Raw genomic sequence first — 57,671 nt, 5'->3', positions numbered from 1 at the left:
CGCGATCATTTTACTTTTTAACAGTTATCGGACAAATATATTCTTAACCCTAAAGAGGGAAAATAAAAAATACAATCCCAGCTTATTTAAGATACTAAGGAAATAACTTTGAGTAAAGTCATTCTTGTGACCGGACCAGCTCGTTCAGGAAAAAGTGAGTGGGCAGAAATGTTAGCCATACAGTCGAAGAAACCCGTTGTTTATATTGCGACAGCAACTAATAATCTGGACGACAAAGAGTGGCATGAACGGATTGAAAAACACCAAAAACGTCGTCCACCAGAATGGTCTACTTTGGAAGTACCGGAGGAACTACCAGCATCTCTTGCAGATGCGACACCCAACACCTGTCTTTTGATAGATTCCTTGGGAACCTGGGTAGCCAATCTTCTTGAGGAAGATGAATCTACCTGGGAAAGAATCGTTGAAGATTTCTTGGATACTGTTGATTTAGTTGCAGCCCAGATGATTTTTGTTGCCGAGGAAACAGGTTGGGGTGTCATACCAGCTTACCCTGTTGGTCGCATTTTTCGCGATCGCCTCGGTTCTTTGGTGCGAAAATTAGGCACCAAATCTGAAGATGTATATTTAGTTACTGGAGGTCATGTTCTTAACTTGAGCTTACTCGGTTATCCTCTACCAAACTCCAAATCTTAACTTAAAATTCCGATTTGACAGTTCAAAATCATTGCCTGACAAAATTAAAATTAGTATATGGCAAATACAAATGAAGTTAAGCAATATCTTGCTTGTTGGTTTCAACTAAGTAAGCGAGTTATAAATAATAATTCTCAAGTTTTATTACCTAGCCAGATTTTTAGCGATCGTGGCTACAGTCAGGAATTTGAGAACTGTTGGAATTTAATCATGTCTCCTGAGAGTGGTGAATGGTATTTAGAAACAACGGAGCAAACTATTTCTCAACTGCTCCAACCCTCCTGGAAGATAGTTTCTTGTGCGCGCTGTTCTATGCCAGTTGCAATAGTTGATGCGGGTGTATCATCACATATATGTCCTTGTCACGATTTAGGGAATTGGCCTAACAATGACTTACCAGAACCACGTATTCCGGTAAACTCTCAGGAGAAACTCCAAGAAATTTGTAGCAAAGTTACAAAATCACAAGGATTAAAAGAAAGGTGTATTGATTGAGACTAGTTGTTGAAGTCGCTACAGATTATTGGTAATGGGTAATTGGTAATTGGTAATGATCGAGGCGAAACAAAAATAAGAACATATTCTTAATTTTTATTTGGGATTAAATTAAATGTAAAAAAAATACCTTTAATTCATTGCTGATAATTCGTTGCTGAATTTTGTCGATACATTCCTAAATCTGCAATTTATGCAAGTATTGAGAAACCTTCAATTACCAATTACCAATTATCTTTTGACTAAACCTTTTAACTAAACTTTAAAGGATAATCTAATTTCCATTGCTTACCCTTATAAAAAAGTAGCTGATAAACATGTAAGCTACCATACCTAAAAGAAGCTTCAAAGGATTGCAGGTAGAGATACCACATACGTAGGAATTTCTCATCATAAATTGCTCCCAAGGATGCAATTTTTTCTTTATTTTGAGTAAAATTTTCTGCCCAAAGCTTCATAGTCTCTGCGTAGTGAGGCTTAAGGTTTTCGCAATGAGCAATGGGTAATTTAGCTTTCCACAATTCTTCCGTTAATTCATGAAATTGTGGTGCATATCCACCGGGAAAAATATATTTAGCACTCCAAGCACCATTTCTTTCATTACTTTGGGTGACAATTGAGTGCAACAGACCTACCCCATTGGGAGTTAATAGTTCTGATGTTTTTTCCATGAAGGTTGCAAAACTACCTTTACCAACATGTTCAAACATCCCGATGCTGACAAATTTATCGTACTGTCCTTTTATTTCTCGGTAATCAGCAATCTCGATTTTTATTTTATCACTCAGACCTTTTGCTTTAATTCTTTCTTTTGCTAGTGCTGCTTGTTCATCACTCAGAGTAATACCCGTTCCAGTAACGCCGTAATTTTCAGCAGCGTAGATCAGCATTCCACCCCATCCACAACCGATATCAATTAGGGATTCTCCTGGTTTGAGCGCCAGTTTTTTGCAAATTAATTCATATTTCTGCAGCTGCATTTGCTCTATGGAATCGGTTTCTTCAATCCGATAACCACAGGAATAGGTTAATGTTGGGTCGAGAAAAAGTTGATAAAAATCGTTTCCTAAATCGTAGTGATATTGTACGTTTTTACGACTATTTTGAATTTGGGTAGGTAATGTGCGCAGACGTTGTGTTACTACCTTGAAAAGCAAAGGAATTGTTACCCTTTGGTTTGCTTTTGCGTATACGTTACTACGATAAAACAAACCAAGAAGTTCAATGAGATTATCATTTTCCTCATCCCACCAACCTTCCATATACGCTTCACCAAATCCAAGCGCACCGAAAGCCAAGACGCGGTCGTAAGTACCGGGGTTACGAACCCGCAAACGTAGGGCTGGTAAAATATCTGTCCGACCAAAATGGAAAACTTTACCTGCTGGGTTAATTACTGTTAAATTACCTTCCTTAATCAAGCTAAAAAGTTGGTAAAGATAGCGTTCTCCGGTTGGTAGATGAGAAATGCGATCGCTCCAATTGGGGCTAGAAGGAGTAATAATTTCTTGTTCTTTTTTCTCTGGTGCTTGGGTTGGGGTCATATGTTTTAAATCCGTAATTCAAGATTCAGTTTGGTTTTTTTAGAAGGGAATGGGGAACAAGAAATAGAACAGGTGCGTTATAGCAATCTTATTTGATTTATGAATGGGTTAACCCTGTAGAGACGTACCATGGTACGTCTCTACAATATTTATTTTCACGAATGATTTAGGATTGCTATATAAGTACAGTTAACACACTTACCTTTGTATACTCATATAGCAGTGCGTTACGGCGCGGAAATAGAGGTGATCTAAATAAAGATATTCTCTTGTGCGCCTAACACAGAATAAGTGTTGATAAGGGTTCTGTTCTCTGTCCCCCATTTATTCTTAGTTTGCTAATTTTTGATTAGCTAATTTTTGATTACTTTTGTGCAACTTTGACATTGGTTGCTAATCCAAGAATTTGCAACAATCGAATGGTCATCCAAGTAATGTCAATTTCCCACCATTGCAAACCATGACGAGCAGAATACTGAAAAGCATGGTGGTTATTATGCCAGCCTTCACCGAAGGTTAGGAAAGCAACCCACCAACAGTTAGTAGAAGTGTCTTTTGAATCATGACTGCGATACCCTACCATATGGCAAGCGCTGTTGACGAACATAGTAGAGTGAAGTCCGACAAATAAGCGTACAAATATTCCCCAAATAACAAAAGACCAGCCACCAAGAAAATATAAGATAATTGCTAATGCCACCTGAAGTTCAATATAATACCGATGACAGAAACGATAGAACGGGTCATCAGCTATATCTTTGATAAAACGTGGATATTCATTTTTGCTAGGAACAGTATGCATTAACCAGTTGATGTGACTCCACCAAAAACCTTCTTGGGAGTTATGGGGGTCTCCTTGTTGGTCAGAATGCAGATGATGTAGTCGATGGTATCCAACCCAGCCAAATACACCCCCTTGCAGGGCTAAAGTACCACAAAGAATCAGAAAGTACTCTAACCATTTGGGAGTCTGTAAGCTGCGGTGGGTTGCTAAACGATGAAAGCCAAAGGATATCCCCAGACCTATTGTCATCCAGTGTAATAAGACTGCGACCCCTACAGCAGCCCAGCTAAAAGTGTGGGGTAGGAATACCAATAGTACTGCTAGATGAAGTACACTAGTAAAAATAATCACCGCCGGTCGAGGAGAAGGTGAATTATCTTGAGATAAAGAATCTTGAGATAAAGAAGCTTGAGATAAATTACTATTCATGAAGTTATTTTTTCACCCTACACCAAATTGGAGTTCTTCCCACTTCTGACACGGACTAAAAACCTAAGCATAATTGTTCCCTACGGTTTGTAGGGGTTTATGTTTATGTTTAGGAGCGGGAGTCGGTATTAAGTATAGCTTTGTTTAGGAATTACCTCTGACAACTGCTGTACGTTTGGGGGGTTACCGCTATGCGGAAGTCATTAGCGTAGCGTGTCCGTAGGACATAATTAAAAAGTCAAAAGTCAAAATAGCTTTGCTAACAAAATGATTGATTTTACCCAATAAACAATAATCCGGAATCAAATTTTGTATTTTTGTAGAATTTTGTAATTTTGGGGACTTCTAATTGAAAAAATATACCATTCTTCTGGGCGCACTTCGGTGCGCCCCTACTAGAAATGAATGATGGTATAAATTATTTTTTGTCAGTATTTTATTGTTTATTTTGAGTAAAATGAATCTTGAAACAGCTATTAGCTGTAATCCTTGGTAAAGATGGTATTATATATAACCTAATGTAATATTTAATGCCCTTTTTACTTTGCCATAATGCAAGGTAAATCGAGAAAAATCTAACTTATTCACTAAATACTTATTCACTAAATACTAATCTAACTAAACTCTCTCTTTAGGGAGTTGAATATATTTAACGATATGAATATTTCCGGTCAACAAAGTAAGAAATTAACCTATGCTTTGATGGATGCTTTTCCCGACAAAGCATCACTCGAACAAATGTTATCTTTTGAATTAGATAAAAATCTAGATAGCATTGCTGGTGGAAGTAATTTACAAGTAATTGTATTTAATTTAATAAAAGTATCAAAGGCTGAGAATTGGACTAAAGATTTAATTTCTGCTGCTTGTAACTCGAATCCTGGAAACTCCAACTTAAGAGCGATCGCTGAAGAACTGTTACAAAATTCCCAGCCAGAAGTAATATCTGCTCCTTCCTATAATAAGGTTACAACCCCAACTCCAACACAACAAAACACTCAGCAACAGAAAATTTTAATTTTGGCTGCAATTCCCAAAGGTTTAAGTTTGGGTAAAGAAATACAAGAAATCGAAGATGCGATTCGCGGAGCAAGCAGACGGGATTTATTTGATGTTAGGACAAGAACTGATGTTCGTCCCAAAGATATTCGTAGAGCGATCGCTGAAGAAAAACCCCAAATTGTGCATTTCTGCGGACATGGTTTGGAAGATGGTAGTTTGCTGTTAGAAGATGATGGAGGTAATGAAAAACCTGTTACACCCCAAGGATTAGCACTACTGTTTCGGTTACATACTGATTATGTAAATTGTGTGTTGCTCAATGCTTGTAATTCTCTTGAGTCTGCGAATGCAATTAGTCAGCATATTAATTATGCGATCGGGATGAATCAACCTATTACAGACAAAAGCGCGATCGCATTTTCTCAAGGATTTTATGATGCTTTGGGGTATGAAGTGCAAGATAGCAATCAAGATGTTTTCCAAAGAGCTTTTGAGGAAGGTTTAGTTGCGATCGCAATGGAAGATTTTTCCCAAGAATCTATACCAGAGATTAAAAAAAAACTGTGAATGACGATTCTCTAGAATTAGAGAAAAATATAAATATACACCCAGAAAAGAATATATATATCGAACGACCTCCCATTGAGGAAAAATGCTTAAAAGGAATTTTGCGACCCGGTGCGTTAATTCGGATCAAAGCTGCGCAGAAAATGGGGAAAACATTGTTGTTGGAGAAATTATTGGAACATGCTCGACAGCAGGGTTACCAAACAGCAAAGTTAGATTTGAAGCTTGCGGATAGGTCTACCCTCACCGATCTGAAAAGTTTCTTACAGTGGTTGTGTGTTGATGTTTCAGATATTTTAGATAAACCGCCAAATTTAGATGAATACTGGCAAGATAGTTTGGGTTTAAATACTAGTTGTACTCGTTATTTTCAAAGATATTTATTAGCGAAGACTGATAATCCTATAGTTTTAGCGATCGATAATTTTGAGCGTTTATTTCAATGTGAAAATATTTTTCCTGAATTCTGTTTATTGTTACGGAGTTGGTATGAAACCGCGAAACAAGGGGACAGAATGGGTAAAATTTGGCGGAAACTGCGGTTAGTGGTGGTTAATTCCACTGAACTTTATCCCACTTTAGATATCAATCGTTCGCCGTTTAATGTGGGATTAGCCGTTGAATTACCTGATTTTAACCAAAACCAAGTACAAGAAATGGTGAATAAGTATGAATTAGATCGTCAGTTGGGAGAACAAGACATAATTGAATTAATGGGTTTAGTGGGAGGACATCCTTATTTATTACAGGAAGTAATTTCTAGCCTTGGTAGTCAGGAAACATCCTTAAAGGAACTGATTAATCTTGCACCTACAGTACAAGGAATTTTTAGTCATCACCTAAGACAACAGTTAGAGAGTTTACAAGCGGATTCTCAGTTAGAGGTAGCATATAAACAAGTTGTGAACGCAAATCAACCCGTACGACTCGATCAGAAAATTACCTTTAAACTACACAGTTTGGGTTTGGTTAAAATCCTTCGTAACGATTGCATTCCTAGTTGTGATTTATATCGTCAGTATTTCTCAGAATTTTTAGGGTAAGTTATGTCCAGCAAATCGCCATTAAATAGACAACTGGTAGAGACGCGCCAAAGCCTGCGGCGTCGGCTTTAGCCTCTGGCGCGTCTCTACAAAGATTTTAGTTTGTGGATGTGTGGTTCAAATATATGAAAACTGCTGTAAGTGAGTATGTCGCAATGACGGTTATTTAAATAGGTGTGATATGAATTATGTTTGACGAAGACGAATATATTCATGAATATATATTTTCTGGCAGCTTACCCGAAAATGCCAGCACTTACGTCAAACGGGAAGCTGACGATGAATTATATCAGGCGCTACAAGATGGTAAATTTTGTTATGTTCTGAACTCCCGACAATCGGGAAAATCCAGCTTGCGGGTGAAAACTATGAGTCGTCTAACCGATGCTGGGGTAGAATGTGCATCGATTGATTTATCTTCTGTAAGTATCCAAAGTGCGACCCAAGAAAATTGGTATGCAGATTTAATTGTCAAGCTTATTGATAGCTTTGTTCTGGATGTGAACTTCAAAGACTGGTGGGAGAAAAACCAAATAAACTCACCTTTGATGCGATTTAGTAATTTTCTCGAAAAGCATCTACTAGTTGAAATTGAAGAAAATATTGTTATTTTTATTGATGAAATTGATAGCGTTCTCAGTCTGAACTTTCCCACGGATGATTTTTTTGCTTTTATTCGTGCTTGTTACAATCAGCGTGTTGATAATCCTGCATATAAACGCCTCACATTTTGTTTATTGGGAGTCGCATCACCCGGAAATTTAATTCAAGATAAAAGTCGCACCCCATTTAATATTGGTCAAGCTATTTCTCTCAAAGGCTTTCAAATGCATGAAACTGAACCATTAATAAGAGGTTTACAGGGGAAATTTAGCGAACCTCGAGCGGTGATGGAAGAAATTTTAGATTGGACAGGGGGACAACCATTTCTGACGCAAAAGTTATGTCAGTTCATGCTAGAAGAATCGGAGCAAGAAAAGCCGCACAATGTTGGGGAAGTTGTTAAATCGCGGATTATTGAAAATTGGGAGTCTCAAGATGAACCGGAACATTTACGCACGATTCGATCAAGAATTTTCAGAAATGAGGAACGCGCTGGATATCTGTTGGAGTTATATCAGCAAATTCGGTGTTTGGAATTAGAATCTGAGATTATAGATCCCCCCAACCCCCCTTATGAAGGGGGGCTTGAATCTTCTTCATTATCAATTAGTATTACGGCAGATAATACTATTGAGCAAAGTGAATTACTGCTTTCGGGGTTAGTTGCGAGACGAGAAGGTGAATTAAGGGTTTATAACAAAATATATCAAGAAGTATTTAACCAAAATTGGGTTAAAAATGAATTAAAGAATTTGCGTCCCTACTCGGAAAGTTTTAAATTTTGGGTATCTTCTGGAGGTAAAGATGAATCTCGGCTTTTGCGCGGAAAGGCTTTAGCTGGTGCGGAAAAATGGGCGAAGGATAAGAATTTAAGTTATCAGGATAAACAGTTTTTAGCTGCTAGTAGAGAGAAGGAAATTCAAGAGAAAATTGCTGTTCAAGAAAAGGAAGCAATAGAACAGAGAAATAAGGTGTTGAGTGAAGCGAATAAGAAAGCTAAACAGCGGATTAGGATTGGTTCTATTGTTTTAATTTTGACTGTGTTGGGAGCAGCTATTGCGGGTTTACTAGCTAGTAAAGATGTTATGGAAGCAAATCATCAAGTAGCAAAAGCACAGAAAGATGTACAGATAGCTTGGGAAAATGCGAAGACAGCAACAAAACGTGAGAAAGAAGCGATTCAAAATAAAAAGGCTGCTGAGAAAGAATTAGATAAAAAGAAAATAATACTGAGGGAAGCAGATGTTCAAAGAAATAAATTAAAGCAGGAAGCACAAGAATTAAATATTAAGGCGAAAGAATCTAGCAAACAGCTAGAAATAAGCAAAAAACTATTGATATCAGTAAAAAACAGCAGACAAGAATTAAAAACTCAAATCCAAAAAATAAAACAAGACAAAGAACTCTTTCAAAAACAGTTAAGTAACACTCAATCGGAACTAAATAATACTCAACAACAATATGAGAAGTTTAAAAAACAAGTTGCAGACAGTGAAGAATATCTAAAAACAGTTGAAAAACTTGCAACATTAGCTGGAAAACTTGAAGATGAAGGTTCTGATTCCGAAGCTAAAGAACTTCTGTCACAAGCTGGTCAATCTGTAAATATCAAAGACCATAAACTCAGACAAGCAGTTCTCTATTCTGGCATATCTTATGCTCATCAAAAGCTTAAAGAAAAAGATTTGAAGCTCGCTCTTGATTTTCTCAACAAGAGTAAAAATCAATGGAAATATTTGCAAGGAGATAATTCTAATGCAGCATCACAAATTCGTATCCTTACTTTAAAAACTTCAGGAAATTTATTTAAAGAACAAGGTAATATTCAGCAAGCGATTAACGCATATAAATTAGCTTACAATATCCTTAAAAGTCTAAAATCCAAAGGAAAAAGAGGAAAAGGTATAGCCGATATCAGTCCTCCATTCCAAAATTTGCCAATCAAAATTTTATCCAAACAAAATGTAGAAGCATTCCATCGAGAATTTATTGATTTACTATCAAAAGCTGGGGATGAAAATCTCAATACGGCTGTAAAGGAATCTTTAAAAGAATATTATCTAGATGACCTTAATAATTTACTTATAAACAAAAAATGGGGACAAGCTGATAGAAGAACGAATCAGCTGATGCTCTATGTTGGGAATGGAGAAGAACAAAACTATTTGAACTCAGACTCCCTCAAAAACTTCTCCTGCGAAAACCTTCGAGACATTGACTCAATATGGGTAGAACACTCAAATCAACGCTTTGGTTTTAGCGTACAAAAGAAAATTTGGCTAAAGACAGGAAATCGAATCGGTATAAATGATGAGTTTAAACAAGAAGATCAACAGGCTTATATTCGTTGGATTTCTCGCCTGGGATGGTATCATCCTAGCGGGAAGAATTGGGCACGGTACACAGAAGTGATAAGTACGGTCGATAAAAATTATCAAGAAGCACCAAAAGGTATACTCCCACGAGGAGAATCACTCCCACGAGATTGGTTTGGGGGTGGGAAGTCACTCCTAGGGATTTTATTTTCTCGCGCTGCGACTTGTAAGCTCTAACATATAGGCGCTTCAGTTTTTTATAAATATTTATTTACGAAGGAATTTTTACGAAGTAATCAGTATTTGGTGATTTGGATACCTGACACCACACTCACTTATCTTTATCAATTTTGGTTTGACATTATACACAGACTATAAAGTTTGAATTTGAACTTTTCCAATGCTTTTTTAAGCCCATAAATAAATACCTGACGACATCCATGGTAAGTTAGGCAAAACTTACGATTATTGCAACGGGTCGTAACGTGATAGCAGTATCCTGGTTTAATCTCACGAGGTCTTCGAGACATCTGAAAGGAAGCTTTTGGTAAAACAAACACCTTCGTAGAGACGTTTCATGAAACGTCTCTACATTACGATATTAGTTTACGATCGCACAAGCAACCTTTCCCTCGCCAACTTAACCCGACTACAAACAGCAATCTCCTCATCCTTTGTAGCCATTTCCTCCAATTTCACAAGAATCTTCGAATAAAAACCATTCTCTGTTTCTGTTACAGCTTTCGCTAAATTCTCCAAACCCGTCACCGCAGCATAACGCACCACCCACTCCGGATCTTGACAAACAATTAACAACGCTTCCAACGCCGACTCTTGAGCCGAAACTAACTTTTCTGACGCCATTTCCTCCCACTTCACCGTACCTAAACCCCTAGCAGCAGCCCGTCTTACACTCAAAGCAAAGTCATTTTTTGCCGCATCTAACAAAGTATCAAGTCCCCGAGGGTCGCCAATTCCAGCCAATGCACGAATTGCCCACGCCCTTGCTGTATAGTTATGGTCATCAATTAATTGCAGCAATGGTTTAACTGCGGGTTCTCCTAATTGTACTAACCCATCAACCGCTGCAACTGCTGCACCTGGGTTGTTGTAACCTAAAGCCGCAATCAAGATGGGAATAGCTTCAGGTAAACAAGCTGCTGATAACTCCTCAACCGCATCTAATAATTTACTGGAAGAATCTGCTTCTTCGACAGCGCGGATTAGCTTTTGGGGATTGGGGACTGGGGAATTAGACATGAGGAAATGAAAAATGGGAACGTTATCTTCTCGGAACTTTGTAAGTATTTGTGATTAAGAGGGATATCTATTGTCCTAAGTGCGAGATACGATCCCCCTAAATCCCCCTTGAGAAGGGGGACTTTGAGCTTTAGCCCCTAGTTTTAAGCCCCCTTTCCAAGGGGGTTGGGGGATCCAATACTACCTAGGTAAAGTTGAGTTTATAGCAATCTTTCCAAGGGAGTAGGAGGATCCAAAACATAAAGAAATTTGAGTTCATAGCCCCCTTTCCAAGGGGGTTGGGGGATCATATCCAAGCATTAAGTTATTAACTGAGATCTGTGTATGCGGTATTTTTTTAAGGAGGGTTTGGTAGAAGCATAACTATTCCATTCATTTTCCGTAATTTCTCATCGCAAAACTAAAGTAAGGAATCCATCAAATTCATAACTCCGATCGCATCCTCCGATAGTTTTTCTGTACTATTTTCTTTGATTTCACGTTCTAGCAATCCTTTGAGGGAAATTAATTTTAAGCTATTCTCAGCCAAAGTCTCGGAAATTGCTTTCGCTGCTCCCATATATCCAATTGCTCCTAGATCTGACAAAGCAGTTCGGCGTAATTGCAAATCATCTACTTCCAAAGCTCGTACTAAAATTTCTCCATAGCTTGTTTCACCAGTTAATTGATACATCGCTCGGGCGGTAGCATATTGGATTCTAGGGATGGGATGTTCTAAAAACGGTTTGATTAGTGGTATTGTTTGAGTCGCACCTAAAGTTCCCAAAGCTTCGATGATAGCGTCGTAGGGTTCTTTAAAATCTGGTTCGGAAATTAATTTTTTTTCTAGCGAACTGTTCTCTGAAGAATTATTGTCTAAACCTTTTTCTAATAACTCCACTAAAGGAGGAACGGAATTTGGATCGCCTAACATTTCCAAAGATTGAGCAGCTGCTTCCCTAACATAAAAATCTGAACACTTCAAAGACTCAATCAAAGGATTAACAGCTTGCTTGTCACCAATTTTACCCAACGCTCGCGCTGCGTTACGACGTAAAGGATACCCACCTTCTGGGGTGCGATCGTCCTCATCTTCTAAAGCCGTAATTAACCTTGTTACAGCTTCCCCTTCATTTACCCTAAATCTTCCCAACCACCAAGCAGCATAAAAACGCAATCCTAAATCTGAACCTTTTAAATTTGCGATCGCTTGCTCGATCGTTAAAGATTCTCCTTGGATTGCTTCACTTGTTGCTGATGTGGAGTTTGAATTTTCCTCGGTTGAATAGGACATTGTTTAGGGAGTAATGAGTAATGAGTTGTAGAGACGTGACAGAGGCTAACGCCGACGCCGTAGGCTCTGTCACGTCTGTAAGGAGTAAGGAGTTAGAAGTTAGGAATGAGATTTATTTCACATTTCTTCGTAATTTAGGTAAAAATATATTTTGAAATCTTTAAACTTATTAAACTTTTGATTTAAATCTTCATACTTTAAAGAGCAAACACTTATTTATTGTCAAGTTATTAAGATGTTGTATTTTTTTTGGGTTGCAAAAGAAAATTTAGATTTATTAAATATAGCCATCAAATATTAGCCATCAAATATTAGCCATCAAATATTCCACAGTGGTGTGGTGCTACGCGCAAGTAAAAAGTCATTAGCGGAGCGTGTCCGTAGGACATAAGTCAAAAGTCATTAGCGCCTAGCGTAAGCGTACCGTAGGTTATGACGCTGTCGCGTCACACTGCGTTAATGCGTGTCCGTAAGACATAAGCTTACTAGTTGTAGATTTGACCGCGTCTACGACGTTAGCATAGCGTGTCCGTAGGACAAACAGCGTGAGAACGCGCTGCGCGAACACCAACGTCCTAAGCTTATTACATAGTGCATAAAGTGCATAAGTTCAAAAAACAAAAGCAAGCAATAACCTCAGAGAGTATAACCACAGCCCTCGTTTTAAACACCAATTACCAATTACCAATTACCCATTACCAATTACCAATAAAAACAAAAGTGCCCGGAAAAGTAAACAACTCTCAGATCAAAAACCACAAGAACTGCTTACTTTTCCGGGCTAGAGTTAGATCTAAATCTAGCTCAGAACATTGATCGCGTAGTCAATGTAAGAGTTAGCTTCTACAGCAGGATCTCCACTCAAACCGTGGTTAGATTTGATATACTTGAGAGCTTCAATATACCAACTGGGAGACAGTTCAAAAGTCTTGTTGATTTCTGCCAAACCGCTGATTAGGTAATCATCCATTGGACCTGTACCACCTACAACCAAGCAGTAGGTGATCATCCGCAAGTAATAACCGATGTCACGTACACACTTTGCTTTACCAGTTTGACTGGAAGCGTAGTTAGGACCCTGCATTTGGGTGGTGTAGGGGAATTTATTATAAACTGCTTGTGCAGCGCCCTCTGCCAAACGTGAAGCATTAGAGGTTAAACTCTTTGCAGCTTGTAAGCTTGCAGAAGCTTGGCGAAAACGACCAAAAGCTGTTTGAACTTCTGTGCTGCTTAGGAAACGACCTTGAGAATCTGCGGCTGCTACCGCTTCAGTTAGGGGGGTTTTCATTGGTTTGGTATCTCCCTTTTTACAAAATTTTGATTTGAAACTTGAAACTTATTTTTTTGTCCAAGTGACAGCTATCAAGTAGCTCCTCAAAGCTTCCTTGAAAGCCTTGGAGACTTATGCTACAGCGGAAGCCGCACGATCGAAGTAGCTTGCAACTTCTGACATGATCGCGCTGCAATCACCTTGGGTTATACCGCTGGGATCGCCTGCAATTGCAACTGCTGCGTCTTTCATTTTTTGAACGCCGACTGCTACGGAAGCACCAGGGGTTCCTAAAGCTTGATAGGTTTCACGCAAACCATTGAGGCAGCGATCGTCTAATACGCTAGCATCACCAGAGAAGATTGCGTAGGTTACATAACGCAAGATGATTTCCATGTCGCGCAAGCAAGCAGCCATACGACGACTGGTGTAAGCGTTACCACCAGGAGCGATTAACTGGGGCTGTTCAGCAAATAATGCACGAGCTGCGTTAGCAACGATAGTGGACGCATTGCTGGTAATGCGGTTTACTACATCCATCCGTTTGTTGCCATCAGCAACCATTGCGCTTAAAGCATCCAATTGAGCATTACTGAGATACTCACCTCTTGCATCAGCTTGGGAAACTACTTTTGCGAATGCATCTAACATTGCCTTTATCTCCTAACTGCTTCCTTAAGATTTGTTTTGTTTCCAAAAGTCGAACTTTTGTCTGTTTGCTGCCTGATTAGTTACAAACTAACAACAGACATCAATGTATAAGTCTAAGCTTTCCAGGGTGACAGATGAGTTTTTTTTTCACAAAACTTCATCTTGTTTAGTATTGCTGAAAAACTTGAATAATCCAGGCTTTTCCCAACCTTTACCCCTACAATTCACCTTTATACAATGGTGTTGGCTCATTATTTATTACGATTTATTTTCATCACCATTGCAAAAATTTACAAAACTTCATGCGTATCTTCAGTATGATACTGGTTCAGGTTTTCAGGGGCATAAGTAAAAGTGATTAAAGCCTGTTTTTCTTCATTTCGTCTTCTTCCCCCTTTCCCTTATTAACTCCCAGATAAAGTTTTAATTTTGTTAGTGTCTAACTTCATTGGCTGTGGATATAAATTTTCTAGGATAAGGTTTATGTGGTCTTTTTGCAGCACCCTACTATCTACAGCTAGAGTGTTAACACAAACCATAATCAATCAAGAATTTTTAATATTTTTAAGCCCCCCTAAAAATAGGAGGAGGGCTTAAATTAATATGATGCTTTACTAGTTCGACTTAATAAAGTTTTAACAAATAAATATTTAATGAATGCTGAGCAATTCCCTTTCGAGATTAAACAGAAAACCGTGGATATATTCCTCAGTCCATTCTTCCCCGTAGAACCGCTTAAACATTCCTCTTGCTGGGTCTTTTTCTGCTCGATAGCGTAAATATCGTAGTTGGGCTTGCTCAATGGCTTCTAAACTTTGAGAATCTTCCACAGGTTCTGCTGATTCCACGAAATCAAAATAAGCCTTGAGATAATCTTTAAATGCTGCAAATACCTTATTTTCTACGATCGCCGTATCGGAAGGACGAGTCCAGAGAAAAGCGGGGGAGAAGAATTGACTTGCTTCTGCGGGGAAATCTCCACCCCAAGGTAAATCCTTCTGGTAATTTTGGAAAATTGGCAAAATCGGCTCGGTGTATTTTGCTTGATATTCTGCCTCATCTCTAAATAAGGGCTGCATATCCAGGGCGATTAAATGTCCCCCAGGTAAAGTAACTAGGTCAGCCCCAAAAAAAGGTAAATCGTAATTCAAACGGGGAAAAATTACGAAGTTAAGTACCTGTAGCGCTTTTCCACCTCGGACATGGGCTGCTCGAATTTGCCTTAGTTTAGCAGTTTGGAACCCATAACTCGTAGTCGTAACGGTTACCTGATTCTTGCCCTTACCCGTTACAGCTTCTTTAGATTCAAATCCTGAAGGAATTGGATAGCTGTCCAACTGCGATCGCGATTTCATATAGTCGATCGCATAATCGAGAAACGGTTGATATAATGTCATCTCTTCACTGCACCAACCGCTAAAGGAACAGCATCTTCAAACAAGAACTCATAAAGAAAGCGTTCTGACCACTCATGTCCGAAGTAGCTACTAAATAAACCGGAAGCTGGGTCGCGCTCAGCGCTGTATTGGTCGTAATCTTTTTGAGCCTTTATTATTCGCTCAATATCTTTCTGGTCTGTGAGGGGCTCAGCTTGGGCAAGCATTTTCCAATATAAACTTAGATAATCTTGAAAAGCAGCAAAAACCCTTGTTGCGACAGTTTCTGCATCTGTTTTGGCAAACAACAGGAACTTGGAGAAATATTGATTGGCGTCATAAAACTTCATTTCCAAATCCTGTGACAGATCGGGATATTTATCATGTAGCTGTTTTAATGGCTCTATATATTTCTGCTGATAAACTTCATCCTGAAATAAAGGTTGGAAGTCCAACACAATTAGATTTTTTACGTTGCCAAAAGATAAAAAATCTATTCCCAGTAGCGGTAAGTCGTAGCAATGACTCGGATAAATTACGCTATTAAAAATCTGGGCACTTTTTCCCGCATCAATGTACGTGTAGCGGATTTTTCTTAAATCCCTACATTGATAACACCAACTGCGAATAGTCGCCGGATGCCTGCCGCGTTCGCTAACGTTAAGCTCCAGACCAGGGGGAATAGAGCGGCTTTGCAAATCAAATTGCCTGAAAAGCTCCGCTTCTAAAAATTCCAGGAAAGGCTTGTACATAGAGCATGAAATTTTAAGTCCTCAACTGAAAATAAAGCATTTTATGTACATAAGTCCCAGTTTTCTGAAACAAAGCAACATTCTGTAACGAGATTTAAACGACTTTTGGGCAAATCTTGTCAGGCTTTATTATTCGTTTAACGATGCTAATAGCTAAATAATTAAATACCCAATAAATCATCTAGCTACTACTCAGTTGTCAGCGATTTCCCGTTAATAATTGCCAACTGCCTAATTACCGTTTACGCAATTGCTTACACAATACAGTAACCCACGCCTAACATTGTGCTGAGTGTTAAAAGCAATTACCAGTTATCTATTACCAATTCATCATCAATTAACTAATTAAAATCTCAGAAATAACTACGTAGATTGATTTTCTATAAATAACATAAAACTTAGTGCTAACAATCTTACATAAAATTTACATAAATTATTTAGATGTGCTTTAAAAAATATCCCCAATCAGAGGATTGGCAAAGGTAAAAGTCGCTTTGTTCTGTTTGTGCTTCTGTTTATAAATTATTGTTTTCTTTGATCTTTTATACTTTAGTAGCACTTGTTAATGATTCTTATAAAAAGTTAAAAATAATACAACAAATAGAATTTACATTGACTTTTCAATCTCTTCACGGTTTTTTATTACTAATTTGTATTAAAAATAGGATGATTTTCCAAAAGGAATGTATGAAAATTTAGTTGTGACAATTGTGGAAGTTGAATAATTAAGTTATAAATAATTTTAAACAAGTATTTTTACTGATACTGCTGTATTTAAAGTTTATGGGTGTTATTCTTATTAATGCAAGATACACGATAGTTATTCGTCTTGCTTAACCCCCTAGGTCTTTTGTCGGACAACTTTGCTCAAATTGCTATTTTGGACTGATGTGTGTCAGTCCAAATTCTGATTTGTTATGCAGTTTTTTGACTTTATTTTCAGTAGTTTTCTGATAAATTACTGCACGGTAAATTAGTTTGTAAGTTTTAGCAATTATGGGAATGTAAGGGTTTTACGGGGAGTTATAGCTTTAAAGTTATAAATCTATGTCTACTATGTATGAGCCTAGTTTTTCGGGTTTCAACCTTTGGGTTTTAAATTTTGAACTTGAAATTTTGAACTTGAAATTTTGAACTTGAAATCCACTTGATATTTAAATTAGGTTGGTAGAGATTTGCTTGCTGTGAATACTTTTCAAACCACTTCTCCAACAAAATTAAGTAGGTATCATTTTTGCTTGTTAAGACTGTCTAGAAAAAAATGTTGACGCTATAGAGGTTAGAGATTTATATATGTCCCGACGAGAACCCGTTAATCTTCCCAAGCATGTATACCCTGTCGATCCTTGGCGGATAGTAGAGAAGCAATACTATCCTCGTTTTCTTGCTCAGATGGAAACTATGTTTTCCGTTAGTAATGGCTATTTGGGGATGCGAGGAGTTAGCGAAGAAGGGAAGCCTGTATCTGAAAATGGTACTTTTATCAATGGGTTCTATGAAAAATGGCCCATAGTTTACGGTGAAGAAGCTTATGGTTTTGCCAAAACCGGACAGACTATCGTTAATGTTACAGATAGCAAAATCATTAAGCTGTATGTGGATGATGAATGCTTTTATTTACCTGTAGCTAACTTGCTTGCTTTCCAACGTAGCTTGGACATGAAAACCGGTACTCTGGAGCGGGAATTACTTTGGGAAACAGCATCCGGGAAGCAGGTTTCGATTAAATCAACCAGACTGGTTTCATATAAGTACAAGCATTTAGCAACAATTGCTTACGAAGTAAAAGTTCTGAATGCAAACGCCTCTGTGGTGATTTGTTCGGAAATGCGTAATGACCCTTGCAACCAATCAAATGATGGTGACCCCCGAAGAGCAAAGGGTTTTAAAGGTCAAGTTTTAATCCCACAAATTTATTATTCTAAAGACCGTAGAATTGTACTCAGCCATACGACCCGCAATAGCAAAATTAACCTTGCTTGTGGGATAGAACATGAAATCGAAACAGATTGTCCCTACGAATACAACAGCGAATGCGCTCAAGATTTTGGTAAGGTTTCTATTTCTGTTGATGCCCGGGCAGGGGTACCAATTAAGGTTATAAAATATATTAGTTACCATACTGACCATAGCGATATTCCCAACGAGTTATGCTCTCGAGTTGAAAGAACTTTGAATAGAGCAGTATTCCTTGGTTGGGACAGCATTTTATCTACTCAAAAGCAATATTTAGATGAGTTTTGGCATCAGAGTGATATTTTAATAGAGGGTAGCTCGGATTCTGTAGAAGCTTATCAACGAACAACAGAACTACAGCAAGCTATTCGCTTTAACTTATTCCATGTTCTTCAAGCCTCAGCAAGAGCAGAAGGAAATGGTATTCCTGCGAAGGGTCTAAGCGGACAGGCATACGAAGGACAATATTTTTGGGATACTGAAATATATTTACTACCATTTTTAATCTATACCGCACCTCGTTCTGCGAAAAACTTGCTCAAGTTCCGCTATTCAATGTTAGATGAAGCAAGAAAACGCGCTCGAGACTTAAATCTTAAAGGTGCATTATTTCCTTGGAGAACTATTAACGGCGAGGAAGCATCAGCTTATTACCCAGCTGGAACAGCCCAGTATCACATCAATGCTGATATTATCTATGCTCTGAAGAAATATGTTGAAGTAACAGGAGATGAAAATTTTCTGTATCGCGAAGGTGCGGAAATGTTGGTAGAAACCGCCAGAATGTGGGTTGACCTAGGATTTTTTGAAGGTGACTCTTTCCACATTCATGGTGTAACTGGACCAGATGAGTATACTGCTGTCGTCAATAATAATATCTACACTAATATGATGGCGCGGCAAAATTTACAGTATGCAGCTCAAACCATCGAATCAATATTTCAAGATTATCCCGATCGCTTCGCATCTTTATTAGATAGCACCAACTTGGATATGTCTGAGGTTGAGGAATGGAAACAAGCAGCAGCTAAAATGTACATTCCTTTTGCAGAGGAGATGGGTATTAATCCCCAAGATGATGATTTCCTCAATAAGAAAGTCTGGGATTTTGAAAATACTCCCGCTCATAAATATCCTTTATTGCTGCATTATCATCCTTTAGTTATTTATCGCCATCAAGTAATTAAGCAAGCCGATCTAATGTTGGCGATGTTTTTATTGGGTTCGGAATTTTCTCCAGAACTGAAAAAAAGTAATTTCGATTACTACGACCCGTTAACCACCGGTGATTCTTCCCTTTCTGCTTCGATTCAAGGTGTCATGGCTTTTGAAATGGGATATTTAGAAAAAGCTTGGCAATATTTTTACCGTGGAATGTTCATGGATCTCAACGATCTTGGTGGTAACGTGAAAGATGGCTGCCATATGGCTGCGATGGGTGGTTCTTGGATGTTGATGATTTATGGTATCGCTGGAATGCGAGATGATAATGGCACTTTATCTTTTAATCCCAGGTTACCCCAAGATATGAAAAACCTACGTTTCTCTCTGAAGGTGGGCGATCGAGTTTTACGGGTTCACATGGAGGAAAATTCGGCAAGTTATTTGCTGGAGCAAGGTTCAGAACTAGTTATTTATCACCAAGGTGAAGAAGTTCGTATAACCGCAGAGATTCCAGTTATAGTCAATTCAAAACCGTTTTGGAATGGTTCTTCCCATGAAGAATCAAGAAAACTGATTGCATAATATACCCATTTGTATATTCTTCATCAGACAATATACCTGAATTGGTTGGTAGAGACGTAGCATTGCTACGTCTCTATAATGTTTTTTCAAATAAAAAGTCCAACTACAAATTTCGCAAATCATTTTGTTGATCGTTAGATTTTTGTCTAATAAGTTTTTTTAAAGAGCGCTAAAGCGCAACTACAAACTTAAATAATCAATTTATTAATTATATTTTTGCTTGTTAACGCAGCATTAGTGTCAATTCTGACTGACAGCAGGAAAATATTTTCTTAAAATTTAAGTGTAGTTTTAGGTAATTCGTGTCATTCAATGTTAAATTTGTGAGCTTTGGGATAACAGCCCTGATATGATAAGTGATTGATGTAAAGGTGAATTTTTGTAATGAAATTTTACTGCGATTTAGTTTTAAAGTTCTTAGTTTCTAAAGTTTTTAGTTTCTAAAGTTTTTAGTTTCTAAAGTTCTTGGTTCCTAAAATTCTTGGTCTCTAAAGTCCTTGGTTTCTAAAGTTTTTAGTTTCTAGATTTCAACTAAATCTCATATTTCGAGTATTTTTCAGATGTTTTTATCACTTTGGCCTGGAAAGCCTTATCCTTTAGGTGCAACTTGGGATGGTCAAGGCACAAACTTTGCCCTCTTTTCCGAATATGCAACAGCTGTAGAATTATGCTTGTTCGACAAACAAGGAAGAGAAAGCAGGTTAGCATTAAGGGAAGTCAGTAACTTTGTTTGGCACGGTTATGTACCTTCAATTGGTCCGGGACAGCGTTATGGATTTCGAGTTCACGGTCCATTTGCACCCCACGAAGGACATCGCTTCAATCCCAACAAACTACTAATTGACCCCTATGCAAGGGCTATTGATGGGGATATCCAATTCGGTGAAGAAATTTTTGGTTATCGCTGGGATGACCCTAATGAAGATCTAGGATTTTCCGATCTTAATGACGCTCATTTAATCCCAAAAGGAGTAGTCGTAGATGAGTCTTTTGACTGGGAAGGAGATAAACTTCTACAAACCCCAGAATATGAAACGATTATCTACGAAATGCATGTTAAAGGTTTTACTAAATTGCATCCGGAAATTCCCCCAAGGTTACGGGGTACCTACGCAGGATTAGCACACCCGGCGGCAATTTCCCATCTCCAGTCCTTAGGGGTAACGGCGGTGGAATTAATGCCCATTCACCATTTTCTATCCTATCCAGGGCATTTAATTGATAAGGGTTTAAAAAATTACTGGGGCTATGACTCGATGTGTTATTTTGCCCCCTATTCCGGTTACAGTGCAACTGGTTCTTTGGGACAACAGGTCAAAGAATTTAAGCAGATGGTTAAGGCGCTGCATAAAGCTGGAATTGAAGTAATTTTGGATGTGGTCTATAACCATACTGGTGAAGGTAACCACATGGGACCAACTGTATCCCTGCGTGGTGTTGACAACGCTTCTTATTACCGTTTGGTAGATGGCGATCGCCGTTACTACATGGATTTTACTGGTTGTGGTAATTCCCTTAACGTTCGTCACCCCCAAGTACTCAAGTTAATTATGGATAGCTTGCGTTACTGGGTATTGGAAATGCACGTAGATGGTTTCCGGTTTGATTTAGCTTCGGCTCTGGCGCGGGAATTATATGCTGTAGATAAGTTGGCTGCATTCTTTGATATCATTCACCAGGATCCAGTCTTAGCAGATGTAAAGTTAATTGCTGAGCCTTGGGATGTAGGTGAAGGCGGCTATCAAGTTGGTGAATTTCCCTTGCTGTGGTCGGAGTGGAATGGTAAGTACCGGGACACCGTACGTGATTTTTGGCGTGGTGAAGATAGTAGTTTAGCTGAATTTGCTTATAGGTTTACGGGTAGCTCCGATTTATATCAATTAAATGGACGTAGTCCGAGTGCGAGTATTAACTTTATTACTGCTCACGATGGTTTTACCCTCAATGACCTAGTCAGTTATAACGAAAAACATAACGATGCTAACGGTGAAGACAACCGAGATGGTGAAAGTCATAACCGTTCCTGGAATTGTGGCGCTGAAGGTGAGACAGATAAGCCAGAAGTATTAACTTTACGGAAGAAGCAACGGCGTAATTTTCTCGCAAGTTTAATGCTTTCCCAGGGAGTACCCATGTTATTAATGGGAGATGAAATGGGTCGTACTCAAGGGGGAAATAACAATCCTTACTGTCAAGATAACGAAATTTCTTGGCTGGATTGGGATTTACAAGAAGAAAATGAGGCGCTTTTAGACTTCACCAGACAATTAATTGATTTTCGTCGGCGACATCCAGTATTCCGACGCCGGAAATGGTTTTTGGGTAGAGCAATTCGCGGTTCATCAGTGCGCGATATTGGTTGGTACAACCCCGATGGGGGTGAAATGACCCAAGAACAATGGAATAGTGGTTTTGCTAAAGCGATCGCAATTTATCTTAACGGAGAGGAAATAGCTTCCCCTGGTCCTCGCGGCGAACGTATCATTGACGAACATTTTCTCATATGTTTTAACGCCCATTATGAAATGCTGGAATTTAATATTCCCAAGTGGTTACAAGAGTGGGAATGGTTGACTATTGTCGATACCACCAAACAGCGATTTGTTAGGCGTGGAAAACGTTACATTGATGATAAACCGGTTAGCGTAGAAGCGCGCTCGTTAATTATCTTGAAGAGATTAGGCAGATTTATTGATGAGTTTTAAGGAAATGAATAAAAAGTATTAATTGTACCTATATTACTGTTTTATTCCTCTTTGAACTCGGAACATTTTAGTAGTAAGTAAACAGAGTAAGCTTCTTACCTGCTTACTTACTAATTACTTATTTGCTTACTATAGCAATCCAGTTTGATTATTAAAAAATCAAATATGATTCCTACATTTTCGATTTTTATAATTGAGGAAAGCAAATAAATGTAATTAATCATACCCGGATAGATTTCACGAATAGCCAACTAATAGGCACTAATAACTATTAGTAAACTTTGCTCATTATAGTTGAGGCTCAAGAAAAATATTTTTGCTAAATTCGATCTTTTTTTTAATTTTACTTCGTAATAGGATTTTAAAAAATAAAACCCCGGTAGTTAACCGAGGCATAAAAACGATTCGATTCATAGCTTGAAAAAATGTTATCCCAACTATGGGGAAGTTAACAGTGATCTCAAACGTTATAGTCAATTTAAAATAATCTTAATAAATAAGTTGTAAATATTACATTTATTCTTTTATCAAGAGTGATTTGCTGTTAAATTGAGCTTAATGTTTTATACACGTTAGCTATCGTAAGTATTCTTACGACTTTTACTATCTGCCTCATTTTTAGGTCATTTGAAAACAACTATTAGAAAAGACAATCAACAGAATTATATCTCATTAATTTTTACTTCCTAGGAGAGATGACAAAATCACAGTGATATTTATCCTTGGAGTTTAGGGGATCATTTGTTTTCGGATATAAATAATGTTATCCCTAAAACAGTATTTAAAATTTGGAGAAAATATTTGCAAGGGATTTAAAAAGTTTAAGAAGCTTTTAAGAGCAAGTTAGGTATTTATAGCACTACGAAGTTACGTTAGGACATGTATTAACCCTAAAAGCCACACGTGTTAGGCTTTTTACTTTTTACTTTTTACTTTTTACTTTTTACTTGCGCGTAGCGCTATACTGTTTTTCAGATCGTTATATTTGTTTTTTCTCCTTAAATTATTTATGACTTTAATCTCTCAGCTTTATGAGATTAAGCGTAGAAATGTGTTGAAGACCTTGAAGCAAGTAAAGCCACTATTCAAAAAATACTATTACATAAACAAATTAATACAATAAGTAAAAATTATCTTAAGTCGGTTGATTGATAAACTTAAAGCGATTGTTATGAAAATCACTAATATTATCTGTAATATGTAGAGGTTTTATAAAACTATGAAATTTATGAAATCAAAGTATGGAATGTAATACATTTGTATTTATGTGTAAATTAAGAAATAATTTAGGGTTGTTAATTGAATTTTTCTTGCTGTAATACCTGTGTCTGCTCAAATATCTTTTCAATATCCCTTATTCCTTGATTTCAAGGATAGCTTTATTTTAAGTAATTATTGTATCTGCATCATATAAAGGACAATAAATCAAGTCATTTGTCTGGAGACTAATCTTTTAGAGTGCTTTATTTTTTGAACTTTGTTTGGCTGTAATTTCCTTCTTAAGGGAGAACCCATAATTTCCACGGAGCCGATCTAAAGTGGCAGATAATAATCAGAAATAATTTATGGAAGTAGACAATTTCTAATAGTTCTATCTCGCCTTACTGGATTTGGGAATACTTCTGCAGAATGGATTTATCAAAAATCAAATATTATAGCTGTGTCTCCAAGCCATTTCTCTGAAAATATTATTTAACCACGAATCACATTTATTACTAATATTTCTAGATTATAGTTATATTACCAGTAATAATCTAAATGTTTAGATCTTGAGATAGAAGTCAGTAGAGATAAATTTAGTTAATAATAAATTCGATTTTAGTTCTAAACTATACTTAGATGAATCCTAGCACCACCACCTACAAATTACTATTTACAAACCACTAGCATAAATAGTCGATAATATAGAAGGAAAAGTAATACAAATATATAACATTACGCTCAAAATTTATTTGCCCCAATTTAGGGACTAATATCGAGTAAACACCTGTACAAACATTTTTTATATGCGTATCGGTTCTCAATACTTAGGCAATAATATTTGTAAATTTACCCTGTGGGCACCACTTTTTAAAGAAGTTGCAGTTCACCTGCTTACCCCAGAAGAAAAAATAGTTTCTTTGGAGCAAACTGAAAGGGGTTATTGGGAAGGTGAAATTCCAGGTATTGAACCCGGAACTCTTTACTTTTATCAAATTGATGGGGAAGACCGAGCCGATCCAGCTTCTAATTCTCAACCAAAAGGAGTTCACGGACCTTCTGAAGTAATTGATCGCAATGCTTTTACTTGGAATGACCGAGAGTGGAAGGGCATTGCAGTTGAAGAAATGGTAATTTACGAATTACATGTGGGAACCTTTACTTCAGAAGGTACCTTTACTACGATTATTGATAAGCTTTCCTATTTCCGGGAACTGGGTGTCAATACAATCGAAATTATGCCCGTTGCACAGTTTCCAGGAGAACGTAATTGGGGATATGATGGCGTTTTCCCCTACGCAGTCCAAAATTCATATGGTGGTGTTAACGGCTTAAAACAATTAGTTAATGCCTGCCACCAACAAGGAATAGCAGTAATTCTTGATGTAGTTTACAATCATCTTGGGCCGGAAGGTAATTATTTGTGGGGATTGCAAACTTACTTTACCGATAAATACAAAACTCCCTGGGGTAGTGCGATAAATTATGATGATGCCTATAGTGATGGAGTTCGTAATTATTTTGTAGAGAATGTTCTGTACTGGCTTGAAGATTATCATATTGATGCTTTGCGCTTAGATGCAGTTCATGCAATTTATGATTATGGGGCTAAACATATCTTGCAAGAAATGGCTGAAGCTGTTACAAAATATTCTCAGAACCAGGGACGCAAATATTATTTAATCGCCGAAAGCGATCTTAATGATGCTAGAATTATTCGCTCTCAAGAGGTTGGAGGTTATGGTATTGATGCTCAATGGAGTGATGACTTTCATCATATTTTGCACACCCTATTAACCGGAGAGAAGCAGGGTTATTATGCAGACTTTGGCAAATTAGAGCAATTAGCCAAAATTTATCGTTGTGGTTATGTTTACACCTGGGATTATTCTGAATTTCGCCAACGATACCATGGTAACGATCCTAGTGACTGTAAGGCTTCACAATTCGTTGTTTGCGCTCAAAATCACGATCAAGTCGGAAATCGAATGTTGGGCGATCGCTTAACAGGTTTAATTTCCTTTGAAGCCCAAAAGCTTGCAGCTGCTGTTATTTTACTTTCTCCTTTTGTTCCCATGTTGTTTATGGGTGAGGAATATGGCGAAACAGCACCATTTCTTTACTTTGTTAGTCACGGGGATCCGGGTTTAATTGAAGCAGTACGGGAAGGTCGAAAATCTGAGTTTGCAGCCTTCCATGCTGAAGGAGAAGCTCCAGACCCCCAAGCAGAAGAAACTTTCAAGCGATCGCACCTGAATTGGGATCTACATCGTCAAGGTAAGCATAAAGTATTATGGCAGTTCTACCAGAAATTACTACAACTGCGCAGACAAAATCCCGCACTAGCAAAACTTGATTGCAAACAATTAGAAGTATCGATTGTAGAACCGGAAAAGGTGTTGTGTTTGCGACGCTGGGAAGGCAGAAATCAGGTTTTATGTTGGATGAATTTTGATAGTTCTGTTACAGAAATTTCTATTAATTTACCCGAAGGTAATTGGAAAAAATTGCTAGATTCTGCTGAATCTAAGTGGAGTGAGGAAGGTTCTAATATTCCACAAAAGTTAGATAACCCAGACAAACAAGTGAAAAACCAGAAAATATCATTAAATCCTCATAGCGTCGTAGTTTACACGAATTAGAAGATTAGGGATTGGAGATTAGGAATTGGGGTTAGAAATGAGCCAGTGGGCGAAGATAAATCAGAAACAAAATAAATAACAAATAAGGAGTCATAAGTTATTAATTACTAATTACCAATTACCAATTACCAATTACCTAATTAACAATTACCTAATTACCAATTACCTAATTACAAATTACCTAATTACAAATTACCAGCAAAAAATAATTTATCCTTGTGGTTTTAAATTGCTATGATGCAAATACCTGTAGCGACTTATCGGATACAATTTAATCCGGAATTTGGTTTTGCGCAAACCAATGATATAGCTTATTATTTAGCTGCTTTGGGAATTTCTGAAGTCTACGCCTCACCAATTTTAACACCGAGAAAAGGTAGTACTCACGGTTATGATACTGTCGATCCCAACAGTATAAATCCAGAATTGGGAGGAATGAAAAGTTTTGAAAAACTAATCGAAGAATTACAGTCACATAAGATTGGTTGGGTGCAAGATATAGTTCCCAATCATATGGCATTTGATAGTCAAAATTATATACTTGTTGATGTTTTGGAAAATGGTTCTGATTCCCAATATCATAATTTTTTTGATATTAATTGGAATCACGCCTATGAAGATATTCGCGGTAAAGTTCTAGCACCTTTTTTAGGTAAATTTTATGGTGATTGTCTTGAATCCGGAGAGCTACAACTACAGTACGAGCAAAGTGGTTTAACTATTAACTATTATGGTCTCAAATATCCAATCCGCATCGAATCTTACAGTCAGGTTTTTACCTATGGTTTAGAACGTTTGCGGGAAAAATTAGGAAGAGAGCATCCCGCTTATGTGAAATTGTTGGGCGTACTTTATGCTTTAAAGTACGTTGCATCTGGAGAGGAAGCTAGAGAGCGTTACAATCAAATTAGCTTCGTAAAACGGATGTTGTGGGAACTGTGGAATGATTCTGCAGATGTTCAGAAATTTATTGAAGAAAATATTAAATTATTTAATGGTAAAGCAGGGGAACCGGAAAGTTTTAATCTTTTAGAAAGTTTGTTGGGAGAGCAATTTTTCCGATTATCTTACTGGAAAGTAGGTAATGAAGAATTAAATTACCGACGTTTCTTTACAGTTAATGATTTAATATCCTTAAGGATAGAAGAAGAAGAAGTTTTTAATACTACCCACGACCTAATTTTTCAGTTAGTTGAAGACAAGAAAATTACCGGTTTAAGAATCGATCATATTGATGGTCTTTACGATCCAGCCCAATATCTCAATCGTTTGAGGGAAAAAGCCCCAGAGGTATACTTGGTAGTAGAGAAAATTCTAGAACCTCAAGAAGAATTACCATTAAACTGGCCGATTCAAGGGACGACAGGATACGATTTTCTCAATCAGGTGAATAATCTTTTATGTCAGCAATCTTCTGAAGACGAATTTAATGCTATTTATCAAGGATTTATCAAAAAAGCTGTCTCTCCCCAACAATTAATTGATGAGAATAAAAGATTAATTATTGGAAAACATTTAGCTGGAGATATTGATAATTTAGCACATTTATTAAAGCAAATTTCCTATCGTTATCGCTATGCCAGTGACTTTACCACCTATGGTTTAAAAGCCGCATTGGTAGAAATTATGGCGTTATTTCCCGTTTATCGGACTTATATTGATCGCAACGGTGCGAGTTCGTCAGACCGGGAATATATGGTACAAGTGATAAACCAAGCGAAGAAAAATATTCCCAACTTTTTAAACGAACTAGCTTTTATCGAAAAATTCTTACTTCTGGAGTTTGACGAACACCTGACAGAAGAAGACCAAAATCAGTGGTTGCATTTTTTAATGCGCTTGCAACAGTTTACCGGACCCTTAATGGCGAAGGGAGTAGAAGATACCGTTCTCTACATTTATAACCGCTTGCTCTCCCTCAACGAGGTGGGTTCACATCCTGAGCAGTTTGGGATTTCTTTGGAAGATTTTCATCATTATAACCAAGAGCGTTGCGGCCAATGGCCCCATGCAATGAATGCTACTGCAACTCACGATACCAAACGCGGCGAAGATGTGAGAGCGAGAATTAATGTACTATCTGAAATTCCTCAAGAATGGGAAAAGCATCTGAAAGAATGGCGAGAAATTAATGCAGGTGAAAAAGAATGTGTTGGTGGAAGGGACGTACCCACACCCAACGATGAATACTTTTTCTACCAAACCCTAATTGGTGCATTTCCCTTTGAAAAGGATGAATACCCAACTTTTGTGGAGCGGATTAAGGAGTATATTATCAAAGCGATTCGCGAAGCAAAGGTTCATACAGCCTGGTTGAAACCCGATAGCGTCTATGAAGATGCATTTACTCAATTTGCTCAAAGAGTTCTAAAAGATACGGAAGATAATCCATTTCTCCAAGCTTTTCTTCCCTTTCAGCGGAAAATTCAACATTATGGGATGTTGAACTCTCTTTCCCAGACGTTGCTGAAAATAACAGTTCCTGGATTACCCGATTTTTACCAAGGAACGGAGCTTTGGGATCTGAGTTTAGTAGATCCGGACAACCGACGTCCGGTAGACTTCCAGATCAGACAAAAATATTTAGAAGAAATCAAAACCAGAAGCGAGTCTGACTTGGATGGTTTAATTGCCGAATTGTTACAAAACCCTGAAAATGGGAAAATCAAACTGTTTCTAATTTACAAAGTCCTGCAAGCCAGAAAAGAATATTTGGATGTATTCCAACGGGGAGGATACGAAAAACTTACCGTTGCAGGAAGTTTGAAAACCCATATTGTCGGTTTTGCGCGGGAATTACCGGAACAAAAAATAATCACGGTCGCACCCCGGTTTTTATCATCTTTGGTTCCTGAAGGTGAATATCCCTTCGGAGAACAGGTTTGGCAAGAAACTCGCATTATACCACCTGCAGATTCTACTCCCGTCTGGCGAGATATTATCACCGGAAAGACGGTCGAGGGTGAAGATACTTTGTGGATCCGGGATATTTTACAAAAGTTTCCTGTTGCTTTATTGGTTAATGTTGGGGATTAGGGATTAGGGATTAGGGATTAGGGATTGGGGATTGGGAATAGTTTTCAATTCCAATCTCACTCATGGATTCAAAATTCCGCTGACGGTTGTAAACTGCCGTCTAACAGCATAAGTCCTCTCAAAGAGAACTATAACTGAATATGGTTAGTTAAGGTTTTTTAGCGATGATTTTAGTATGTGAAGACGCGCCGTGGCGCGTCTCTACAGTACTATTTGTTTCAAAAAAATTCTTAACTGAACGGTATTGGACTATGACTGAATTATATATTTGCAAGGAAACAACAAGTTCCAATGAGGGTCTTCAGACTTAAAACACTGGGAGTATAAATTTTATGAAACGCTTTATATCTGGCTTAGCTGTGGGACTTTTCTTAGCTGCGATCGCTTGGTCTTATTCAGCTTATTTTCATGTTCCAATTTCTTTGGCTCAAGGAATAATTGGCAGTTCGTTATTAGCGATATTTTGCGGTATCATTGCAACTATCGGCGGTTTGGATAAATTAATGGATAATATTCCATATTTTTAATTCTCCAAATTTGTAATTCTCAAAATTTATAATTCTCAAAATTTGTAATTCTCAAAATTTGTAATTCTCAAAATTTATAATTCTCAAAATTTATAATTCTCCAGACTTATAATTGCCGTTATTACTCACATAGCCCAATAGCAAATTCCCAATTCCCCATAATGTCCGTAATTAATAATACTAATAATGCCAATACCTTAATTGTTGGTGCAAACAGAGGTATTGGCTTTGGTTTTGTGAGTAAATTACTTGAAAACCAAGAGTATGGAAAAATTTACGCTACTTATCGCGACCGCAACTCTGCTTCCGAACTAATTGCTCTAGCAGAAAAATATCCCCAACGGTTAATTTGTCTGTTGATGGACGTTACGGATGAACAACAAATTGCTGAAAGTATTAAAGTTATTAGCGAGTCAACCGATAAACTAAACTTAGTAATTAACTGTGTCGGTCTGCTACATGACAAGACATTACAACCAGAAAAAAGTCTCAGACAACTTAACTCAGAAAATTTACTGCGTTACTTTCAAGTAAATAGCATTAGTTCGGCTTTGCTTGCAAAACATCTTTTGCCCTTATTTCGCCACGATTCCCAAAGTGTATTTGCTTGTATTTCGGCTAAAATTGGCAGCATTGGCGACAATAGATTAGGTGGTTGGTATGGTTACCGTGCTTCTAAAGCCGCACTCAATATGTTTATGCGTACCGTTGCGATTGAATATGGACGTAAAAGCCCTAATACGATAGTTGTTACTTTACATCCAGGGACGACTGATACGCGTCTTTCCGAACCATTTCAAAGAAATGTTCCACCAGAAAAGCTTTTTTCAGTGGAGCGGACGGTAAATCAATTATTTGCTGTGATTAATAATTTGGATAAGGAAGATAGTGGGGAGTTTTTCTCTTGGGATGGTAGTCGTTTACCTTGGTAGCTTTTATTTAAAGGCTTTGGTATGCGTTATGACCTTTCACTACCTACTAGAGCCGTATCTCGAGCCAAGCGACCGTCTTCCATATGCACAATGCGATCGGCAATATCGAGAATGCGATTATCATGTGTTACCAGGAGAATTGTGCAACCTTGTTGTTTCGCCAGCGTTTGCATGATGTCAACCACATCACGCCCAGACTTGCTATCCAGGGCTGCAGTTGGTTCATCCGCAAGAACTATTTTCGGCTCGCTAACCAATGCTCTTGCGATCGCAACCCGTTGTTTTTGTCCTCCTGAAAGATTATCAGGATAATAATTGACCCGATCGCCCATACCAACCGCCTCTAGAATCGCTTTCGAGCGAGAAACTCGGGTTTCAACGGGTAGTTCTGGATGTAAGCGCAACGACATACCCACATTTTGTTGAGCAGTTAAACAAGCCAGTAAGTTATGAGCCTGAAAAATAAAGCCAATCTGGTTGCGAACCTGTACCAATTGCTGCTTATTTGCCCCGAAGAGTTCTTGTCCCAGGATTTTTACACTACCGTCCTGCACAGATCGTAACCCTGCGATTAGGGTCAGTAGGGTGGTTTTCCCACTACCAGAAGGTCCTGTTAACAAAACAATTTCTCCTGCACTGATATCCAAATCAACATCAAACAAAACCGGTTTACGTAACTCGCCCCTACCAAAGGCGTGATTCAGATGACGAACAGTAACAACAGGTATTTGAGACATCATTAAAACCTAAAATAGATCGAATTAAAATAGATTGAAATCTAAAACACATCTGCCGGATCGGCAGAGTTCAGTTTTCGCATCGAAATAGCTGCTGAAATCATACACATCGTAACTGTTGCAATAAATACTTGTAATGTCACCCCAAGCCGCATTCCAAGAGGAATTTTGGTCAAAAATGCCAGTAAATCATACATTCCTAGTGAGATACCATAGCCTGGTAAAAATCCTAACAGAGCTAGGATAATAGCTTCTTGAAATACTACACTTAGCAGTCTGCGATCTGAATACCCCATGGCTTTGAGGGTCGCATATTCAGGGAGATGATCGTTGACATCGGAATATAACACTTGATTGACAATTACTATACCCACCACTGCACCCATGATGGCACCAAAATTAAAAATTACTCCGGCTGGTCTTTTTGTCCAGAAAGTAATCTCAGTTTGAATAAACTCTTTAGGAGTGAGTACCTTAACATCCTTAGGGAGACGATTTTGAAGGGTCTGGCGAACGGTTTCGATATCAGCATTAGGTTCCAGAGTTAGTGCTCCTAGATTGACGTTATCAAGACTATCTTTACCGTATAAACGCAAATAGTTCCAATCGCTGGTAATCATATGACCGTCCGTAAAAATACTACTCCCCAAAGTAAATAATCCTCCGACTTTAATGCGACGTCCTGAAATCTCAGTGGTAACCGTTTCTCCCTGTCCAAGGGTCTTAGCAACAGGACCAAGCTTTGGCTGAGATTTACGATCAAGTAAAAAAACATTGGGCAGTTTAATCTGGTCGAGTTGTTCGTTGACTTCGGGTAAATCCAGAATCGGTCGGGCGGGATCGAAGGCTAGAACAATGACACTAGTGATTTTCCGATCCCAGGGATTGACCCAACCAGCTTCTGAAACATAGAGTGGGTCAGCAGAGGTAACCCCTTCAACTGCATTAGCCTGATATAAATGTCTTCGGGAAAAGGTTCGTCCGTAATACAATGCCTCCGTTCGCTGGCTAATTAACACCAGATCGGCTTGTAGATGATTGTGGGTAAAGGTAGAACCCTCAAAAAACATTTCCTTGAAACCTAGCATCGTGAAGATTAAAATGTCGGCAAAGGCAACACCTGTTAAGGCTACGAGCAATCGCACTTTTTGATGACTCAACTGTGCCCAGCCTAAAGGAGGCTCTTGGCAAAACCGCTTGAACAAAGCCTGTAAAGAAAAGAGTTTCATGACTTATACTCTACGTTCTAAATCAATCGTGATGCGGACTTGCAGATTGGTTAGACCAGCGACTTGATCGTTATCTTTCGGGTCAATCCGGACTTTAACTTCGACCACCCGGGCATCTTTATCAGCGGCGGGGTCGGCACTTAGAACATCTTGCTTCTTAATTTGCATCCCAACGTGGTCAACGGTACCGTGAATTTTTCTATCAAAGCCGCCATGTTCGCTGATAATACTTGCCCGTTGTCCTGGCTTTACAAGACCGATATCAGTTTCATAGACCTCTGCAATCGCATACATCTGGTGAATTCGTCCCAATTCCACAATACCTTGACTGGTATTGACTTGCTCGCCCACACGGGTGTTAATTTTCAAAATCCGACCAGCAACAGGGACACGTACATACAGGTCTTCTAGTTCAGCTTTTATTCGGTTAACTTGAGTATTAGCTTGTTGGAGTTCGGCTTGAGCAACTTTCAGATCTACCGGACGCACCTCTTTGAGTTTCTCTAACATAGCCCTTTCTTGAGCAATCTGTTCTTGCAAAGTAGAAACAGTATTTTGCATGTGAGCTTGTGTCTGATTGAGCTTGGCTTGAGCCCTTTCAAATGACTCTTGTGCGTTATCCCGCTTTTGCGCAGTTTCTGCTCCTTGTTGATGTAAAGTTTGATAGCGCTGATAGTTAATTTCAGCATTTCTTAACTCTGCTTTAGCATCAAATATTTCTGCTTCTCGTTCAAGTTTTTGTGTGCGTAGTTGAGCTTCTAGGCGGGCAATATTGGCTCTTTGTGCAGTAATCTCAGCATTTTTCGCCTCTCCAGCTTGGATTTGTGTCAGCTTCGCTTGATAAACAACCACATTTTGTTTTGCTTCTGCTAACTCTGCCTTTTTCTTATCCAAACCTTGTAAAATAGCAATCACTTGTTCTGCTTTCACGCGATCGCCTTCTTTAACCAGTAATTTATTTACGCGACTGTCCTGAGCATTAGACACTGAGAGCTTAATAACTTCACCCTCCGGTTCTAATCGTCCTAAAGCAGTGACTTTTTTTGCTTTAGTAACGCTTGTGATTTGTTTTGGTGCAGAGTGTTGTGATTTAGCCTGGAAAAACACTAAATAGACACCACTACCAAAGCCGATGGAAGCAAAAATAATGATCCCAACTACCCAAGGAATAAACTTTCGCCTAACCTTTGATTTTTTCGCTGGAGTAGGATCTGAAGATGGTGGCTTGGTTGACTTTTTGTATCTAATCACATTCATTATTAATTATAGATAGTATAGTGATATTAGAGTTTTTTATCTTCCCCCAACGTTCACAATTGTAAGGATAAAGGTTGAGCAACTTGTGAGGAAGGTTAAATCATTTACAAATAGTGTGGAGTAATTAGAAGTTAAACTTCTGACTTGCTACCTTTCTTCACAGGAAAGGCAAAGTAATAGGGGTAACACTAGAATTGTTTTCTGTTTGCTAGGGTAAAACCTAGGTTTACATGAATTACTCTATACCTACTAAATTTAGCTGTTTACACTCTACTTTCAAGTTAAATAAATACTGAAAACTTGATTGAGATTCAGTATTGACCTAATTCCAACTAAAGCAATTAATGTAAACAAGGTAAGGAAGTATGGATGTGGATACTCTGTGGCAACAATATACTGCTGGAGAACGGGATTTCAGCAGAGCAGAACTAAGTAGAGTCAACTTGACGGGGGCAAAGCTCAGTGGTATCAATCTAATCCGTGCTAATCTCTCCCAAGCTATACTTCGGGGAGCCAACTTAAGTGGTGCATTCCTCGTTGTTGCCAAAATGGATGGGGTAGATTTACAGGGAGCAACTCTAATTATTGCTAACCTTAGCGGTGCAGATCTTAAAGATGCTAATCTCAGCATTGCTAACCTTAGTGAAGCTGTTCTTACAGGTACTTTGCTACAAAAAGCTAATTTATCAGGAGCTTGCCTGCAGGGAGCGATTTTAGCAGGAGCAAACCTGAACGAAGCTGACTTACGAGGTGCAGATTTGCGTGGAGCTAATCTCTATGGTGCTGACTTGCGCAAAGCCAACCTCAGCGATGCTGATTTAACCCGTGCGAATCTACGGGGAGCTAAGCTCGAAAAAGCTATTATGCCTGTTGATATCCTCCATGCTTAAATTTCAAATTTTGTTGGGAGACAAAAGCAATGATGAGTGTAGATGAAGTACTAGAGCAATATCGGTCAGGGAAGCGAAATTTTCCTAAAATCAAACTGAATGGGGTGTGTCTATATCGTGCCGACTTGCGGGAAATTAACTTCAAAGGTGGAAGTTTAATTGGTACCAACTTCAGTGGTGCAGACTTAGCAGGAGCAGATTTGAGTGGCGCGAACTTGATTGGTGCTAACCTTAGCGCAGCGAACTTGATTGGTGTCAACTTCAGTGGCGCTGATTTGATTGGGGCAAATTTAGGTGGAGCTAAGTTAGGTAACGCAAACTTGACCAAAATCACGTTAACTGGAGGTAACTTGAGTGGAGCAAATCTGAATGGGGCTAACTTGAGTGAGGCATCTTTGCACCGGGCTAATTTTAGCGGTGCAGTCTTAACTGCTACTTTAAAGCAGTCTTCTTTGCGGGGGGCAAACTTGAGTAGTGCTAGTTTAGTAGAAGCAGACTTGAGTGGTGCGGACTTAAGTGGGGCTAACTTAGCAGGAGCTAACTTATCGAAAACTAATTTTTACGAAGCAATTCTGGCTGAAGCGAATTTGAGTGGAGCTAGTTTAACTGGTGCGGATTTGAGATTTGCCAACCTCAGAGAATCTAACTTGAGTCCAGATAGTATTAAGGAAGCAAGATTACATAGAACTGTTCTACCTGATGGTAGCATTTGGCAGTATGTAAAAATACCGAAGTATTGATTTAGATACTGGTATCGATAATTCGATCTAGCTTCACAAAATAGTGACAATAAATAATAGTGCTTTTATATACACGTACTGAAAAAAGAAAAAATGCCACCACCATTTAAACTTAGTTGCTGACAGAGCTAACTACATAACACTTTTTCGAGTTAGAAATATTAATCTTCGTCCCATGTTTCATTTGCTAAAAGATCAATAATTTTATCTCTGGGTAGATAATCATTTCTTTCTAACTCACATTCAAAGCAGATCCATTCCCGTGGCGGGATAAACTTGCATAACATGCAGATCGGCTGATTGCGGCTAACTCTTCCTTTTTGAACCAATTCTCTTGCTTCGTCTTTTATCGCATCAATGTCATACACATTAGTTACATCAGTTTGAAGCATGACTTACCTCCTTCCTGTAAATGAAGCTTGACCTGCAAATATTTTGTACGGCAGACATGTATAAGAAGTTATTGCACATATTCCCTTTTACTTTATCCTAAAAAATAAATATGAAGAAATTGTGAGACTAAGAGGGTATTTATAAATATTGTATATCTGAGGTTTCCGGTAAGAGAAATAATGCGATTAGAGGTAAACATAAATACTGGTTATACCCACCGATGTGAACAAAAACATTAAGTATTTTTTCGATGATAATTCCATCCGTATACATTCTGAATAATATTGAAATATAGGCCTAAGTGAAAGCAATGCGAAACATTGAGACATGGCAATAAGTGATTTAAATCACTTCTAAAACTAGCGCATACTATGTAATATCCATGAAATATCGCTAATTTTGCTTTGATTTATTGAGAATTCGCTCAAATCATTGACAATCAATATTGGATTTTATCAGCATAGCGCTGCACACAGTTCAGGTCTAGCATAAATTTCACATCAATGAAATAAGGGGGAAATTTATGGTTTATATCAGGATTAGCTGGTTTAATTGCATTTCGTTTTCTGGAAACACAACCTAATTGGGTCACTCAAATTCTCTTCTGGACAGAACTTGGTCTTTTGCTCGTTCTGGGAATAGAAATTTTCATTTACGCTGACTTAGGGAAAGGTCGGTGAGTCAATTCTAAAAACCTGCAATTCTTTAAGTATAAAATTTCCAGATAATTAAACTAGTAAGTCTAGCTAAATCTAGGACCAAGGTAAAAATCTATAAATATTTGTATAAAGACATTACCTAAAAGGGGCATGAAATGGTGAACTCCAAAATTGATTTTGCAATCATTACTGCAATCGAGATTGAAAGATTAGCTGTCTGTAAAGCATTTCAAATGACTGATGAGGATCGAGTTCGCAAAGGTGCGCGTACGTACTGGCGAAAGCGTTTGCAACTCAAAGACAATGAATTCTATGAAATAGTGGTGACACAGCTACCCGACGCAGCAACTGTTGATGCAGTTCTGGCTGGAAGTGACACTATAGATGACTGGAAGCCAGGAGCAGTGCTGATGGTTGGTATTGCAGGAGCAGCCAAGAAAGGGGTGAAACTTGGCGATTTAGTTCTGGGAAGAGGTGTTTGTTATTATGGACGAGGCAAGGAAACTGTTGAGGGCACTTTACCAGAGCCCAAGTATTATTCTGCAGATGCTACGCTATGGGATCGAGTCATTTCAGTTCCGAAATGGGATTCACCAATTCCGGTTATAAGACCAGATTGTGAGGATGTTAGACCTAAAACTCACTATGAAGTAATTGCCTCTAGCGAAAGAGTAATTGCTACTGCTGAGATCCGTGATGAAATTGCTCGTAAGGACCGAAAGATTGCAGCAATTGAAATGGAAGGTTATGGTGTCAGCGCAGCCACTTTTAAGCAATATAAACCTGTCCGCTGTTTGGTTATCAGAGCTATTAGCGATTTAGCAGATGCGAGCAAGAACGATCAATGGCAGCCATATGCCGCAGCAGTAGCTGCAGAGTTTACCAAGCATTTTCTCCTAGATCAACCACTTGAACCACAAAATTTACCTCCTGTTACAGTTCCACGATTACCCATACACTACAAGCTGGTAAAACAGGCAATTATTAAAGGTCAATTAATTCCTTTTTTTGGTGAAGGAATTAATTCGTGCGATCACTCTGTTGGAAATTCCGAATGGCAACCAGGTTTGTATCCACCTAGTGACAACGATTTGGCTGAATATTTAGTTAAACAGTTTGGGACTCCCTTGATCCCAGCTACAGTTCAATGTCCTAATTATGGAAAGCTATTAGAAAAAGAAGAAGCTGGTAAATTACGTCCCTATGAAGCTTTTGCTTGTCCACTGTTTGCCAATCAAAAGTTAGTAGGTGAGCGCAAAGAGCTACCTTATTTAGCCAAATACGTCGATCTCATATTTGGTTCCCTCGGTCTTTACACAGAACTACACGAAATCTTCGATCAAGATTACCAACCCAATCAGTTACACAAGCTGTTTGCCCAACTTCCTCGCATAATGCAACAGAAGGGTTATCCCCTTCCATACCCACTGATTGTCACGGCTAACTACGATGACACTTTGGAACGCGCTTTTCAGGAGATTCAACAACCATTTGACTTAGTTTATTACATTGCTAAAGGTGAGCATCAAGGCAAGTTTATGCATCAGCCCTATGCAGGTAAGTGTAAAGTAATTGACATCCCCAATACTTATGAAGAATTTCCAATCGGTAAGCATCCGATTATTTTAAAACTTTACGGTGCTGTAGATCGAGCTACAGGGGAAGAAGACAACTTTGTAATTACTGAAGACCACTACATGGACTATTTGAACAAGCTTAATATTCCCATAAGTCTTGTGGATCTCATGAGAAAAAATCACATTTTATTCCTAGGTTTTGACCAGAGCAAGTGGAAGCATCGCCTGATATTTCGTCGAATTTGGCAAGATAAACTGCTCGACAAATCTAAGTCATGGGTAGTGCGGGAAAAACCTGGGAAATTAGAGACAAAAATCTGGGGCAAGAGTCAGGTAGATATTATAGAAATCCCCTCGAACAGTTCTTTAGGAGACTACATCGCCGGGTTAAATAAATGTGTTGATGACATACCGCAAAAAGTTTAGGCTACGTAACAATAGAGGATTGCATCATGGGAAAACTTGAGAATCAACAACTGGATGATATGCCCTATAAAGGGTTAGAGCCTTATTCTACATCTGACAAAGATGCCTCATCATTTTTTGGGCGGAAAACACAACAAGAAATTATTAAAAAAAATATCAGAAACTCACGTCTAACATTACTTTTTGGAGAGAGTGGTGTAGGTAAAAGCTCTGTCCTTCGGGCTGGCGTCGTCCACAGCCTGCGCGAAGAAATGAATTGCAACTTAGCGGAAGATAATACAACAAGATTTGCGGTTGCCATTTTTCCTCCCCTTGAAGGTGACTTATCCTGGCAAGACGATCCGCTCACTGGGATATTAAAGCAAATTGAAGAAGATATTTATCACAGTGACTTGGATGTCCAGGAACCTCCACCAGGGTTATCATTTACTGAAACTCTAATGGTTTGGACTAGGCGGATTGGTGGAAAAGAACGAGTTGGCGAACTTTTTATCATTCTCGATCAGTTTGAAGAATATTTCCTATATCACCCAGAGGAAGATGGAGAGTCAACCTTTGCTGTTGAATTCCCACGGGCAGTTAATAATCCCAACTTACGCGTCAATTTCCTCATATCTATCCGTGAAGATTCCTTAGCTGATCTTGATCGCTTCAAGGGTCGAATTCCTAAATTATTTGATAACCTTGTGCGCGTCGAACATCTGGATCGCAAGTCAGCTTACCAAGCAGTTGAAGAACCTATTACGCAATACTACAATAACCTAGTAACACCAGAGCAATCTATTAAAGTCGAACCTGAACTAATTGAAGAAGTATTACAGCAAATTGCTAAAAATCAAGATAATTTAAGAAGTGGAAATGGAAAAGGTGGCTTGGGTAGACTTAGGAAGCAATCAGAATCCAGGATTGAAGCACCTTACTTGCAGCTTGTAATGACCAGCATCTGGGAAGAAGAAACTAAACTGGCTTCCCATTCTTTGAGACTAGAGACCTTAAGTAAATTGGGTGGTGTGGAAACGATTTTTAAAGAGCATCTATATCAAGCCATGTACTCACTCTCAGAAACTGAACGGGATACAGCAGCGAGCATCTTTCAATATTTGGTCACGCCATCTGGTACTAAGATTACTTATCCTGTTCTCGACTTGGCTGAGCCTACAGGAATTGATACGATTGAGCTCGCTATTTTATTAGAAAAACTGGCTAGTGGAAAAAAACGCATTGTTCGCCCGGTTGGACCAATGCCGAATCAGTCCCCAGAACAAAAACGTTATGAAATTTTTCACGATTTCCTAGCACAACCAATCTTAGAATGGCGAAGGAAATATTTAACTCGAAAAGAATTACAAAAAACACGCCAGGATTTACAACAAAAACTAAAAGAGATACGCGATCGCCGTAATCTTGCAATCAAGCAGGGTTTACCAGCACAAGCATTACGTCAAAGAAAAAGAGATCAAGATGAACTGGCTGCTTTGTTAGCACGTCAAGCATACATTTTTAACCAACAAGATAAACGGTGCAAGGTTCTAGATCAAGTAGATGAAGCATTACGTGAAATCTTGAGTAATCCTTATTTCAGTAATATTTTGCAGCGTTCCAATCCTATTTCTTCGGTCGCCTTCAGTCCGGATGGTAAAATATTGGCTGCTGGCGATTTTGACGGCATTATCTATCTGTGGAACATGGAAGATAAATCTGTTCCCAAAAAGCTTGAGGGTCACAAGGGTATCGTCAACTCAATCACCTTCAGTTCAGATAGTCAAACCCTGGCTTCCGGTGGTGAAGATAAAACAATTAGACTTTGGGATTTGCGTCAAAATCAATTTATTTCTAAGGTTCTGGGAATTCACCAGGGACAGGTACAATCAATTGCTTTTAGTCCAGATGAAAAAATCTTGGCTTCTGGTAGCCATGACAAAACTATTAAACTTTGGCATTTGTTTCACCTAGATGCTGAGCCTATAGTCCTTACAGGTCACGAAGACACGGTCAGAACAGTTGCTTTCAGCCCAGATGGTCAAACTTTAGCATCAGGCAGTGATGACAGAACAATAAGACTTTGGAATCTAGGGGAGCCAACTTCAGAACCCATAGTCCGCTACGGACACGAAAGCATTATTAGGACAGTGGCATTTAGTATAGATGGGAAAATACTAGCATCTGGTAGCGACGATCGTATTATACGACTGTGGGATCTGAGCCAATCAAAGACAACTCCTCCCAAACTTCTCCAAGGACACAAGGAAAGAGTTCGGTCAATTACTTTTAGTCCAGATGGTAATACTTTAGCATCTGGTAGTGATGACCAAACCATCAGACTTTGGAGTCTATTACAAGAGAATACAGAACCAAAAGTGCTTAAGGGTCACTATTTTGATATTTATTCAGTTGCTTTCAGCCCAGATGGCAAGATGCTAGCATCAGGTAGTTGCGATTATACAGTTAGGCTTTGGGATTTGTGTAAGCCTACTGCCGTACCCACAGAATTAAAGGAACACACGGAAAATATTTTAGTAGTTAGCTTCAGCCCAGATGGTAATGTTTTAGCATCGGGTGGTGCTGACAACACTGTGCGTTTGTGGGATATCAAGCAGCCGAACAATTCCCCCAAAATTCTTAGCGGTCACACAGAGGAAATTAGATCGGTTGCACTTAGTCCCAACGGGAATATGCTGGCATCGGGTAGTGCAGATAAAACTCTGCGTTTATGGGATCTCAGCCAGAGTAATGCAGAAACCATAGTGCTTACAGGGTACCAGACTGGTGTTAGTGCAGTAGCTTTTAGTCCAGATGGTCATATCTTGGCATCTGGTAGTTGGAAAGATGACGCAACAATCAAACTATGGAACTTAAAGGATCTTGACAAGGAACCAATTATTTTAAAAGGTCACCAAGATAGCATTACATCTTTGGCTTTTAGTCCTGATAGTCATATCTTAGTATCTGGTAGTGATGATAAAACTATTAAATTGTGGAATTTGGAACAGCCGCATGATCAACCCATAACTATCGAGGCTCATACAGCGCGAGTTTGGTCAGTAGCATTTAGTCCAGATGGTAATATTTTGGCATCGGCTAGTGATGACAAAACTATCAAACTGTGGCAATTAAAACAGCTTGATGCACAACCTATACTTCTTATAACTCTGAAGGGTCATAAAACTTGGGTGAGTTCTGTAGCATTTAGCCCAGATGGAAAAATCCTCGCATCAGGTAGTTACGATCGAAGCATCAGGCTTTGGAACCTTACTAAACTTAATGAAGACCCCATTGTTCTCCAAGGACACGAACAAAGTGTGACATCTGTAGCATTTAGCCCAGATGGTAAAATCGTAGCATCAGGAAGTTACGACAACACTATCAAACTGTGGCATATAAGTACCCAGACTCTAGCTGATATGGTTTGCCAAAAAGTACGACGCAATTTAACAATGGAGGAATGGGAAAATTTTATGGGGACTGACATCTCTTATGAAATTACCTGCCCTAACCTACCTCCAGGAAAGTGAGACCAGTTAATGTGAACTATAGTGACCATAGATAACTTTTCACTGTCCAGTTTCTCTATCACTTATTCCTAATTTTTCCTTATGGTAATGTCAAAGTTTTAGTTGTAAAATGGCATTGCGCAACACTTCACTAGAATTTTTAAGTTGTTTTAATTCTGTGTCTGTGAGAGTAAAATTAATCTTTCTATCTACCCCATGACGATTAATAATTGTTGGCAAACTCAAACAAACATCTTTAATGCCATAAAAATTTTCTACCAAACTACTGACAGTGAATACGCGATTTTGGTTGCGCAAAATAGCTTTGACAATATCAGTTACTCCCAAACCAATTGCATAGGAAGTTGCACCTTTGCGTTTGATTATTTCGTGACCTGCATTTTTCACTTGGTCAAAGGTTTGCTGTAAAAACTCTTGTTCTGTAGTTGTACATTTTTCTAAACCCCCCTCACATAGATGCATCCCAGAAATATTAACTTTACTCCATATAGGAACTTCACTATCACCATGTTCCCCAATAATGTATGCATGGAAACTGCGGGGGTCTAACTGTAGTTTTTCTGCTAATAGGTAACGAAAACGAGCAGTATCTAGAATGGTTCCGGAACCAATAACTGAAGTACTAGGTAAACCAGATAACTTTAATGAAACATAAGTCATTACATCCACTGGGTTGGTAACAATTAGTAGAATTGCATCAGGACAATGTAGAACTACCTCTGGAATTAACTTTTTGAATAATTCTGCATTGCGCTGCATGAGGTTGAGACGATTTTCACCAGGTAGTCGTTTTGAGCCAGCAGTAATAATTACAACATCGGCATTATCCCCAACACCATCAGCCAATGCACCAGCTTTAATGACAGTTGGTTCTATAAAGGGCGAGCCATGCAACAAATCCATGACTTCACCTTCCAGTATTTCCTGGTTGACATCAACTAGTACTAATTCATCTAAAGTATTTTGAATCAGCAGAGAATAGGCACAAGCTAATCCTACTCGACCTGCACCAATAATCACACCCTTACGGGGACGAAGCTTTACTAAATTTTTTTCTGTAGCATCTGCTGGAGATGTAAAAATTCGTTGCAACATATATAAATCTGGTTTGGTTTATGTTTTCCTACCTGGAGGAGCAATATTCAATAGTGGTACTGCCCTTTGTTGTCATCATTCATATACTTTAGGGCTTCTTTTGAAGACGACATTTATTTACATAAAAATCGTCAATATTTAGACTACAAAATACCTTGTGAGAAACTTGTGACAATGTAATATTATTTACTTTTTTTAACAAGTCTAAGAGGATTTTAAAAGCTCAGGTGAGTAAAATATTATGCGACTCGTCTAACTATGATATGAATCATCGCAATAGGAATAAAACTCTTGTACGCCTCAGGCGGCTAGCTGTTCTAGAAACCTTACTCCTTAAATGCTGGTCGTCTGAGACAAGCAGTCTGTGGTCTCCAGAAAATCCAGCACGGGGACAATGTGACATTACTGCGATAGTTATAAATGATTTTTTCGGTGGGAAAATTCTCAAAACTTTCATTGATAATCAACCTCACTTCTATAATCACATAGATGGGATTAATTATGATTTCACTGCCAGTCAGTTTCAAGTTCCACCCAAATATCTAGATCTGCTTGCAGACCGAGAAGAAATTTTTCGCAGCAGTTTAAAAGTAAGACAGCAATATCAAATTTTGTATCATCGCTTAAAAAAACACTTACTTGCAAAAGCGATCTTATTTAAGGTTCAATAAAAATACTTGGATGTAAAAAGTAAAAAACTGTTTTAGATTCCCCACGAGCAAACTATATGACGTATTACATCGACGAATTTAAATTAAAAAATAAATTAAAATCTATTTTTAATATCTTCCTTTCATTTGTTTTGATGCTCGGCTTTTGCTTGATAAATACGCAAACGAGCTTAGCAGAAGAAGGTAAAGTTAACTATACCCTCACGGATCTAAAATACCGGGACTTTTCCCATCAGGATTTAGAAGGAACCTCTTTTGCTGGTGCAGAAATGTTGGGAGCAAATTTTCAAGATGCAAACCTCAGTGGAACTATTCTGACCAAAGGTTCTTTTTTGCGGGCAAATCTTAAAGATGCTAACTTATCGGGAGCATTTTCCGATCGCGTCAACTACAATGAAGCCGATCTGAGCAACGCTATTTTTACAGATGCAATGCTCAGTGGAAGTAAATTTCGAGATGCAATCATTACTGGTGCTGACTTTTCCTATGCAATTATTGACCGTTATGAAGTCAAGTTAATGTGCAAATACGCTGATGGAGTTAATCCAGTTACTGGTGTATCAACCCGTGAAAGTCTGGAGTGTAAGTAAAGTAGCTGAATCATATAAAGTTCTCAAACTCCCCCAAACTTGTGAAATTTAAGGGGTTGTATAATGAATTTAAATCAAAAATATTCCCCTTTTCCCCAAACCTCAAAAATTTATAAGTTATAGATTTGAGGATTCATGAATATGCGAGTCTAATTAAATAGTCCGATAAATCTATGTTTAACTGAACGAATTAACTAAAGCGATTTTTTCAATTTTTTTGATATTTGCAAACAACGGTGAAAAGCAGCAATAAACATTCCTCCAGCAAAAATTTTGCAGGACTCTTCAATGATAATAAGAGAATGATAAGCTATATCAACTGTAGAGCTATTTACAAAAAACAATCTTAAAAAATCTCTTGAGTCTGTCAAAAAGTCAAACAATATCATCATAAATATCAAGCCAAAAGCAATTCCAAATAAAGTAAAAGCTGACTTAAATTTTTTTAACTCAGATTTTGCCCAATATAAAATTCCAACACCAAATAAGGCATAGATAAGAACTATTAAGCTATCAATTCTGTCAGTTATTTCTGTTTGCTGAATTTGAAACCAATTATGAATCAAATAGTCTAGGTTTTCATGAAGCTCAAATATCTCATCTAAACCTAGAAATAAAAAACCCAAACTTAAAATAGCCCATAAATTATAATCAGCCTTCAAGTTAATTGATGTCGCAGTAGATTTTCTAGACTCAAAAACTTTCCAGGATAAATAAGCTGTAATTAAAATTTGAAGAAAAGATACCCAACTCACATAACCTTGTTCTGCAAAATATCTTCTGGGATTAAGGTTCAATAACGTCGCTCGCAGTAAAGCACTTCCTATTACCAGAATTTCCACAAAAACTATTGTCGAAATAACTTTTTGATTTGAAAATTTTATTTGCATTGAGAAATCTTAAGAACTGTTTAAGGCATAAGGATATATCTTAAACTTTAGTAGAAGAAAATTTCAACGAATGCAGTAATTAATAATCATATTTCCTTGACTAAATTGGATGTATATTTAGCTTGATGCCTTGTATCTATATATACTTCAGGTATGGTTGTAATAAATCCACATTGACGTTATGGAAGTCTCCCTTGTCTTGCTCGGGATTCTCCATTTATGTGTAAAAATTCCTCCCTAGTGCTTCTGTGATGGGGAGGTTAAGAAAAATTCATTTCATAGTTAATAACGATATATTGAGCTAATGTTTCAACACAATTCGATATCGAGCTTTACCTGCTTCTAAATGAGCAATTGCTTCATTAACTTGACTGAAAGGAAATGTTTCAATGACAGGTTCAATATTATGACGTACTGCAAAATCAAGCATTCTTGCAATAGTTTGAGGGCTACCAAGAGGACTACCAGATAAAGTTTTTTGTCCAGCAATTAAGGAGAAAGCATAAGTTTGAATAGCACTTGGTACAACTCCAACAAAGTGCAAGCGTCCTTTAGGACGGAGTGTACTTATGTAGGTACCCCAATCCAGATCTGCATTAACCGTTGAGATAATCATATCAAAAGAGTTAACCAGCTTTTCTAGAGCTTGAGGGTCACGGGAATTAACAAAATGGTTTGCTCCCAGTTTGCGAGCTTCGGCTTCCTTATCAGGATTTGTTGAAAATGCTGTCACTTCACAACCCCATGCTTGCAAAAATTGCAATGCGATATGTCCTAAACCACCAATTCCAATCACACCAACCCTATCAGTAGGCTTTACATCAAATTCAACAATAGGGTTAAATACGGTAATACCACCACAAAACAAGGGACCAACCTTAGCTGGTTCTATTCCTTCTGGTAGAGGTACTGCCCATTCTTCATGTGCTCTTACCTTATCAGCAAAGCCTCCATGGCGAGCAACAATAGTTGACTCTGCCTTTAGACATAAATTGTGATTTCCGGACATGCACCACTCACAATGCATACAAGAATGGGAATACCAACCCAATCCGACCTGCTGACCAACTTCAACTGTTTTTACGCGATCGCCAATTGCTGCAACAGTTCCTACAACTTCATGACCGGGTACTAGTGGATATTGAGTCATACCCCAATCATTATTCAGCATACTGACGTCGCTATGGCAAATACCGCAGTACTCAACATTAATTTCTACCTCTTCATCTTTGAGTGCACCTGGATCGTATTCAAAGGGTTCCAATTTTCCACCAGCTGTTTTGGCTGCATAAGCGTGAATCATACTTGTCTCCTTTTTGAATCCTTGCAGACTAAATTCTCACTCTTGTGAGGATGGAAATTGCTGAGAAGATACCAAAGTTTATACTTGTTAAAGTATATTCAAATATTGTGATTAGCTTGTTTCACTTGGTAATACTGACCATTCTAAGTGATTGTAAGTATCCAATACTACTTTTCCTCCTGCTTTCTCTGATTAAGCGACAGTTTAATCGTTACGCGATGCTAACAGCACCCTACTTTTGTACTTTGTTTAATCCACATTCCTTAGGAATGAAAATTTAATAACCTGTAATCCTGAAATTTGGAATGGTGCGTTACGCGATGCTAACAGCACCCTACTTTTGTACTTTATTTAATCCACATTCCTTAATTACACATTTCCAAAATCATTAAGACTCAAAATCATTAAGATTCAAACTGATAAATTCAAATAGAATATTTAAGAATTACTAAAAAAGCTCCAGAGCGTTTGCAGGTATGGTTTTGGGACGAAAGCGGATTTAGTTTAAGAGTTATAAGAAGAAAAAATTGGGGAAGAAAAGGTCGCAGAAAAAAGGTACCAGGACAACGAAGAAGAGGTAGAGTAAATATTATGGGACGATTACGCTATCATGATAAAAAAAGAGTGAATTTTGTTATTAAAAAAGGGAATGCAGATGTATTTTATGAACAACTTAAAAAATTAAATGATTTTATTTTACAAGAATGGATAGACTCAGGAAATAAAATTGAATATTTCAATAATTTGTCAGCAAAGATAGTTATTATTCTAGATAATGCAAGTTTTCATAAAAGAAAAGATATTTTAGAAAAAATTGAAACAGAAATGCCAAATTTTATCCTAGAATTTTTACCTCCTTATAGCCCAGATTATAATTTAATTGAACTAGTTTGGCATTCAGCGAAAGAATATATAGCTCATAGATTATTTGAATCAGTAGAACAGCTAGAAAAATTGTTACATAAATTGTTAAATCAAGGAGGTCTCATTATTAAATGGGACCGCAAAATTAAAAATAAAGGTAATGCTATGGTATTCAATTTAGCTGCGTAGCAGCTTAGTCAATTTTTCCGGTCAGACTCCCTGGGAACGTCACCCAGATGATGAGTTTCTACACATTCTCGAAGGTGAGGTTGAGGTCACGATTCTTACCCAGGAAAAAGTCCATAAAGTAACGCTACAAAGTGGTTCTGTATTTGTTGTTTCTCGTGGCTTGTGGCATAAACAATTTGCACCCAAAGGTGTTAAGTTGTTGTTTGTCACCTCACAGCAAGGTAATGAGGAATCGACAGCGGAAGATCCACGGATAAAATTAATGGGCGATACGCTTGGTTAGCTGTTTGCCAAAAAGAATAGTTAATACATCAATTCTTCCCGATGCTCGATCACAAACTTCTGCCAAGTCATTGGTTCTCTACCTGAATAACCTGAGTTTGGGATAAGAAAGGGGACAGATAGTAAGCTGAAAATAACATCAAATCAGCAACCTGCCCTATGTTGAGTTTAGATGCTTTGTTCTGCCATGTAGACGATTTTTGTAAAGCTTTTGAAGTGCAATCGCATAAAAAGCTGTTGAAGCATGGAGGAATCAAACGTATTCGTGCTAAAAGCTTATATTTGAGTGAAATAATGACGATTTTGATTGCTTTTCACCAAAATCACTACCGAAATTTTAAGCATTTTTATTTGAATCAAGTAAAACAATAGTGGGGTAGTACTTTCCCTAGACTTCCAAGTTATCAACGATTTGTTGAATGGATACCATCAACAACGATTCCTTTATGTGTATACCTTAAACATTGTTTTGGCCAATGTACGGGTATTGGTTTTATCGATGCAACAAGCTTGAAGGTCTGTCATAATCGTCGGATTGCCAATCATAAGGTTTTTGATGGTTTAGCCGCTCGTGGTAAAACTTCTGTCTATTGGTTTTTTGGTTTCAAACTTCATATTGTGGTCAATGAGCGTGGTCAACTATTAAACGTTACTTTAATTTTTGGTAGTATTTATTACCGAGTACCTGTTAGCGATTTACTGAGTGGTCTTTTTGGAAAAATATTCGCTGACAGAGGTTATGTTTCGACTAAACTAGCTTCTCGACTTTTGGAAGAATTTGGAGACAACAACGAAAAACCTTTTAGATGCACCACACCCTATTCCTGTTTTGAGACTAACCCCTAATTTACATAACTTAGAGTCTTAACTGAACTGTATTGCAATATATTCAGCAACGCCAAACTTTTGCCGTAAATGTACTGCAATATACTAAAAGATGTCAAATTAGTTCTATTAGCACACCAACACTTTTACAACACATTCGAAAAATTCATAGATAAGCTTTGAGATATTCACCTGTATACGATTTATCTATCTTAGTAATAGCTTCAGGCGTTCCTTGTGCAATTATTGTTCCACCCTTACTTCCTCCTTCAGGACCAAGATCAATAATCCAATCAGCACTTTTAATTACGTCTAAATTATGCTCAATAACTACAACTGTGTTTCCTGTGTCAACCAGCTTGTTAATAATCTTAATTAATCTTTCAATATCAGCCATGTGTAAACCTGTTGTTGGTTCATCCATAATATAAATATTGCCATGATTGTGAAGTTCGCTCACAATCTTAATCCGCTGTGCTTCTCCACCAGAAAGTGTGCTTAAGCTTTGCCCCAATTCGAGATACTCTAATCCGACTTCTTCCAAAAGTTTTAGTCTCCGTTTAATTTCTCGATTTTCAAAGAAATTTATAGCTTCTCCAGCTGTCATTTGTAATACTTGAGAAATATTTTTGCCTTTATATTTCAAATCAAGGATCTCTGGCTGATAGCGCTTGCCCTGACAGATAGGACAAATCATAGTAACACTTTCTAAAAAGTGCATTTCAACTTCTAATACACCTAAACCTTTACAGCGAGGACAAGCCCCCTTAGAGTTAAAACTAAATAAACTAGCATCTCGTCCTGTTGCTGAGGAAAACTCCTTCCGAATGATATCAAATACTTTCGTATAAGTAGCTGGATTCGATCTACTAGAACGACCTACAGGTGATTGATCAATTTTAATAGCTTTTGGATACTTTTGAGCTAATACATTATTAATTAGTGTACTTTTTCCTGAACCAGCTACTCCAGTTACACAGACAAAAACTTTTTTCGGTATCTTAACAGAAACGTTTTTTAGGTTGTGAAGATTAGCATTATCAATTTCCAAAAAACTACTTCCTTTTCTTCTACTCGAGGTATTCATAGATTGGTTTATCAGGCATTTTGCCGTTATAGTCGAGGCTTTTTTCAATTCATTAACTATTCCCTGAAAAACCACTTGACCTCCATTTACGCCTGCACGAGGTCCAACATCAATCACATAATCAGCACTTTCAATTATAGTAGGGTCATGCTCAACTACAAGCACAGTATTACCCAGGTCGCGTAGCTTTTTCAATATATTAAGTAATTTAGAAACATCTCTTGGGTGCAGCCCAGTACTTGGTTCATCTAAAATATAGATTAAATCTACAAGATTACAACCTAATTGTTTCGCCATTTTCACCCGTTGTGACTCACCACCAGATAATGTTGCTGTAGTTCTATTTAAAGATAAATAACCAACACCAATATCAATCAAATATTGTAGGCGGTTTTGCATGGCCTGAACAATTGTATTGACTAATTTTCCAGACAAAGAATCTAAAAACGATTGAAGCTCAGTCAGTTCCATTTCACATAACTGAGCAATATTTTTGTCATTAACTTTAACTGACAAAGCTTTTTTATTTAGTCGCGTTCCCTGACATTCATGGCAAGGAACTTGTTGAAGAAAAGATAATTTAGCTTTCTTATTACTATCTTTTATATCTGTATCTTCTTTATTTAAATAGCGTCTTTTTAAGCTAGTTATAATACCTTCAAAACTAATTTTATAAAGACGATTTAGCTTATGTTCTTCAAGATAAGTTTTTTCGGAATGTAGTAATTGATTTAGTTTGTCTGTCGTAAATTCTTTTAGGGGTTTTTCCATATCAAAAAGATTAGTTTCTGCAATGAGTTTTATCGGCAAACTACCAACCTTATAATCTGGATGTTTAATAGCACCTTCAGCTAAAGATTTATTCATATCAACTAGGGAATTTTCGTCAACAATAATTTGTTTTCCTAGTCCTTGGCATTGAGAACACATTCCCTCTGGACTATTGAAAGAAAATAAAGCTGATTCACCTATTAAAGGTTCCCCAATTCTTGAAAACAATAGCCGAAGATAGGTATAAATTTCTGTGATTGTACCGACAGTAGATCGACTTCCACCACTAAGACGTTTTTGGTCAACAATTATAGCAACAGAAAGATTTTTTATTTCATCAACGTCTGGCTTAGCTATTTTAGGTAAACGACTGCGAGCGTAAGAACTAAAAGTGTCCAGTAATTGACGTTGAGCTTCGGCATAAACTGTATCAAAAACCAGTGATGATTTCCCAGAGCCAGACATTCCTGTAAAAACTATCATTTTATATTTGGGAATTTCTATACTAACGTTCTTCAGGTTGTGTTCTCTAGCTCCAATAATTACGATATTCTCTTCTCTCATAAGTTAACCTTTCTTCTCAAATTTTCTCTTTAATATTAACCGGAATAAGAGATTTTAGCACTACGAATACACAGGTTATATTGCAACACAACCTTTTTTTTGTAGCATCTCCCAATCCCGTGAGCGGTTACAATTTAAATAAATCTAATCAAATTAAAAATAAGATAAAAAACAATAGTTCTCCCGATTTATTTATATATATTTTTGGAATCCTAAATGTTTAATTAATTTACCTTTTAAAGCTGACATTGTATAAGCAATAGCTATAAGTAAAACTAGATTTTTAAGACGTCTATTAATAGCTTTACTTACCTCTAGATTATAACCTCCAGTTTTACAGTCTTTAAACATTGCTTCTATTCCCATACAGTTTTGATATTGTGCTTTTGTTAGATATTGTTTAAAATGCGACTCATACAATAATGACAAAATTTGCATTTTATCGGTCTCCTTTATCAAATTTAGACCGATATTTCTTATCACAAAATTATCTTGTATTCCTCAAAAAATTAATTTTTATTTAAATAAACCCAAGTATGGGGATTAGTGATAGCTTAACAATAAGCGATCACTAATCCCCACTCATAGAATGATTATCATTATTATTTTGAACCATCGATTTCATCTTCTACCTTAAAACTCTTAAACTTTGTTTGAAAAAGGTTTTGGGGTGCTTGTCACCCCGTGAATCATGAATGATTATATTAATAAACTATACTTCATCAAGCTACTTAGTAAGATTTTGGCAACTTTAACCAAATTTAGCTAAGTTTACTGTTCAAATTTTTTCTTATTTTAAAAACCCAAGTTTTCAACTTTCAAATCAGCTTCTCAAATCAGTTTGTGAGAAATGCGGGTGGAGCCTTTACCTGCAGAGCTTGCCATAACTGTTCTTGCTCAAAATTATCAATTAATGGCTTTGCTCCTTTTTTGCAACATAACCCGACCCCAAATGGGTTTTATAAAAACCAGGTGTTGTCCCTGTAAAGCGTCGAAAAGTAGAAGTGAAATGACTTTGACTTGAAAAACCAATATAGTAACTGATTTGTGCGATCGATAGTTGGTTTTGAGCTAACAATTTTTTGGCTTTGTCAATTCTGCAGGTTAATAAATATCTGTATGGAGAAACACCTATTGAGTCTTTAAAAGCACGGGCAAATTGATATTGATTCATCTCAACTAACGTAGCAAGATCAGCAAGTGTAATATCTTGGGATAAATTATCATTAAGATATTCGATTGCTTGTCGTAGTTTTTTCTGAGAAAGTTTATTTATCTGCTTGCACTTAAATGCTTTATTCTCAATTCCATATCGTCTAAACAAATGAGTAGCTAATATATTCCCCACCGACTCCACATACAAATTTCCAGGTAGACCATATTGGAACTCTGTCAATAATGATAAAGCTAGTTGTCGGATTAAAGGATCGGATGCTGACCATTTAACCCCAATTTCAACTGAATACCCTTGAGATTCCCGTGCAATTTGTTCAATTAAATTTGGTGTGATTTTAATAATCATCATTTCCATTTGACTTTCTAACCAAGCTTCATAGATGAGATTGGGTGGAACAATGAAAACACTACCCTCTTTAACGAACTGATGCTTTTGTTTCCCCTTAGCTGTTCGCCATTTAACGCGTAAAGATGAACTTTTTAAAGGCATACCAATCATTAATTTGGAATTGCTGTGATGAGGAAAATAAGTAGGTCCATGACACGTGTAATGACCAACGCCAATAGCATCTAATTCCAAAAAGTTGTGACATATAACTAGTGGTGGCTCGTACATATCCCTCTTCTGTCACTTTCCGATGATAATAATTGAAGAAATAAAAATATTAACTCTGTAAGTGGCTCGCAGTAATGGATGTAGAACTACAGATACTAAAACATTTGCCCAGAGACCCTCAGCCGACAGTCTCAATCATAGATGAATATTGCTCCGAGTATAAGGACTTATTTAAGGAAGTAAGAAACTATGAATGTTTTAAGTATTTACATTTAGGAATAGTTTCCCAAATACCAAGAAAATCGTTACCAGAAATAGCGAAGGTAGTAGGTTTAAACTCGCCACAGTCACTTCATCATTTTATAGCTAATTCTCCTTGGTCAGTATATGAATTAAAGAAACGAAGACTAAAGAGAATCAAAAATGCTTTGAAAGGAGAGAAAATAACTTTAATCATAGATGAGACAGGGGATAGAAAGAAAGGTAATAAAACTGATTATGGTTAGAGGTTTTTCTATCTAGCAATTTATTCATGGGATTTAACGATTTGATTGCAGCAATCAATCAGTCCAAATTCTTTTATTTATCTGGATAAGAATACGAACATTTATGTCTAATTTATCCGGAAAGTGACAGAAGAGGGATATATCTGACGATCTGGGTTTGACTGAAATGTTAACTAAAAACATTGATTATTTCAAATCAAAACCTGTCAATATTCCCAAAATCACTATCCTGTTAGACCATGGTTATTACCCTGAGCACCTCAAGGAAAAATTACAGAAGGTTTATCCCAAAATAAAATGTGACTATTTAAATTGAAAAGATTTACTTAACAAAGTCGAATCGCTAATTGCAAAAGGCATTCGCATCATTGCATTAGTTCTTGGTTGTAGAGAATTATCTAAAATTTCTGGAAGTCCATCCATTTCTTCTATTAGCTTAATAGAGATAGGTTGATCTAAATTAATTACTATGCTTAAGTTAATTCCCTCATTAGGAAAACCTTCATAGTGTAATCTCCATTTATTTCTCACATTGTTAGGAATTACAAAATTAGTATTAGCAATTATTTGTTCATTAATTTGAGGAACTAAAAATTTTGCCTCAGAAGTTATATCGATATTCATAACTCTAGCCTTCTGAGGTGAATTAATATGAAAATCCAAAGTTTTCGTTTCATTATTTACTCGCTCGTTAATTACCTCAACAGTTGGAGGATTGAAAGATACAAGAGGAGCAGAAGCTTTAAAAAGATATCTTTCATTAGGAGGTAAATATTCTAAATTTATGGGGAAATACTGATCTGCATCAAATTCTTTAATTATATTATTTCGTTTAATTTCTTTGGCGAAAAACTGAGATGTCCACTTGTCTGTAGGTTCATTAAAACTTAACCAAGCTGCTTGTTTTGTATCAGCATTTAATTCATAAAATATACTATTTACCAAAGGATGATCTGCATTAAAATCTGCTTGAAAAAGCCCGACAGTAATGAGAATTAGACTAACAACAAATGAAGCTGTTGGTAAAATCCACTTTTTTTGTATATTGAAACAATAAAAATGGGGAATTAATAATCCTAATAAAAGCATTAATAAAATTATAACTGGCGCAGCAAAATTAATAGTCAAAGCAATAAATGCAATATATATTGTAGGAATTAAGAGTATGATTGCTGGAATAGTACATATATAAAGTATTATTAGATACTGCCATGAAATGAGTTTTTTTTGTTGAAAATTAAAAGTGAAAATAAAATTAATAAGTCTAAATAATAAAGGTAAGGTAAACAAATAACTTGTACCTGGTAAATACCAGGTACTCAATATCATTAAAATTAGCCACCAAAACATTGCCCCTATTGCTAAATCATTTCCACTAATTTTTTGACATATCCAATTATAAATACTTGAACTGATAGCAACAGTAAGAGCAACAAAAATAATAATATAACAATTGCTGTTGTAGGTATTTAGATAATAATTAAAACTGTAGCTGTAGAAAGATGTCCAGTTATAAGCATTACTGACTTTACATATTCCCCACCAAGTGAAGACGATCGCAATTTCAGCACAGATAAAGCTGAATAACCAAGTTAAAAAGCCCCAAGTAATACCAGAAAAGGTTAACTGTCTTTGTCTAAAACCTAAGATTATAACTATAATAAACAAGAACGTGACTAAAATTGCTAAAGGAATAACCCAAGCTTCAGAGTAATGAATCAAAGTTAAACCAAAAATATCAAAGTAAGTAGTATTAATTTTTGGCTGAGTTTCTAAATTTAGGTTTCCGAAATGACGCGCGATCGCTAAAGCATAATTACCATGATGCTGAAGACTATGTGGATCGAGATTATCGAGATTATCTAGTGCACTATGATAATAAAAAGTATCATTGATATAAGCAAAGTTCAAGGCAGCTAATCCTGCCTTTTTGAAGATGGTCATATCGGTCTCGTTAGGTAAGAGATTTACTAAACTCGAAACGAAAGAATTAATAAAGGGATGAGTAGTTAATCTGGCAAATTCTTGAATTGACCAATCATTATTTTGACTAGTTTCAAACATGAAACTAGCTCCGCTAGTGCCACGAGCTTCAAAATTTACTGCTAGTTTGATATGTTTAGCCCAAGGGTGTCCCTTGACGAAAGCTTTTGCTCCTAATAGTCCAACTTCTTCACCATCTGTAAGGAGAACAATTATATCATTTTTGAGAGGCGAACTTGCTTTCAAAGCTCTCATTGTTTCTAATATAGCTGCTACTGCTGCACCGTCATCACTAGCCCCAGGACTGTTTGGCTCAGAATCATAATGAGCAACCAGTAATATAGCATTTTCGGTATTTTCTATTCCTTCTAACTTGGCAATAATATTATTCACAGTTCCTGCGAAAATAGTCTCTTCCCACATTGAGTTAACAGCAGTAGTTGTTTGAACTTGAGGGTTAAGTCCTAAATGACTTAACTCTTGGACAAGATAGTCTCGAACTTTTTGATTTTCTGCTGAACCAATAGGATGAGGTTTTACGGCAATCACTTCCAAGTGCTTCATCGCCCGACTTGCAGAAAATTCGGTGAGAGGAGCATTTAATGGTTGTACCACAGGTGGTTGAGTCTGAAAAATTGAAAAAAAAGCTAAAAAGATAATAAACAACCAAGTTAGAATAATTTTTAGGCTCATTATTTTAAGATAGGAGTTAAGTAAAAATCTTCTGAGGGAGCAAGAGTACTGCCTCGAAGTTGAGGCTTAATTGAATCGAGATTTGTTGAAGTGAGTTGCAAACAAGATAAAATTTTTGCCAGAATCAACTTCATTTCAAATTGTGCAAAAGCAACGCCAAGACAGCGACGATTACCACCACCAAAAGGAAAAAACTCAAAAAGAGAAAATTTCTTTGCTAAAAAACGTTCAGGTTTAAAAGATTCAGGTTCAGGATATAAGTCTTTGCGTTGATGAGTTAAGTAAATACAAGGTGAAATTAACGTTCCTGGTTCCAAATCATAGTCCATGATCTTAAACGGTTTTTGCAAAATTCTGGGAAAAGTAAACAAAACAGGTGGACATATTCGTAAAGTTTCTTGACAAACTGCTTCTAAATAGGGAAGTTGAGTAACTTCTAAAGGGTCGGGATGAGAACCGAGAGCTTCTATTTCTGTGAGTAACTTATCGTGGACTTTCGGTAGAAGATGAATCCAGTATAAAGCCCAGGTTAAACTTGAGGCGACATTATCGTGACCTGCGACTAATAAGGTCATTAACTCATCCCGTAATTCTACAGGGGTCATTGATTGACCCTGTGAATCACGAGCAGCAATCAACAAACTAAGAACATCTTCGCCAGACAAATTCGGATTATTTCGTCGCTTGCGAATTTCTTCATAAATGATTTTATCAGCTTGTTTGCGGATTCGCAGAAAATTTCCCCACAAACTCCAGGGTCCCAAATCTCGCTGTAATGCTTCGATAAACAGAAAGCTAGATCGCCAAGGAGAACTAAATATATTCATCATTGAACTTAGTAGTTTTTCGAGTTGTTGCAGACGGACTCCCTCATTTAAGCCAAAGACAGCACGCAAGATTGTCTGCATCGAAATTTGTTGCATCGCAGACCGTACCTGGAATGGTTTACCGATTGTCCATTGGCTAACGATTTGCTGAGTAATCTCAAAAATGAGTTGACTATAAACCCGCATTCGTTCCCCATGAAACGGAGGAGATAATAACCGTCTTCGCTCCTCGTGATGATCGCCATCCATAAAAATAACTGAATTTGCTCCTAGTAACGCTGGAGGTAAAATATTATTACCTTGTTCCAAATTAAATGTTTTAGGATCGGCGGTGAAAATTTCTTTGATAGCTTGGGGATTGCTAACAATCACAGATGGAGGATAGCGCAGAAATCGGATGGTGAAAATATCACCATAACTTTGAGTACACCGCTCCAAATAATTTAGAGAGTTAGTAATTAACTCGATTGTCTGGATCAACTCTGGTGATCGTGGTCCATCTGGAAATTTCATCTTGGTTTCTTCAATACTGCTTAAGTTGACTATTAGTCTGTCAAGAAATAATTGAGGGATAAAGTCGTTTAAGTTTAATCCGCGCATCTGTGGTAGTAAAC

40 protein-coding genes and 2 pseudogenes are annotated in these 57,671 nt (G+C 37.5%); 22 read left to right on the top strand and 20 right to left on the bottom strand.

What is annotated here, in order from left to right; translation table 11 throughout:
* Nucleotides 1-108 precede the first annotated feature (108 nt).
* Both cobU and QNJ50_RS06810 read left to right on the top strand, forming a co-directional pair.
* On the top strand, nucleotides 109-657 hold the full coding sequence (gene cobU / locus QNJ50_RS06815; RefSeq protein WP_300633461.1) for a bifunctional adenosylcobinamide kinase/adenosylcobinamide-phosphate guanylyltransferase: 549 nt from the start codon (nucleotides 109-111) through the stop codon (nucleotides 655-657).
* Nucleotides 658-714: 57 nt separating this feature from the next.
* A complete protein-coding gene (locus QNJ50_RS06810) occupies nucleotides 715-1,152 on the top strand; it encodes a hypothetical protein (RefSeq protein ID WP_300633459.1) in 438 nt (145 codons plus the stop codon).
* A 251-nt stretch (nucleotides 1,153-1,403) separates the two neighbouring features.
* Here QNJ50_RS06810 and QNJ50_RS06805 read toward each other — a convergent pair whose 3' ends face one another.
* Nucleotides 1,404-2,696, bottom strand: coding sequence for a cyclopropane-fatty-acyl-phospholipid synthase family protein (locus tag QNJ50_RS06805; RefSeq protein WP_300633457.1), 1,293 nt, complete (start codon nucleotides 2,694-2,696; stop codon nucleotides 1,404-1,406).
* 364 nt (nucleotides 2,697-3,060) lie between these two features.
* Entirely contained in the window at nucleotides 3,061-3,909 is an 849-nt protein-coding gene (locus QNJ50_RS06800) for a fatty acid desaturase (RefSeq protein WP_300633455.1), read from the bottom strand.
* Between the two features lie 657 nt (nucleotides 3,910-4,566).
* On the opposite strand from QNJ50_RS06800, the gene QNJ50_RS06795 reads away from it, so the two are divergent.
* From QNJ50_RS06795 to QNJ50_RS06785, 3 genes are all read left to right on the top strand, one after another.
* Nucleotides 4,567-5,478: an effector-associated domain EAD1-containing protein gene (locus QNJ50_RS06795; RefSeq protein WP_300633453.1), complete on the top strand. Its 912-nt coding sequence runs from the start codon at nucleotides 4,567-4,569 to the stop codon at nucleotides 5,476-5,478.
* Nucleotides 5,475-6,521, top strand: a complete 1,047-nt coding sequence (locus QNJ50_RS06790; protein WP_300633451.1) for an AAA-like domain-containing protein — start codon at nucleotides 5,475-5,477, stop codon at nucleotides 6,519-6,521. The genes QNJ50_RS06795 and QNJ50_RS06790 overlap by 4 nt, the downstream gene beginning before the upstream one ends.
* 188 nt (nucleotides 6,522-6,709) lie before the next feature.
* The gene (locus tag QNJ50_RS06785) at nucleotides 6,710-9,676 is read left to right on the top strand and encodes an AAA-like domain-containing protein (RefSeq protein WP_300633449.1); all 2,967 of its coding nucleotides are present in this window, start codon (nucleotides 6,710-6,712) and stop codon (nucleotides 9,674-9,676) included.
* Nucleotides 9,677-10,045: 369 nt separating this feature from the next.
* Here QNJ50_RS06785 and QNJ50_RS06775 read toward each other — a convergent pair whose 3' ends face one another.
* Together QNJ50_RS06775 and QNJ50_RS06770 are read right to left on the bottom strand one after the other, a co-directional pair.
* Nucleotides 10,046-10,699 carry a HEAT repeat domain-containing protein gene (locus QNJ50_RS06775; RefSeq protein WP_300633445.1) on the bottom strand — a complete coding sequence of 218 codons (654 nt, stop codon included), beginning with the start codon at nucleotides 10,697-10,699 and terminating at the stop codon, nucleotides 10,046-10,048.
* A gap of 400 nt (nucleotides 10,700-11,099) precedes the next feature.
* Nucleotides 11,100-11,972, bottom strand: coding sequence for a HEAT repeat domain-containing protein (locus QNJ50_RS06770; RefSeq protein WP_300633443.1), 873 nt, complete (start codon nucleotides 11,970-11,972; stop codon nucleotides 11,100-11,102).
* A gap of 20 nt (nucleotides 11,973-11,992) precedes the next feature.
* Between QNJ50_RS06770 and QNJ50_RS06765 the strand changes: the two genes are divergently transcribed.
* Nucleotides 11,993-12,127 (top strand): hypothetical protein, encoded by a 135-nt coding sequence (locus QNJ50_RS06765; RefSeq protein WP_300633441.1) that lies wholly within the window; start codon nucleotides 11,993-11,995, stop codon nucleotides 12,125-12,127.
* A gap of 644 nt (nucleotides 12,128-12,771) precedes the next feature.
* Here the strand turns inward: QNJ50_RS06765 and cpcA are convergent.
* The 4 genes from cpcA to QNJ50_RS06745 form a co-directional block, all read right to left on the bottom strand.
* Complete coding sequence (cpcA, locus tag QNJ50_RS06760; protein WP_300633439.1) at nucleotides 12,772-13,260, bottom strand: phycocyanin subunit alpha; 489 nt, start codon at nucleotides 13,258-13,260, stop codon at nucleotides 12,772-12,774.
* 114 nt (nucleotides 13,261-13,374) lie between these two features.
* On the bottom strand, nucleotides 13,375-13,893 hold the full coding sequence (locus tag QNJ50_RS06755; protein ID WP_300633437.1) for a phycocyanin subunit beta: 519 nt from the start codon (nucleotides 13,891-13,893) through the stop codon (nucleotides 13,375-13,377).
* 650 nt (nucleotides 13,894-14,543) lie between these two features.
* On the bottom strand, nucleotides 14,544-15,290 hold the full coding sequence (locus tag QNJ50_RS06750; protein WP_300633435.1) for a phycoerythrobilin:ferredoxin oxidoreductase: 747 nt from the start codon (nucleotides 15,288-15,290) through the stop codon (nucleotides 14,544-14,546).
* Nucleotides 15,287-16,021 (bottom strand): 15,16-dihydrobiliverdin:ferredoxin oxidoreductase, encoded by a 735-nt coding sequence (locus QNJ50_RS06745; RefSeq protein ID WP_300633433.1) that lies wholly within the window; start codon nucleotides 16,019-16,021, stop codon nucleotides 15,287-15,289. Before QNJ50_RS06745 ends, QNJ50_RS06750 begins: the two co-directional genes overlap by 4 nt.
* A 1,293-nt stretch (nucleotides 16,022-17,314) precedes the next feature.
* Here QNJ50_RS06745 and QNJ50_RS06740 point away from each other — a divergent pair.
* The 6 genes from QNJ50_RS06740 (at nucleotide 17,315) to QNJ50_RS06715 (ending at nucleotide 30,765) form a co-directional block, all read left to right on the top strand.
* Nucleotides 17,315-19,723: a glycosyl hydrolase family 65 protein gene (locus QNJ50_RS06740; RefSeq protein WP_300633431.1), complete on the top strand. Its 2,409-nt coding sequence runs from the start codon at nucleotides 17,315-17,317 to the stop codon at nucleotides 19,721-19,723.
* Nucleotides 19,724-20,283: 560 nt separating this feature from the next.
* Nucleotides 20,284-22,428 carry a glycogen debranching protein GlgX gene (gene glgX / locus QNJ50_RS06735; protein ID WP_300633429.1) on the top strand — a complete coding sequence of 715 codons (2,145 nt, stop codon included), beginning with the start codon at nucleotides 20,284-20,286 and terminating at the stop codon, nucleotides 22,426-22,428.
* A 2,006-nt stretch (nucleotides 22,429-24,434) separates the two neighbouring features.
* Nucleotides 24,435-26,270, top strand: coding sequence for a malto-oligosyltrehalose trehalohydrolase (gene treZ, locus QNJ50_RS06730; protein ID WP_300633427.1), 1,836 nt, complete (start codon nucleotides 24,435-24,437; stop codon nucleotides 26,268-26,270).
* Between the two features lie 237 nt (nucleotides 26,271-26,507).
* Nucleotides 26,508-29,306, top strand: a complete 2,799-nt coding sequence (treY, locus tag QNJ50_RS06725) for a malto-oligosyltrehalose synthase (protein ID WP_300633499.1) — start codon at nucleotides 26,508-26,510, stop codon at nucleotides 29,304-29,306.
* Between the two features lie 332 nt (nucleotides 29,307-29,638).
* Entirely contained in the window at nucleotides 29,639-29,833 is a 195-nt protein-coding gene (locus QNJ50_RS06720) for a hypothetical protein (protein ID WP_300633425.1), read from the top strand.
* Nucleotides 29,834-29,994: 161 nt separating this feature from the next.
* Nucleotides 29,995-30,765 (top strand): SDR family NAD(P)-dependent oxidoreductase, encoded by a 771-nt coding sequence (locus QNJ50_RS06715; protein ID WP_300633423.1) that lies wholly within the window; start codon nucleotides 29,995-29,997, stop codon nucleotides 30,763-30,765.
* 26 nt (nucleotides 30,766-30,791) lie between these two features.
* Here the strand turns inward: QNJ50_RS06715 and QNJ50_RS06710 are convergent, their stop codons facing one another.
* From QNJ50_RS06710 to QNJ50_RS06700, 3 genes are read right to left on the bottom strand one after another with little or no spacing between them, the layout of a single operon-like run.
* On the bottom strand, nucleotides 30,792-31,505 hold the full coding sequence (locus QNJ50_RS06710; protein ID WP_300633421.1) for a DevA family ABC transporter ATP-binding protein: 714 nt from the start codon (nucleotides 31,503-31,505) through the stop codon (nucleotides 30,792-30,794).
* 38 nt (nucleotides 31,506-31,543) lie between these two features.
* Nucleotides 31,544-32,731 carry an ABC transporter permease DevC gene (gene devC / locus QNJ50_RS06705; protein ID WP_300633418.1) on the bottom strand — a complete coding sequence of 396 codons (1,188 nt, stop codon included), beginning with the start codon at nucleotides 32,729-32,731 and terminating at the stop codon, nucleotides 31,544-31,546.
* Nucleotides 32,732-32,734: 3 nt separating this feature from the next.
* Nucleotides 32,735-33,988, bottom strand: coding sequence for an HlyD family efflux transporter periplasmic adaptor subunit (locus QNJ50_RS06700; RefSeq protein ID WP_300633416.1), 1,254 nt, complete (start codon nucleotides 33,986-33,988; stop codon nucleotides 32,735-32,737).
* 365 nt (nucleotides 33,989-34,353) lie between these two features.
* On the opposite strand from QNJ50_RS06700, the gene QNJ50_RS06695 reads away from it, so the two are divergent.
* Nucleotides 34,354-34,878: a pentapeptide repeat-containing protein gene (locus QNJ50_RS06695; protein WP_300633414.1), complete on the top strand. Its 525-nt coding sequence runs from the start codon at nucleotides 34,354-34,356 to the stop codon at nucleotides 34,876-34,878.
* A 29-nt stretch (nucleotides 34,879-34,907) separates the two neighbouring features.
* Nucleotides 34,908-35,618 carry a pentapeptide repeat-containing protein gene (locus tag QNJ50_RS06690; protein WP_300633412.1) on the top strand — a complete coding sequence of 237 codons (711 nt, stop codon included), beginning with the start codon at nucleotides 34,908-34,910 and terminating at the stop codon, nucleotides 35,616-35,618.
* Between the two features lie 161 nt (nucleotides 35,619-35,779).
* Here QNJ50_RS06690 and QNJ50_RS06685 read toward each other — a convergent pair whose 3' ends face one another.
* Entirely contained in the window at nucleotides 35,780-36,010 is a 231-nt protein-coding gene (locus QNJ50_RS06685) for a DUF4327 family protein (protein WP_300633410.1), read from the bottom strand.
* Nucleotides 36,011-36,825: 815 nt separating this feature from the next.
* Between QNJ50_RS06685 and QNJ50_RS06680 the strand changes: the two genes are divergently transcribed.
* A complete protein-coding gene (locus QNJ50_RS06680) occupies nucleotides 36,826-38,673 on the top strand; it encodes an SIR2 family protein (protein ID WP_300633408.1) in 1,848 nt (615 codons plus the stop codon).
* 26 nt (nucleotides 38,674-38,699) lie between these two features.
* Nucleotides 38,700-42,185, top strand: coding sequence for a WD40 repeat domain-containing protein (locus QNJ50_RS06675; protein ID WP_300633406.1), 3,486 nt, complete (start codon nucleotides 38,700-38,702; stop codon nucleotides 42,183-42,185).
* A 90-nt stretch (nucleotides 42,186-42,275) separates the two neighbouring features.
* Here the strand turns inward: QNJ50_RS06675 and QNJ50_RS06670 are convergent, their stop codons facing one another.
* Entirely contained in the window at nucleotides 42,276-43,280 is a 1,005-nt protein-coding gene (locus tag QNJ50_RS06670) for an L-lactate dehydrogenase (RefSeq protein ID WP_300633404.1), read from the bottom strand.
* A gap of 263 nt (nucleotides 43,281-43,543) precedes the next feature.
* Here QNJ50_RS06670 and QNJ50_RS06665 point away from each other — a divergent pair, with 263 nt between their 5' ends.
* Nucleotides 43,544-43,951, top strand: coding sequence for a hypothetical protein (locus tag QNJ50_RS06665; protein ID WP_300633402.1), 408 nt, complete (start codon nucleotides 43,544-43,546; stop codon nucleotides 43,949-43,951).
* A 134-nt stretch (nucleotides 43,952-44,085) separates the two neighbouring features.
* Nucleotides 44,086-44,541, top strand: a complete 456-nt coding sequence (locus tag QNJ50_RS06660) for a pentapeptide repeat-containing protein (protein WP_300633497.1) — start codon at nucleotides 44,086-44,088, stop codon at nucleotides 44,539-44,541.
* Nucleotides 44,542-44,735: 194 nt separating this feature from the next.
* Here the strand turns inward: QNJ50_RS06660 and QNJ50_RS06655 are convergent, their stop codons facing one another.
* Together QNJ50_RS06655 and QNJ50_RS06650 are read right to left on the bottom strand one after the other, a co-directional pair.
* Entirely contained in the window at nucleotides 44,736-45,431 is a 696-nt protein-coding gene (locus QNJ50_RS06655) for a hypothetical protein (RefSeq protein WP_300633400.1), read from the bottom strand.
* A 301-nt stretch (nucleotides 45,432-45,732) separates the two neighbouring features.
* Entirely contained in the window at nucleotides 45,733-46,734 is a 1,002-nt protein-coding gene (locus tag QNJ50_RS06650) for an NAD(P)-dependent alcohol dehydrogenase (RefSeq protein ID WP_300633398.1), read from the bottom strand.
* Nucleotides 46,735-47,166: 432 nt separating this feature from the next.
* Between QNJ50_RS06650 and QNJ50_RS06645 the strand changes: the two are divergent.
* From QNJ50_RS06645 to QNJ50_RS06640, 3 genes and pseudogenes are all read left to right on the top strand, one after another.
* A pseudogene (locus tag QNJ50_RS06645) lies at nucleotides 47,167-47,787 on the top strand (IS630 family transposase); the annotation flags it as partial.
* Nucleotides 47,780-48,070 carry a cupin domain-containing protein gene (locus QNJ50_RS28555; protein ID WP_366914226.1) on the top strand — a complete coding sequence of 97 codons (291 nt, stop codon included), beginning with the start codon at nucleotides 47,780-47,782 and terminating at the stop codon, nucleotides 48,068-48,070. The pseudogene QNJ50_RS06645 and the gene QNJ50_RS28555, both read left to right, overlap by 8 nt.
* 422 nt (nucleotides 48,071-48,492) lie before the next feature.
* Nucleotides 48,493-48,915 (top strand): transposase, encoded by a 423-nt coding sequence (locus QNJ50_RS06640; protein WP_366914225.1) that lies wholly within the window; start codon nucleotides 48,493-48,495, stop codon nucleotides 48,913-48,915.
* Between the two features lie 145 nt (nucleotides 48,916-49,060).
* Here QNJ50_RS06640 and QNJ50_RS06635 read toward each other — a convergent pair whose 3' ends face one another.
* From QNJ50_RS06635 to QNJ50_RS06625, 3 genes are all read right to left on the bottom strand, one after another.
* Complete coding sequence (locus QNJ50_RS06635; RefSeq protein ID WP_300633396.1) at nucleotides 49,061-51,316, bottom strand: excinuclease ABC subunit UvrA; 2,256 nt, start codon at nucleotides 51,314-51,316, stop codon at nucleotides 49,061-49,063.
* Nucleotides 51,317-51,508: 192 nt separating this feature from the next.
* On the bottom strand, nucleotides 51,509-51,754 hold the full coding sequence (locus QNJ50_RS06630) for a hypothetical protein (protein ID WP_300633394.1): 246 nt from the start codon (nucleotides 51,752-51,754) through the stop codon (nucleotides 51,509-51,511).
* Nucleotides 51,755-52,226: 472 nt separating this feature from the next.
* Nucleotides 52,227-53,108 carry an AraC family transcriptional regulator gene (locus QNJ50_RS06625; RefSeq protein WP_300633392.1) on the bottom strand — a complete coding sequence of 294 codons (882 nt, stop codon included), beginning with the start codon at nucleotides 53,106-53,108 and terminating at the stop codon, nucleotides 52,227-52,229.
* Nucleotides 53,109-53,182: 74 nt separating this feature from the next.
* Between QNJ50_RS06625 and QNJ50_RS06620 the strand changes: the two are divergent.
* Nucleotides 53,183-53,548 (top strand): annotated as a pseudogene (locus tag QNJ50_RS06620) (transposase); the annotation flags it as partial.
* Nucleotides 53,549-53,857: 309 nt separating this feature from the next.
* Here QNJ50_RS06620 and QNJ50_RS06615 read toward each other — a convergent pair.
* Together QNJ50_RS06615 and QNJ50_RS06610 are read right to left on the bottom strand one after the other, a co-directional pair.
* Nucleotides 53,858-56,230 carry a M20/M25/M40 family metallo-hydrolase gene (locus QNJ50_RS06615; protein ID WP_300633390.1) on the bottom strand — a complete coding sequence of 791 codons (2,373 nt, stop codon included), beginning with the start codon at nucleotides 56,228-56,230 and terminating at the stop codon, nucleotides 53,858-53,860.
* Nucleotides 56,230-57,671 (bottom strand): cytochrome P450 (locus QNJ50_RS06610; protein ID WP_300633388.1); only part of this gene is annotated, 1,442 nt, incomplete at its 5' end. The genes QNJ50_RS06610 and QNJ50_RS06615, both read right to left, overlap by 1 nt.

The organism is Mastigocoleus sp. MO_188.B34 (assembly GCF_030065675.1).
In the GTDB taxonomy this organism is placed as follows: Bacteria; Cyanobacteriota; Cyanobacteriia; order Cyanobacteriales; family Nostocaceae; genus Mastigocoleus.
This window is presented reverse-complemented; position numbering and strand designations above follow the sequence as displayed.

Coding starts and splice junctions, on each gene's coding strand:
- QNJ50_RS06810 (WP_300633459.1), top strand. CDS start 715: ATGGCAAATACAAATGAAGTTAAGCAATATCTTGCTTGTTGGTTTCAA.
- QNJ50_RS06805 (WP_300633457.1), bottom strand. CDS start 2,696: ATGACCCCAACCCAAGCACCAGAGAAAAAAGAACAAGAAATTATTACT.
- QNJ50_RS06800 (WP_300633455.1), bottom strand. CDS start 3,909: ATGAATAGTAATTTATCTCAAGCTTCTTTATCTCAAGATTCTTTATCT.
- QNJ50_RS06795 (WP_300633453.1), top strand. CDS start 4,567: ATGAATATTTCCGGTCAACAAAGTAAGAAATTAACCTATGCTTTGATG.
- QNJ50_RS06785 (WP_300633449.1), top strand. CDS start 6,710: ATGTTTGACGAAGACGAATATATTCATGAATATATATTTTCTGGCAGC.
- QNJ50_RS06775 (WP_300633445.1), bottom strand. CDS start 10,699: ATGTCTAATTCCCCAGTCCCCAATCCCCAAAAGCTAATCCGCGCTGTC.
- QNJ50_RS06770 (WP_300633443.1), bottom strand. CDS start 11,972: ATGTCCTATTCAACCGAGGAAAATTCAAACTCCACATCAGCAACAAGT.
- QNJ50_RS06765 (WP_300633441.1), top strand. CDS start 11,993: ATGAGTTGTAGAGACGTGACAGAGGCTAACGCCGACGCCGTAGGCTCT.
- cpcA (WP_300633439.1), bottom strand. CDS start 13,260: ATGAAAACCCCCCTAACTGAAGCGGTAGCAGCCGCAGATTCTCAAGGT.
- QNJ50_RS06755 (WP_300633437.1), bottom strand. CDS start 13,893: ATGTTAGATGCATTCGCAAAAGTAGTTTCCCAAGCTGATGCAAGAGGT.
- QNJ50_RS06750 (WP_300633435.1), bottom strand. CDS start 15,290: ATGACATTATATCAACCGTTTCTCGATTATGCGATCGACTATATGAAA.
- QNJ50_RS06745 (WP_300633433.1), bottom strand. CDS start 16,021: ATGTACAAGCCTTTCCTGGAATTTTTAGAAGCGGAGCTTTTCAGGCAA.
- QNJ50_RS06740 (WP_300633431.1), top strand. CDS start 17,315: ATGTCCCGACGAGAACCCGTTAATCTTCCCAAGCATGTATACCCTGTC.
- glgX (WP_300633429.1), top strand. CDS start 20,284: ATGTTTTTATCACTTTGGCCTGGAAAGCCTTATCCTTTAGGTGCAACT.
- treZ (WP_300633427.1), top strand. CDS start 24,435: ATGCGTATCGGTTCTCAATACTTAGGCAATAATATTTGTAAATTTACC.
- treY (WP_300633499.1), top strand. CDS start 26,508: ATGCAAATACCTGTAGCGACTTATCGGATACAATTTAATCCGGAATTT.
- QNJ50_RS06720 (WP_300633425.1), top strand. CDS start 29,639: ATGAAACGCTTTATATCTGGCTTAGCTGTGGGACTTTTCTTAGCTGCG.
- QNJ50_RS06715 (WP_300633423.1), top strand. CDS start 29,995: ATGTCCGTAATTAATAATACTAATAATGCCAATACCTTAATTGTTGGT.
- QNJ50_RS06710 (WP_300633421.1), bottom strand. CDS start 31,505: ATGATGTCTCAAATACCTGTTGTTACTGTTCGTCATCTGAATCACGCC.
- devC (WP_300633418.1), bottom strand. CDS start 32,731: ATGAAACTCTTTTCTTTACAGGCTTTGTTCAAGCGGTTTTGCCAAGAG.
- QNJ50_RS06700 (WP_300633416.1), bottom strand. CDS start 33,988: ATGAATGTGATTAGATACAAAAAGTCAACCAAGCCACCATCTTCAGAT.
- QNJ50_RS06695 (WP_300633414.1), top strand. CDS start 34,354: ATGGATGTGGATACTCTGTGGCAACAATATACTGCTGGAGAACGGGAT.
- QNJ50_RS06690 (WP_300633412.1), top strand. CDS start 34,908: ATGATGAGTGTAGATGAAGTACTAGAGCAATATCGGTCAGGGAAGCGA.
- QNJ50_RS06685 (WP_300633410.1), bottom strand. CDS start 36,010: ATGCTTCAAACTGATGTAACTAATGTGTATGACATTGATGCGATAAAA.
- QNJ50_RS06680 (WP_300633408.1), top strand. CDS start 36,826: ATGGTGAACTCCAAAATTGATTTTGCAATCATTACTGCAATCGAGATT.
- QNJ50_RS06675 (WP_300633406.1), top strand. CDS start 38,700: ATGGGAAAACTTGAGAATCAACAACTGGATGATATGCCCTATAAAGGG.
- QNJ50_RS06670 (WP_300633404.1), bottom strand. CDS start 43,280: ATGTTGCAACGAATTTTTACATCTCCAGCAGATGCTACAGAAAAAAAT.
- QNJ50_RS06665 (WP_300633402.1), top strand. CDS start 43,544: ATGAATCATCGCAATAGGAATAAAACTCTTGTACGCCTCAGGCGGCTA.
- QNJ50_RS06660 (WP_300633497.1), top strand. CDS start 44,086: ATGCTCGGCTTTTGCTTGATAAATACGCAAACGAGCTTAGCAGAAGAA.
- QNJ50_RS06655 (WP_300633400.1), bottom strand. CDS start 45,431: ATGCAAATAAAATTTTCAAATCAAAAAGTTATTTCGACAATAGTTTTT.
- QNJ50_RS06650 (WP_300633398.1), bottom strand. CDS start 46,734: ATGATTCACGCTTATGCAGCCAAAACAGCTGGTGGAAAATTGGAACCC.
- QNJ50_RS06635 (WP_300633396.1), bottom strand. CDS start 51,316: ATGAGAGAAGAGAATATCGTAATTATTGGAGCTAGAGAACACAACCTG.
- QNJ50_RS06630 (WP_300633394.1), bottom strand. CDS start 51,754: ATGCAAATTTTGTCATTATTGTATGAGTCGCATTTTAAACAATATCTA.
- QNJ50_RS06625 (WP_300633392.1), bottom strand. CDS start 53,108: ATGTACGAGCCACCACTAGTTATATGTCACAACTTTTTGGAATTAGAT.
- QNJ50_RS06615 (WP_300633390.1), bottom strand. CDS start 56,230: ATGAGCCTAAAAATTATTCTAACTTGGTTGTTTATTATCTTTTTAGCT.